This is a genomic window from Marinobacter changyiensis (assembly GCF_009193265.1).
Taxonomy (GTDB): domain Bacteria; phylum Pseudomonadota; class Gammaproteobacteria; order Pseudomonadales; family Oleiphilaceae; genus Marinobacter; species Marinobacter changyiensis.
In genome coordinates, this window is sequence record NZ_VZZZ01000001.1 from 801,280 (window position 1) to 857,827 (window position 56,548).

Annotated in this window: 58 protein-coding genes (1 of these 58 cut by a window edge); 38 read left to right on the forward strand and 20 right to left on the reverse strand. The window is 57.5% G+C overall.

Annotated features, from left to right (window positions below):
* Nucleotides 1-436, forward strand: partial view of an SDR family oxidoreductase gene (locus tag F6Y09_RS03870; RefSeq protein ID WP_152205578.1) — the 3' portion only. Its footprint begins 263 nt before the window's first position; the window shows 436 of its 699 coding nt (coding positions 264-699); the start codon falls outside the window, past its left edge; its stop codon occupies nt 434-436.
* 62 nt (nt 437-498) lie between these two features.
* Here the strand turns inward: F6Y09_RS03870 and F6Y09_RS03875 are convergent, their stop codons facing one another.
* Both F6Y09_RS03875 and F6Y09_RS20070 read right to left on the reverse strand, forming a co-directional pair.
* A complete protein-coding gene (locus F6Y09_RS03875) occupies nt 499-1,374 on the reverse strand; it encodes a DNA ligase (RefSeq protein WP_152205579.1) in 876 nt (291 codons plus the stop codon).
* A gap of 155 nt (nt 1,375-1,529) precedes the next feature.
* A complete protein-coding gene (locus F6Y09_RS20070) occupies nt 1,530-1,700 on the reverse strand; it encodes a hypothetical protein (RefSeq protein WP_175469811.1) in 171 nt (56 codons plus the stop codon).
* Between the two features lie 419 nt (nt 1,701-2,119).
* Here F6Y09_RS20070 and F6Y09_RS03880 point away from each other — a divergent pair, with 419 nt between their 5' ends.
* Together F6Y09_RS03880 and F6Y09_RS03885 are read left to right on the forward strand one after the other, a co-directional pair.
* Nucleotides 2,120-2,386, forward strand: coding sequence for an acyl-CoA-binding protein (locus F6Y09_RS03880; protein WP_152205580.1), 267 nt, complete (start codon nt 2,120-2,122; stop codon nt 2,384-2,386).
* A 142-nt stretch (nt 2,387-2,528) separates the two neighbouring features.
* The gene (locus tag F6Y09_RS03885) at nt 2,529-2,840 is read left to right on the forward strand and encodes a site-specific integrase (protein ID WP_152205581.1); all 312 of its coding nucleotides are present in this window, start codon (nt 2,529-2,531) and stop codon (nt 2,838-2,840) included.
* A 52-nt stretch (nt 2,841-2,892) separates the two neighbouring features.
* On the opposite strand, the gene greB is transcribed toward F6Y09_RS03885, so the two are convergent.
* Nucleotides 2,893-3,396, reverse strand: coding sequence for a transcription elongation factor GreB (gene greB / locus F6Y09_RS03890; protein ID WP_152205582.1), 504 nt, complete (start codon nt 3,394-3,396; stop codon nt 2,893-2,895).
* A gap of 330 nt (nt 3,397-3,726) precedes the next feature.
* Between greB and F6Y09_RS03895 the strand changes: the two genes are divergently transcribed.
* Entirely contained in the window at nt 3,727-3,996 is a 270-nt protein-coding gene (locus F6Y09_RS03895; RefSeq protein WP_152205583.1) for a hypothetical protein, read from the forward strand.
* Here F6Y09_RS03895 and F6Y09_RS03900 read toward each other — a convergent pair.
* From F6Y09_RS03900 to ftsY, 6 genes are all read right to left on the reverse strand, one after another.
* Nucleotides 3,993-5,477 carry a HAMP domain-containing sensor histidine kinase gene (locus tag F6Y09_RS03900; protein ID WP_152205584.1) on the reverse strand — a complete coding sequence of 495 codons (1,485 nt, stop codon included), beginning with the start codon at nt 5,475-5,477 and terminating at the stop codon, nt 3,993-3,995. The genes F6Y09_RS03895 and F6Y09_RS03900 overlap by 4 nt on opposite strands.
* The gene (locus F6Y09_RS03905; RefSeq protein WP_152205585.1) at nt 5,464-6,144 is read right to left on the reverse strand and encodes a winged helix-turn-helix domain-containing protein; all 681 of its coding nucleotides are present in this window, start codon (nt 6,142-6,144) and stop codon (nt 5,464-5,466) included. The genes F6Y09_RS03900 and F6Y09_RS03905 overlap by 14 nt, the downstream gene beginning before the upstream one ends.
* A 283-nt stretch (nt 6,145-6,427) precedes the next feature.
* Entirely contained in the window at nt 6,428-7,288 is an 861-nt protein-coding gene (rpoH, locus tag F6Y09_RS03910; protein WP_152205586.1) for an RNA polymerase sigma factor RpoH, read from the reverse strand.
* A 192-nt stretch (nt 7,289-7,480) separates the two neighbouring features.
* On the reverse strand, nt 7,481-8,497 hold the full coding sequence (gene ftsX / locus F6Y09_RS03915; protein WP_152205587.1) for a permease-like cell division protein FtsX: 1,017 nt from the start codon (nt 8,495-8,497) through the stop codon (nt 7,481-7,483).
* A complete protein-coding gene (gene ftsE / locus F6Y09_RS03920; protein WP_152205588.1) occupies nt 8,487-9,203 on the reverse strand; it encodes a cell division ATP-binding protein FtsE in 717 nt (238 codons plus the stop codon). Before ftsE ends, ftsX begins: the two co-directional genes overlap by 11 nt.
* 9 nt (nt 9,204-9,212) lie before the next feature.
* Nucleotides 9,213-10,418, reverse strand: coding sequence for a signal recognition particle-docking protein FtsY (ftsY, locus tag F6Y09_RS03925; RefSeq protein WP_152205589.1), 1,206 nt, complete (start codon nt 10,416-10,418; stop codon nt 9,213-9,215).
* A gap of 218 nt (nt 10,419-10,636) precedes the next feature.
* On the opposite strand from ftsY, the gene rsmD reads away from it, so the two are divergent.
* A complete protein-coding gene (gene rsmD / locus F6Y09_RS03930; protein ID WP_152205590.1) occupies nt 10,637-11,236 on the forward strand; it encodes a 16S rRNA (guanine(966)-N(2))-methyltransferase RsmD in 600 nt (199 codons plus the stop codon).
* A gap of 39 nt (nt 11,237-11,275) precedes the next feature.
* Here rsmD and F6Y09_RS03935 read toward each other — a convergent pair whose 3' ends face one another.
* Nucleotides 11,276-12,451, reverse strand: a complete 1,176-nt coding sequence (locus tag F6Y09_RS03935; RefSeq protein WP_152205591.1) for a DesA family fatty acid desaturase — start codon at nt 12,449-12,451, stop codon at nt 11,276-11,278.
* A 202-nt stretch (nt 12,452-12,653) separates the two neighbouring features.
* On the opposite strand from F6Y09_RS03935, the gene mutM reads away from it, so the two are divergent.
* The 6 genes from mutM (at nt 12,654) to F6Y09_RS03965 (ending at nt 18,211) form a co-directional block, all read left to right on the forward strand.
* A complete protein-coding gene (mutM, locus tag F6Y09_RS03940; RefSeq protein WP_152205592.1) occupies nt 12,654-13,466 on the forward strand; it encodes a bifunctional DNA-formamidopyrimidine glycosylase/DNA-(apurinic or apyrimidinic site) lyase in 813 nt (270 codons plus the stop codon).
* Nucleotides 13,467-13,678: 212 nt separating this feature from the next.
* Nucleotides 13,679-14,011 (forward strand): hypothetical protein, encoded by a 333-nt coding sequence (locus F6Y09_RS03945; protein ID WP_152205593.1) that lies wholly within the window; start codon nt 13,679-13,681, stop codon nt 14,009-14,011.
* A gap of 89 nt (nt 14,012-14,100) precedes the next feature.
* Nucleotides 14,101-14,787 carry a GMP/IMP nucleotidase gene (gene yrfG / locus F6Y09_RS03950; RefSeq protein WP_152205594.1) on the forward strand — a complete coding sequence of 229 codons (687 nt, stop codon included), beginning with the start codon at nt 14,101-14,103 and terminating at the stop codon, nt 14,785-14,787.
* A 320-nt stretch (nt 14,788-15,107) separates the two neighbouring features.
* Nucleotides 15,108-15,515 (forward strand): ribosome-associated heat shock protein Hsp15, encoded by a 408-nt coding sequence (gene hslR, locus F6Y09_RS03955; RefSeq protein WP_152205595.1) that lies wholly within the window; start codon nt 15,108-15,110, stop codon nt 15,513-15,515.
* Between the two features lie 78 nt (nt 15,516-15,593).
* The gene (gene hslO / locus F6Y09_RS03960; RefSeq protein ID WP_152205596.1) at nt 15,594-16,448 is read left to right on the forward strand and encodes an Hsp33 family molecular chaperone HslO; all 855 of its coding nucleotides are present in this window, start codon (nt 15,594-15,596) and stop codon (nt 16,446-16,448) included.
* A 200-nt stretch (nt 16,449-16,648) separates the two neighbouring features.
* Nucleotides 16,649-18,211 carry a phosphoenolpyruvate carboxykinase gene (locus F6Y09_RS03965; RefSeq protein WP_152205979.1) on the forward strand — a complete coding sequence of 521 codons (1,563 nt, stop codon included), beginning with the start codon at nt 16,649-16,651 and terminating at the stop codon, nt 18,209-18,211.
* 71 nt (nt 18,212-18,282) lie between these two features.
* On the opposite strand, the gene F6Y09_RS03970 is transcribed toward F6Y09_RS03965, so the two are convergent.
* Nucleotides 18,283-18,852: an acyloxyacyl hydrolase gene (locus F6Y09_RS03970; protein WP_152205597.1), complete on the reverse strand. Its 570-nt coding sequence runs from the start codon at nt 18,850-18,852 to the stop codon at nt 18,283-18,285.
* Nucleotides 18,853-19,048: 196 nt separating this feature from the next.
* Here F6Y09_RS03970 and F6Y09_RS03975 point away from each other — a divergent pair, with 196 nt between their 5' ends.
* The 3 genes from F6Y09_RS03975 (at nt 19,049) to F6Y09_RS03985 (ending at nt 20,189) form a co-directional block, all read left to right on the forward strand.
* The gene (locus tag F6Y09_RS03975) at nt 19,049-19,327 is read left to right on the forward strand and encodes a BrnT family toxin (protein ID WP_152205598.1); all 279 of its coding nucleotides are present in this window, start codon (nt 19,049-19,051) and stop codon (nt 19,325-19,327) included.
* Complete coding sequence (locus F6Y09_RS03980) at nt 19,324-19,596, forward strand: antitoxin (RefSeq protein WP_152205599.1); 273 nt, start codon at nt 19,324-19,326, stop codon at nt 19,594-19,596. The genes F6Y09_RS03975 and F6Y09_RS03980 overlap by 4 nt, the downstream gene beginning before the upstream one ends.
* Nucleotides 19,597-19,916: 320 nt before the next feature.
* A complete protein-coding gene (locus tag F6Y09_RS03985) occupies nt 19,917-20,189 on the forward strand; it encodes an HU family DNA-binding protein (protein ID WP_152205600.1) in 273 nt (90 codons plus the stop codon).
* Nucleotides 20,190-20,321: 132 nt separating this feature from the next.
* On the opposite strand, the gene F6Y09_RS03990 is transcribed toward F6Y09_RS03985, so the two are convergent.
* The 7 genes from F6Y09_RS03990 to gshB form a co-directional block, all read right to left on the reverse strand.
* The gene (locus F6Y09_RS03990) at nt 20,322-21,587 is read right to left on the reverse strand and encodes a dihydroorotase (protein ID WP_425481810.1); all 1,266 of its coding nucleotides are present in this window, start codon (nt 21,585-21,587) and stop codon (nt 20,322-20,324) included.
* A gap of 26 nt (nt 21,588-21,613) precedes the next feature.
* Complete coding sequence (locus F6Y09_RS03995; RefSeq protein WP_152205602.1) at nt 21,614-22,639, reverse strand: aspartate carbamoyltransferase catalytic subunit; 1,026 nt, start codon at nt 22,637-22,639, stop codon at nt 21,614-21,616.
* A 31-nt stretch (nt 22,640-22,670) separates the two neighbouring features.
* Complete coding sequence (gene pyrR / locus F6Y09_RS04000; RefSeq protein WP_152205603.1) at nt 22,671-23,180, reverse strand: bifunctional pyr operon transcriptional regulator/uracil phosphoribosyltransferase PyrR; 510 nt, start codon at nt 23,178-23,180, stop codon at nt 22,671-22,673.
* 36 nt (nt 23,181-23,216) lie between these two features.
* Nucleotides 23,217-23,648 carry a Holliday junction resolvase RuvX gene (ruvX, locus tag F6Y09_RS04005; protein WP_152205604.1) on the reverse strand — a complete coding sequence of 144 codons (432 nt, stop codon included), beginning with the start codon at nt 23,646-23,648 and terminating at the stop codon, nt 23,217-23,219.
* On the reverse strand, nt 23,641-24,207 hold the full coding sequence (locus F6Y09_RS04010) for a YqgE/AlgH family protein (protein ID WP_179959329.1): 567 nt from the start codon (nt 24,205-24,207) through the stop codon (nt 23,641-23,643). Before F6Y09_RS04010 ends, ruvX begins: the two co-directional genes overlap by 8 nt.
* Nucleotides 24,204-25,070 (reverse strand): energy transducer TonB, encoded by an 867-nt coding sequence (locus tag F6Y09_RS04015; RefSeq protein WP_152205605.1) that lies wholly within the window; start codon nt 25,068-25,070, stop codon nt 24,204-24,206. Before F6Y09_RS04015 ends, F6Y09_RS04010 begins: the two co-directional genes overlap by 4 nt.
* 89 nt (nt 25,071-25,159) lie before the next feature.
* Nucleotides 25,160-26,107 (reverse strand): glutathione synthase, encoded by a 948-nt coding sequence (gene gshB, locus F6Y09_RS04020; protein WP_152205606.1) that lies wholly within the window; start codon nt 26,105-26,107, stop codon nt 25,160-25,162.
* Nucleotides 26,108-26,395: 288 nt separating this feature from the next.
* Here gshB and pilG point away from each other — a divergent pair, with 288 nt between their 5' ends.
* The 12 genes from pilG to F6Y09_RS04080 all read left to right on the forward strand — a co-directional run bounded on the left by pilG (nt 26,396) and on the right by F6Y09_RS04080 (nt 43,026).
* On the forward strand, nt 26,396-26,788 hold the full coding sequence (gene pilG, locus F6Y09_RS04025) for a twitching motility response regulator PilG (protein ID WP_152205607.1): 393 nt from the start codon (nt 26,396-26,398) through the stop codon (nt 26,786-26,788).
* Between the two features lie 40 nt (nt 26,789-26,828).
* Complete coding sequence (gene pilH / locus F6Y09_RS04030) at nt 26,829-27,191, forward strand: twitching motility response regulator PilH (RefSeq protein ID WP_152205608.1); 363 nt, start codon at nt 26,829-26,831, stop codon at nt 27,189-27,191.
* Between the two features lie 28 nt (nt 27,192-27,219).
* Nucleotides 27,220-27,765, forward strand: coding sequence for a chemotaxis protein CheW (locus F6Y09_RS04035; protein ID WP_152205609.1), 546 nt, complete (start codon nt 27,220-27,222; stop codon nt 27,763-27,765).
* A gap of 83 nt (nt 27,766-27,848) precedes the next feature.
* Nucleotides 27,849-29,924, forward strand: coding sequence for a methyl-accepting chemotaxis protein (locus tag F6Y09_RS04040; RefSeq protein WP_152205610.1), 2,076 nt, complete (start codon nt 27,849-27,851; stop codon nt 29,922-29,924).
* Nucleotides 29,925-29,951: 27 nt separating this feature from the next.
* Complete coding sequence (locus tag F6Y09_RS04045) at nt 29,952-30,851, forward strand: CheR family methyltransferase (protein ID WP_152205611.1); 900 nt, start codon at nt 29,952-29,954, stop codon at nt 30,849-30,851.
* Between the two features lie 11 nt (nt 30,852-30,862).
* A complete protein-coding gene (locus F6Y09_RS04050) occupies nt 30,863-38,587 on the forward strand; it encodes an Hpt domain-containing protein (protein ID WP_152205612.1) in 7,725 nt (2,574 codons plus the stop codon).
* A complete protein-coding gene (locus tag F6Y09_RS04055; RefSeq protein WP_152205613.1) occupies nt 38,587-39,636 on the forward strand; it encodes a chemotaxis protein CheB in 1,050 nt (349 codons plus the stop codon). The genes F6Y09_RS04050 and F6Y09_RS04055 overlap by 1 nt, the downstream gene beginning before the upstream one ends.
* Before the next feature lie 11 nt (nt 39,637-39,647).
* Nucleotides 39,648-40,112 carry a chemotaxis protein CheW gene (locus F6Y09_RS04060; protein WP_152205614.1) on the forward strand — a complete coding sequence of 155 codons (465 nt, stop codon included), beginning with the start codon at nt 39,648-39,650 and terminating at the stop codon, nt 40,110-40,112.
* Nucleotides 40,113-40,184: 72 nt separating this feature from the next.
* Complete coding sequence (locus tag F6Y09_RS04065; RefSeq protein ID WP_152205615.1) at nt 40,185-40,676, forward strand: Fur family transcriptional regulator; 492 nt, start codon at nt 40,185-40,187, stop codon at nt 40,674-40,676.
* A complete protein-coding gene (znuC, locus tag F6Y09_RS04070) occupies nt 40,669-41,481 on the forward strand; it encodes a zinc ABC transporter ATP-binding protein ZnuC (protein ID WP_152205616.1) in 813 nt (270 codons plus the stop codon). Before F6Y09_RS04065 ends, znuC begins: the two co-directional genes overlap by 8 nt.
* The gene (gene znuB, locus F6Y09_RS04075; protein WP_152205617.1) at nt 41,468-42,280 is read left to right on the forward strand and encodes a zinc ABC transporter permease subunit ZnuB; all 813 of its coding nucleotides are present in this window, start codon (nt 41,468-41,470) and stop codon (nt 42,278-42,280) included. The genes znuC and znuB overlap by 14 nt, the downstream gene beginning before the upstream one ends.
* Nucleotides 42,281-42,384: 104 nt before the next feature.
* On the forward strand, nt 42,385-43,026 hold the full coding sequence (locus F6Y09_RS04080; RefSeq protein ID WP_152205618.1) for a TetR/AcrR family transcriptional regulator: 642 nt from the start codon (nt 42,385-42,387) through the stop codon (nt 43,024-43,026).
* Between the two features lie 42 nt (nt 43,027-43,068).
* On the opposite strand, the gene F6Y09_RS04085 is transcribed toward F6Y09_RS04080, so the two are convergent.
* The gene (locus F6Y09_RS04085; RefSeq protein WP_152205981.1) at nt 43,069-43,992 is read right to left on the reverse strand and encodes an alpha/beta fold hydrolase; all 924 of its coding nucleotides are present in this window, start codon (nt 43,990-43,992) and stop codon (nt 43,069-43,071) included.
* A 214-nt stretch (nt 43,993-44,206) separates the two neighbouring features.
* On the opposite strand from F6Y09_RS04085, the gene folE reads away from it, so the two are divergent.
* From folE to F6Y09_RS04140, 12 genes are all read left to right on the forward strand, one after another.
* Nucleotides 44,207-44,773 carry a GTP cyclohydrolase I FolE gene (folE, locus tag F6Y09_RS04090; protein ID WP_152205619.1) on the forward strand — a complete coding sequence of 189 codons (567 nt, stop codon included), beginning with the start codon at nt 44,207-44,209 and terminating at the stop codon, nt 44,771-44,773.
* A gap of 8 nt (nt 44,774-44,781) precedes the next feature.
* Nucleotides 44,782-45,168, forward strand: coding sequence for a dihydroneopterin triphosphate 2'-epimerase (folX, locus tag F6Y09_RS04095; RefSeq protein WP_152205620.1), 387 nt, complete (start codon nt 44,782-44,784; stop codon nt 45,166-45,168).
* A gap of 19 nt (nt 45,169-45,187) precedes the next feature.
* Complete coding sequence (locus tag F6Y09_RS04100; RefSeq protein WP_152205621.1) at nt 45,188-45,628, forward strand: CoA-binding protein; 441 nt, start codon at nt 45,188-45,190, stop codon at nt 45,626-45,628.
* A 128-nt stretch (nt 45,629-45,756) separates the two neighbouring features.
* Nucleotides 45,757-47,064, forward strand: a complete 1,308-nt coding sequence (locus tag F6Y09_RS04105) for an HD-GYP domain-containing protein (protein ID WP_152205622.1) — start codon at nt 45,757-45,759, stop codon at nt 47,062-47,064.
* 51 nt (nt 47,065-47,115) lie between these two features.
* Nucleotides 47,116-49,377, forward strand: coding sequence for a putative bifunctional diguanylate cyclase/phosphodiesterase (locus tag F6Y09_RS04110; RefSeq protein ID WP_246180291.1), 2,262 nt, complete (start codon nt 47,116-47,118; stop codon nt 49,375-49,377).
* Between the two features lie 58 nt (nt 49,378-49,435).
* Nucleotides 49,436-49,747, forward strand: coding sequence for a hypothetical protein (locus F6Y09_RS04115; protein WP_152205623.1), 312 nt, complete (start codon nt 49,436-49,438; stop codon nt 49,745-49,747).
* Nucleotides 49,748-49,826: 79 nt separating this feature from the next.
* A complete protein-coding gene (locus F6Y09_RS04120) occupies nt 49,827-50,252 on the forward strand; it encodes a MerR family transcriptional regulator (protein WP_152205624.1) in 426 nt (141 codons plus the stop codon).
* A 6-nt stretch (nt 50,253-50,258) separates the two neighbouring features.
* Nucleotides 50,259-52,517 (forward strand): heavy metal translocating P-type ATPase, encoded by a 2,259-nt coding sequence (locus F6Y09_RS04125; protein ID WP_152205625.1) that lies wholly within the window; start codon nt 50,259-50,261, stop codon nt 52,515-52,517.
* Complete coding sequence (locus tag F6Y09_RS20670) at nt 52,514-52,639, forward strand: hypothetical protein (RefSeq protein WP_281347693.1); 126 nt, start codon at nt 52,514-52,516, stop codon at nt 52,637-52,639. The genes F6Y09_RS04125 and F6Y09_RS20670 overlap by 4 nt, the downstream gene beginning before the upstream one ends.
* An 11-nt stretch (nt 52,640-52,650) precedes the next feature.
* Nucleotides 52,651-53,094, forward strand: coding sequence for a DUF411 domain-containing protein (locus tag F6Y09_RS04130; RefSeq protein WP_152205626.1), 444 nt, complete (start codon nt 52,651-52,653; stop codon nt 53,092-53,094).
* A gap of 166 nt (nt 53,095-53,260) precedes the next feature.
* Complete coding sequence (locus tag F6Y09_RS04135; protein WP_152205627.1) at nt 53,261-55,231, forward strand: ribonuclease R family protein; 1,971 nt, start codon at nt 53,261-53,263, stop codon at nt 55,229-55,231.
* A gap of 77 nt (nt 55,232-55,308) precedes the next feature.
* The gene (locus tag F6Y09_RS04140; RefSeq protein WP_152205628.1) at nt 55,309-55,515 is read left to right on the forward strand and encodes a hypothetical protein; all 207 of its coding nucleotides are present in this window, start codon (nt 55,309-55,311) and stop codon (nt 55,513-55,515) included.
* A gap of 30 nt (nt 55,516-55,545) precedes the next feature.
* Here the strand turns inward: F6Y09_RS04140 and F6Y09_RS04145 are convergent, their stop codons facing one another.
* Entirely contained in the window at nt 55,546-56,442 is an 897-nt protein-coding gene (locus F6Y09_RS04145; protein WP_152205983.1) for an acyltransferase, read from the reverse strand.
* Between the last annotated feature and the right edge of the window lie 106 nt (nt 56,443-56,548).

Below are 56,548 nucleotides of genomic sequence, written 5' to 3' on the forward strand. Positions count from 1 at the left end.
CCGGGGTGGTTCACCGGGCGGCTTCAGCGGTGCCGATCCGGAAACCTGGCGAGACATGATACTCACCAACATCCTGGGGGTGGGCATGACCGTTCAGCATTGCCTGCCCGCCCTGCGCAAGAGCCGCGGCCACATGTTACTGACCGGCTCTGCCGCCGGCCGCGTCACCATCCCCGGCTCCATGTACAGCGCCACCAAATGGGCGGTGTCTGCGATCGGTTACGGGGTGCGGGAAGAGCTGCGGGGCAGCGGCATCCGGGTCACACTGGTTGAGCCCGGCATGGTAGACACAGCCTTCTTCGATGAACCACCGAAAAATGCCCTGCAACCGGATGATATTGCCCGGGCCGTGGTGTATGCGCTGTCTCAACCCGCTCATGTGGATGTCAACGAGGTACTAGTGCGGCCCACACCGCCGATTGAGGACGACAAGTAAGCGTCCCGGGACTTCCGGTAGCGCGTGGACGATGGCTCGCGGACCGAATAGGCAGGTCAGCCTCATTCGGTTCCGGGCTCATCCTCCCGGATACGCATAAAACTGGCAAACCGGGGCAGACCCGTGGCGGTCAAGCCATAAAATTTATAGGTGATGACGGCACCGAGCGGCGGCGGCGCTGCCCGCTCGGCATCGCTGAAACCGGTTCCAATCTTGAAATGACGTCCCTCCGCCAGCTCAACCACCAGTGCGCCCATCATGCCCTCGTACTTGCCGGTGCCCTCGGTCTGCCCGATCACCACCGCTTCCGCATCCTGATACCGTTTTACCTTGAGCACATCCGATGACCTGCCAGCCCGGTACAGACTGTCACCATGGTGTAGCATCAGACCTTCGCCGCCAGCATCCGTTACCTTATCCAAACGGGTCATGAGCTCAACGTGAGAGACGCCCTGCTGTTGCTCGATCCTGGCCAGAAACGGCGAACCCGACGACAGCAAAAGCTCTCGCATCTGCTTCACACGTCCTGAAAACGGCAGGCTGCTCGCTGGCAGATCAAACACCCTATAGCGGACTTCCCGCCATTCTCTATCCACCGGTTTATGTTTGCGTACCGCACCGGACAGCTCTGCAAACCGACCTCGCCCCATCCAGAGCTCACCGTCCATGGGTATATCTGGAAAGCCTTCCGTGAACCACTCGGGTGCGTTATATGCATGGCCCTGTTTGGAAAGAAAGCGCTCCCCGTCCCAGTAGGCCCTGACACCATCAAGCTTCTCGCTAACCCAATAGTGCTTTAGCTCAATGCCCTCCTCATAAACCTCAGCCAGCAGCAGCTCCGGCGGTGCCGAGTGCACAAACGGGGGAAACGACACAAACAGGACAAGCAGAAAAGAAACGAACAGGGGCAGGAAAGCCCGACCAGAAAAGTAATACATCGCAGTTCCTTTGCGAGTTTGGTTTAACAATTAACCCAGGGACGATCAGCCTGCCCTGAGACTCCGGAAAAACACAGGATAAACAACCACCGCCAACACAGGCAACAGATGCCACGCATACGACCAGCCACCCCGCCCGGACACACACAAAACCGCTAGTCTTTTTTATCTATCGTTATCTCAATAGATTTGCTGCTACCAGCAAACCACTTCTGAACATACAAAGTTCCCACGATAGGAGCGGTTCCTTCATCAGGGACTTCCTTATAGCGAACACTGTTTTTTGTTTCTTTCTCGTATTCAAACATTACTACTTTCTTCGACATAAAATTTTCCCGCTAAACTCTTTGTTGCTTTTCTAAACAGTTGTCACGTTAGGCAATAATTTCTGAACACCGTAAGCTTACTGAAAAACAAACGAAAATGCTGCCACACACCTGATTTAATAAAGAACGCCAAAACCGCTAAAACCTGGGCTGCTAACGCAGAACACAGCGGAGCCACGACAGTGGACATCGGCCGAGTACTGATGCGCAGCGGCAAGTAACGCGTGACAATCTCCGGGGCACCGCCACGCTGCCCTGCCCCCTGACTTCATTGGGTGCTTTTTGATCTGGCACAACCGTGACCAATTTTTTATGGGAATGGAACGATCGGCCAATGACGGCTACCGTCAGTAAATATATACTCCGCCGATAATGATATGTGTTTGATGGAACTCACTAACACCAACAGGGAGCTCGCCATGAGTGATCTAAAGACTCAGTTCGACGAAGCGGTTAATTACATCCAGAATGCTGAGGGCGACTTCAAGCCGTCCAACGACCTGAAACTCGAATTCTACGCCCTTTACAAGCAGGCGACTGAGGGTGACGTCAGCGGCAAGCGCCCTGGCATGATGGATTTTGTTGGGCGTGCCAAATACGACGCCTGGGAAAAGGTACAGGGCATGTCGAGCGAAGAGGCCATGCAGAAGTACATCGAGCGGCTGGAAGAAACAAAAGCACGCTGAGCCAGCGTCGCCGGTTGCCAACAAAAACAATGAACCTGGAATTTGCAAGCAGTGGACAAGGTGACATCTGTTAGTCCTGCATCCAACAGACTGTCACAAGCTGCGGGCAGAATGGCGGCTTCTCGCCAAAAGGATTGAAATTATGCACATCACCGAAGCGTTGGAACAAAGCCAGCCTGGCCTGTTGAAGCAGGTAACCCAGGCGATGCAGAAATACCATCTCAATATGCGGACCGAGCAAACCTACCTGCACTGGATCACCCGGTTTGTACTGTTTCACGGACTGAAAAGCCCCGATGCCCTGGAGCGGGACGATCAGCAGTTGTTTCTGATTTACCTGAGTGACCGGATGTGGGTGTCCCGCGCCCGGCTGAATCAGGCTCGCCAGGCGCTGACCTTCTTCTATGAAGACGTGCTCAAAAAACAGCCAGAAGCTGGACTCGCCGCCGGCTGACACGGAGCGGCCGGTTCAGCGTTCCTGCCGGTTGGTCTTTGGAATCACTGGCTTAAATAGCGTCGTAATGAATGTCAGTGATTTCCAACACCACCGTTCCGTCCGGGGTGCGCACGGTGACCTCGTCGTCACATCGTTTGCCCAATAGGGCTCGTGCCAACGGAGCGTCGATACTCAGGTAGCCTTTGTTCAAATCAAACTCGTCCGGCCCCACCAGACGGTAACGCTGTTCCTCACCGGTCTCGTTTTCAACCGTTACCCAGGCGCCAAAATAAACCCGCCCGGTGTCATCCGGCGTGCGAGTCACCACGGTAATTTCTTCAAGACGTTTGGTCAGAAACCGGATGCGGCGGTCGATCTCCCGCAGTTGTTTCTTACCATAGATGTACTCCGCATTCTCCGAGCGGTCCCCTTGCGCAGCGGCTTCCCTTACGGACTGAGTCACCTCCGGTCGCTTTTCCTTCCACAGGTAGGTCAGCTCTTTACGCAACGCTTGCTCGCCATCAGGGGTGATGTAGCGCGCACGTCCTTTCGGGCTCGGGGATGCATCAGCCATGGTCTGGATCGTGTCCTTCTGTGTTTAAAGCGGGCATAAAAAAACCCCGCAAATGCAGGGTAAGGCTAGCGCTGTGCTGGAGGGTTAAGCAAGTCTCTTCGATTGTAAGGCCACTGGAAGTAACCGGAAACCGTTAACACTTACTCTTTTCCTTCAGCCTCTATTCTCCACAACACGAATTACTGCCATGTGGCGGTGGGATTACTTTTTGTACAGACGCCTTGAGAAACCCGCCGCCGGTCGCGGTCTAGGTTGTCCATTCTATATTTTAGCGATATCGTAAAACATAATGATCGCTCAACTCTTCAAGACCGCTCCAGGGTACTGACCATGAACACTAAAAAACTGATGAATACCGCGCTGAATGGACTGGACAGGATCGGCTACACCCTCGACCGGTACGGCATTACCGGCAAGGTGAACCGTCACAATCTGGCCGCATTCGTGATGGCGGAGCAAAAGCATCTGGAAGGCGAATGGGATAGCTTGCAAGTGCGTTTTGAACGCCGAAAGTCGCAGGTGGAAGCTCTGTATCACTCCGTTGAGTCCCGGGCGGAACGCCTAGTTGGCCCGGTCCTCAAGCGCAGGAAATCCACCTAACTCGGCGCATTTTCTGCCGGTGAGGCAGCGCTGGCATCCTCGTTGGCGTCAGCTGCCGACTTGGATGCGGTAGCTCTTATGCGTCGGACATCGGGACTGTAGGCTGGCAAAAAAATCTGTATCGTAAGCCCCGGGCTCTCAGCTCCGGGATAGGTATCGGTGAGCACAATGCGGCCCTGATGAATTTCAGCAACGGCGCTCACCAGACTCAACCCCAAGCCGTTACCGGGCAGCGACCGACTCTTAGCCACCCGGTAAAAGCGCTGGAACACCTGGTCTTTCTCATCATCCGGTATGCCAATGCCGCTGTCACTGACTTCAAACACGGCCTCGCCGTCGACCATTCTCACCGCAACGGAAATTGCACCCTGCTCCGGGGTGTATTTAATGGCATTGTCGATCAGGTTGCTGACCATCTGGAACAACAGATCCCGGTCACCTTCGATCATGACCTCTTTATCCACCTTGTGATGAAACTTCTGTTGTTTATCCTCGGCCACGGCCTCATAGAGTTCACAGGCATCGTTGACCAACAGCCCCAGCGAAACCTGCTTCATATCGGCTGCATTGCCTCGGGTCTCCAGGCGGGCAATCCGGAGTAACGCGTTAAAGGTCGCCAGCAGCTGATCGGCTTCTGCCACCGCACGGCCGGCCTGCTCCCGGGCCTCTTCGTTATCCACCGACATCAGCGTATTTTCGAGCTGGTTCCGCAAACGGGTAAGGGGCGTGCGAAGGTCATGGGCGATGCTGTCCGAGACATGGCGAATGCCTTCCATCAGGTAAACGATCCGGTCCAGCATCTCGTTCAGGTTTTCTGCCAGCTGGTCAAAATCATCGTCCGTCCCACGGGTCGGAATCCGCAGTGACAGGTGACCGGTCATGATCTTGCGGGAGGTGTTGTTGATGACTTCGATGCGGCGGGTCGTGCTGCGGCTCATCATGTAACCGCCGAGCAGCGCCAGGGCGAGAGTGATGCCCATACCCCAGTTAATGGCGGTTTCGATCAGCCGTTTGAGTGTTGCAAGGTCGTCTACATCCCGCCCTACCAGCAGCCGTAATCCGCCCTGCACTTCAAATATCCTGGCGCGGGCAATCCGCTTCGGGCCTACCCAGCCAACATTTTCATCCAGGGTGAAGTTTATCCAGCCGCTTTGGGATTGGGCTTCTTTCGGCCAGGTCTCAATATTGCCTGCCAGCTTGAGGTAGTCTTCGGTGGTAAACAGGTAGATGGATTTTGCGTTGGGGTCGCGGGCCACACGCTCCCTGATCACCGTGATCAGGCCATTAATACCGCCCCCTCGATACTGTTCAGCCAGGCCCGCAATTTCAGCCTCGATGGTTTCGTCTGTCTGGGCGGTCATAAAACCGGCTGTACGCCAGTAAATGAACGCCAACAGCAGAAACACTGATGTGGCGAACACTACCATGTACAGCAGAGCAAGCTGAAAGGATGACGTTTTTAACTGGCTAAGCAGTTTCACGCAACATGTACCCAGCTCCCCGGATAGTTTGCAGTAGCGGCGTTTCGAATTCCTTATCGATTTTTGCGCGCAGACGGCTTATGTGAACATCAATCACATTGGTCTGGGGATCAAAATGGTAGTCCCATACTTTTTCCAGCAGCATGGTTCTTGTCACCACCTGGCCGGCATTGCGCATGAGATATTCCAGCAGACGGAATTCCCGGGGCTGGACATCAATGTTATGGCCGGCACGCTTGACGGTGCGGGCCAGCAGGTCCATTTCCAGGTCTGCCACTTTCAGTACCGTCTCGGTTTCCGCCGTCTGGCGGTTCCGACGTACCAGCGATTCAATACGCGCCAGCAGCTCGGTAAAGGAGAAGGGTTTGGTGAGGTAGTCGTCACCGCCACCGCGCAGGCCCTCTACCCGGTCATCCACATCGCCCAGGGCACTGAGGATGAGCACAGGAACCTGGTTGCCCGTGGCCCTGACGGTTTTGATGATTGCCAGACCGTCCATGCCCGGGAGCATGCGGTCGACAATCATGATGTCATATTCCTCACTGGCAGCCATCATCAGGCCATCTTTGCCGTCAGCTGCGTGATCCACCACGAAATCGGACTCTTTCAGTCCCTTGATGAGATAGGTTGCAACATCCTGATCGTCTTCTATTACCAGCGCTTTCACCGGTGAGCCTCCCGATTGAACTGTTGTTCGAGGATATATTCTAACTCCAGAGTAAGGGGAACATCGCCCTGCGACCAGTTACGATCTTGTAAGAGGGTGTCGCCAATGGCGACGGACGGTGCATGCCAGGTACGCACAGAACCGTTCTCAAGCATGGTGATCACGATATCCGCGCCATTCCATTCCATTTATTCCCTACAAACCAAAACGCCACCAGCGTCGGGCGCCTGGTGGCGTTTTCGGGTGACCGATGTCACCGCCAGATTGGTTTAAGGGGCCGTATTCAGGCGACCTCCGCCATCTGGGTCTTGATTTTCTTCATGGCGTTCTTTTCAAGCTGTCGTATACGCTCTGCAGACACCCCGTACTTGTCGGCCAGATCATGCAGAGTTGTCTTGCTGTCTGTGAGCCAGCGCTCACGCAGGATATCCTGGCTGCGCTCGTCGAGATTCTCCAACGCCATCATCAGGCGGCCGTTGGAATCTTCCGTCCAGTCGGACTGCTCAAGCTGGCTTGCCGGGTCACCACGATGGTCCTGCAGGTAATGGGCAGGTGCCTGGTAGGCACTGTCATCATCGTCATCCATCGGACCATCAAAGGAAGTGTCATGGGAAGCCAGACGGCCTTCCATTTCGCGCACCACCCGTGGTTCGACGCCAAGGTCTGCCGCCACCGCGTTGAGCTCGGCGTGGCTTAACCAGGCCAGACGCTTCTTCTGGCTACGCAGGTTGAAAAACAGCTTACGCTGGGCTTTGGTGGTGGCGACTTTCACAATGCGCCAGTTACGCAGGATGAATTCGTGAATTTCTGCCTTGATCCAGTGCACCGCAAAGGACACCAGACGCACACCGTATTCCGGGTTGAAGCGTTTGACCGCTTTCATCAGGCCAACGTTGCCTTCCTGAATCAGGTCAGCCTGGGCCAGTCCGTAGCCGGAATAACTGCGTGCAATGTGAATCACAAAGCGGAGATGAGACAGTACAAGATGTCTGGCGGCCTCGACGTCACCTTCGTAATGAAGCCGCTCAGCAAGGCTGCGCTCCTCATCTACGGTGAGAACAGGTATGTGGCTCGCCGCCTGGATGTAGGCTTCGAGATTTGCACCTGGAACCAGTCGGTCAGCTAATTGTAAGCTTGTATTCATGTCTTTCTCCCATGCTTGGGGCAATAATGTAACAATTAAAGCGTTGACCGCCAAGCGTCTGCAAAATTCCGAAACCGAAGATTAAAATCTTTTAAATCAGTTATCTGATTAACTTTATCGGCTTACATTATCTATTATTAACCTAAACTTTTTAGCACCTGGAACACAATACGCTATTTCCACCACACCCGATCAACCGGGTTCTATCGCATCCAGATGCCGTTTGACTGCCAGCCAGGCGCCAAGCCAGCCAAACAGCACCGCAGCCGCAATCAACGCGACCGTACCCTCAAACGCCAGGCCGCTGAGCGAAAAATTACTGCGGTACAATGCCGCCAGCCGTTCCACCGGTTCGCTGAGGAACCAGAGCGTCAGCTGCAGCAAAACGAACGCCACGATGCCGCCGCCCAAACCGAACCACAGCCCGGTATAGAGGAAAGGCCGCCGGACAAAGGCATCGGTGCCGCCCACCAGCTTCGCCACCAGAATTTCATCCCGGCGGCTTTCAATGGCCAGACGGATGGTGTTACCGATCACCAGAATCACCGCGACCGCCAGCAACGCGGCTAAAGCCCAGACACCGCGACCGAGCAATTCGGTGATGGCATTCAAGCGCTGGAGCCAGCCCAGATCAACCTGCACCTGGGCAACGCCCCGGGTCTGCTCCAGAGCTTCCACCAGCGTCTGCATGCCGGCTTCCGTGCGGGAACCCTCTGAAGGGGTTGCCAGCAGGGTGTGAGGTAACGGGTTTTCATCCAGATAATCCAGCGCTTCGCTCAGGCCCGATGACGTTCTAAATTCTTCCAGCGCCGCTGACTTGTCAATCAGCTCCACTTCGGACACGTCGCCACGCATGCCAATATCGAGACGCAGCCGACCAGCATCCTCCAACGACAACTGATCCTCAAGGTAAACCGTCACCCGGGCTGCACTTTCCCAACCCGCGCTGACGCCCTGCAGACTGGTCAGCAACAATAGCAGCCCCACCGGCAGCGCCAGGGCCACCCCCATTACGGTCCAGGTCATCAGGCTTGCCACCGGCGCCTGCCAGAGGCGACGGGCGCTGTCTTTGGCCACTTTACGGTGGTGCGAGAAATAACTGTCGAGCAATTCCCGCAGCGGCGCCTTCGAGCGCTTGGCACCTCGAGCTGGCGCTGGGCCTGCCCGTCTTGTGCCGGGCCTGGGTGCCTTCGCTGGTTTATTGACCACGCAGCACCTCCTGTTCCCGTTCCTGTTTCTGGCCAGCGGCAGGCAAATCACCACCGCGCATCAGGCGGCCATTGTCGAGCACCAGAGTGCGACGATTCATATCGTTGATCAGGGCGATGTCGTGGCTGGCGATCAATACCGTGACACCGACCTGACTGAACTGCTGGAACAACTGCATGATGTCGGCCGACAGGGCCGGGTCCAGGTTACCTGTGGGCTCATCCGCCAGCAGCACCGGTGGCTTGTTTACCACGGCGCGGGCGATACCCACCCGCTGCTGTTCACCGCCGGACAACTGCATCGGGTTCATTCGCTCTTTGGTGAGCAGCCCAACCTTGTCCAGCGCCGCCCTGACCCGCCGGCCGATATCCCGGGACGGAGTCCCCATCACTTCCAGCGGCATGGCGACGTTATCAAACACGGTGCGATCAAACAGCAAATGGTGATTCTGGAAAACGACACCCACGTGACGGCGGATATAGGGCACCTGGCGGCGGGGCATCTTGTTGAGCAGCTGGCCGCCGACAATGACGTGGCCAGCGCTTGGGCGCTCCATCAGCATGATCAGCTTCAACAGGGTACTTTTACCGGCGCCTGAGTGGCCGGTCAGAAACGCCATCTCACCCCGGTCCAGGCTGAAATTGATCTGCCGGAGCGCGGTGTGGTCATCGTCATAGCGTTTGCTGACCTGCTGAAACTCGATCATGAAGCCGGTTTACTCATCAAACAGTGCGTTTACAAAGGTTTCAGCATCAAATGAACGGAGATCATCCACCTGTTCGCCAACACCAATATAGCGGATAGGTAACTGCAACTGACGCGCAATCGCAAACACGATACCACCTTTCGCGGTGCCGTCGAGTTTGGTCAGCGTAATACCACTTACGCCCACGGCCTGCTGGAACACCTGGGCCTGGCTCAGGGCGTTCTGTCCGGTACCGGCATCCAGCACCAGCATGACTTCGTGGGGCGCGTTCTCATCCAGCTTCTTCATCACCCGCACAACCTTCTGCAACTCACCCATCAGGTTGTCTTTATTCTGCAAGCGCCCGGCGGTATCCGCGATCAACACGTCGATATTACGAGCGGCCGCCGACTGCACAGCGTCGAAAATCACCGATGCGCTGTCCGCGCCGGTATGCTGGGCCACTACCGGTACCTTGTTGCGATCCCCCCAGACCTGCAACTGTTCCACCGCCGCGGCCCGGAAAGTATCGCCAGCCGCCAGCATCACCGATTTGCCATCGGCCTGAAAGTGCTTGGCCAGCTTGCCAATCGTGGTGGTTTTACCCACCCCGTTAACGCCCACCATCAGAATGACATAGGGCTTTTTCCCGGTGGTCAGATCCAATGGCTGTGACGTGTTTGCCAGCAGGCCCCGCAATTCTTCCTTCAGGGCCAACCGCAGGGCGGCACCATCTTTCAGCTGCTTGCGCTCAAGCTTCGCGGTCAACGATTCGATAATTTCCGAGGTCGCTGTGACACCAACATCCGCCATCAGCAGGGTGGTTTCGATCTCCTCGAGCAGATCCTCGTCCACGGCCTTGCCGACAGCGAACAGGTCAGACAGGCCGGAGGTCAGGTTTGCCCGAGTCTTCCCGAGGCCGCTGCGAATACGCTGGAACACACTGGCAGCAGGTTCCGGTTCTGGCTCAGGTACTGGCTCAGGCGGTGGAACGGGCGCGGTTGGCTTTTCGACAAGTTCCGGCTCGGCCTCAACAGGCTGCTCCGATACTGCTTCTGCTGGCTCCTCCGGGGGCGCCTTCGGTAAGGGTTCCGCCTGCTTTTCCTGTGGCGCTTCGAGCTTACGCTGTGGTACCGGGGCGGGACGGGGCACGCGCTTGCGGTTGCTGGCGATATCCAGAACAAACACCAGAGCCAGCAGCACCAGTACGCCAATTGTGATCCATTCTGCCATCATGATTACTTACTCGTTCTCGAGGTTGAAAAAGTTGAACGGGTGAAACGCGCTACCTGCCGGGGAGCCCTGAAAACGTGACCGCGCACCATCCTGCAAAAAGAGAGCCGACATTCTAGCGGCCCGGGATGGCACCGTCCAAACCTGTGCCTTATAGCGCGCGGTCTTTTCCGTTACCATCCACCATTCAGAAACCAGAACCAGGCCGGAGCCTATACCCCATGGGCCGTAAGAAAACCGCCCCACAACGTCCCGGGCATACGCCCTCAGCCGGTGAACTTCGCATCATCGGCGGCGTCTGGCGCAGCCGAAAGCTGACCTTCCCGGATGCTGGCGGCGTACGTCCGACGCCAGCACGCACCCGGGAAACCCTGTTTAACTGGCTGAATTTCCACCTGGCAGGCAGCCATTGCCTCGACCTGTTTGCGGGCAGTGGTGCGCTGGGACTGGAAGCATTGTCACGGGGTGCCGCTGACGCCACCCTGGTGGATCATACTCCGGCGCTGGCCAAAGCTCTCAAAGATAATCTGCAACTGCTGAACTCCACCCAAGGCCAGGTGGTATGCCAGTCCGTGGACCAGTTTCTTGCCCGGCCCGCAGGCCAGGCGTTCGATATTATTTTCCTGGACCCGCCCTTCCGCCAGGGCTGGCTGGAGAAACTGTTCCCGCTGATCGCCAGCAATGGCTGGGTGCGACCTGGCAGTTGGGTGTATGTGGAGCACGAAAGCGAGATCGTCACCCTCGCTGTGCCGGCCCAATGGCAGCTGCATCGCCAGAAAACCGCCGGCCAGGTAGCCTATAACCTTTTCCGCACCACATAAAAAAACCCCACCGAAGTGGGGTTTAGCTGACTGTCTCAATCAGGCAGGCCGGAGTGAGTAGGATTTCAGGTGCGTGGCAAAATCCTCAAGGTAGCGGATGCCACTGGCTTCCGCGTCTTTGCACCAGTCCATCAATGCCTGCAGTTTTTCCTGGGGCTTCACACCCCGGCGACGCCAGATCGCCTGCAGCTCGTGGCTCTTGTCGTAGATCTGCCGCAGTACCGGGTTGATCTCCAGTACCGAATCAAGATGCAGGCGGTCGGTTTCGGGAATCAGGCTCACTTCCCGGGACAACAGCTTACGAAGCTTGCGGTAGCGGGGCTTGATTTCATCTTCCATCAGGCTCCGTTGCTGTAACAGAACCGGCTCCATCACCCGTTTGCGATACTGGCGCATGATATCAAACCGGTTGTTGGCAATAGCCTGTACGGTTTCGACATCCAGCGCCTGCTTGCCCGGCACCGAGTGCGCAATTGGCCGGTAGCCCTTCGGCTTGGCCAGACCAAACAACTGGAACATGCGGATGTAACCCCAACCGATATCCACTTCGTACCAGCGACGGGACAGCTTGGACGAGTTCGGATAGGTGTGGTGATTGTTGTGCAGCTCTTCGCCACCAATAAAAATCGCCCAGGGCACGATGTTGCGAGCGTTATCGGCGCATTCAAAGTTGCGGTAACCAAAATAGTGGCCAATGCCGTTGACCACACCGGCAGCCCAGACCGGAATCCACATCATCTGCACGGCCCAGATCCAGATACCGTTAACACCAAACAGCGCCAGGTTAATGATCGCCAGCAGCAAAATGCCCAGATTGTTGTGTTTGGTGTATACATTGCGCTCGACCCAGTCCTGCGGGGTGCGCTGGCCGAAGCGCTCGAGCGTCTCCGGCGTCGCAGCCTCGGCGTAGAGTTCGGCGCCTTCGAAGACAACCTTGCGGATGCCCTTGATCATCGGGCTGTGGGGATCATCCTCGGTTTCACAGGTGGCGTGGTGCTTACGGTGAATGGCCGTCCATTCTTTGGTGATAATGCTGGTGGTCAGCCAGAGCCAGAAGCGGAAAAAATGAGACAGCACCGGATGCAGATCCAGCGAATTATGCGCGGAATGCCGGTGAAGGTAGAGCGTTACACTGATGATGGTGACGTGAGTCATACCAAGGACTACAAGCACTAGCTGCAACACCGACAGGTCCAGGAGACCGTTATACCACATATTCAATTACCTCAAATTCAACAATCCGGCCAACGTGACCTGCGCAATTCATTCCCGTCACTCTAGCGTACAGTTGTTAGCTAAAACAACCGGGTTTCGACGGTATTTGGTTACCATTTATACTAACTGCCCGGTGCGATTGACAACGCGCCCACATCCGCGACAATCGTCCACTCCCTGAATGCCCTCCGGAGCGCCTGACTTGCCTGAACTGCCTGAAGTTGAGACCACCCGACGGGGTATTGCACCCTTTTGCGAAGGCCTGCAGGTCACCAGCGTAACCGTGCGTGATGGTCGCCTGCGCTGGCCGGTGCCCGCGGACCTGGCGGAGCAAATCACCGGGCACACTATCCTGGCGGTAGAACGGCGCGCCAAATACCTGCTGCTGCGATTCGACCACGGCACTCTTATAGGGCACCTGGGCATGTCCGGCAGCCTTCGGGTCATCACGGACCAAAGCCTGCCTTTATTGCATGATCACCTGGAAATCGAACTGGCCACCGGTGTGCGGCTGAGGTACAACGACCCGCGACGCTTCGGCTGCTGGCTCTGGACTACCAGTCCGGACACCCACAAGCTGCTGGTCAGTCTGGGACCAGAACCGTTGGCAGACGATTTCGACGGACATTATTTATATGGGGCCTCCCGGGGCAGGAAAACACCCATCAAGCATTTTATTATGGACAACCATGTGGTGGTCGGCGTTGGCAACATCTACGCCAACGAAGCGCTCTATAAAGCAGGCATACATCCTCGCCGGGCTGCCGGGCGAATCAGCCGCGACCGTTACCTGATGCTGGCCGACAATATCCGCGAAACCCTGAGCGCGGCCATACTCATGGGCGGCACTACCCTGCGGGACTTCGTCAACAGCGACGGCAAGCCCGGCTATTTTGCCCAGTCCCTGCTGGTTTATGGCCGTGATGGCCAGCCCTGCGGACACTGCGGCGACAGCCTCCGGGAAATCCGCATGAGCCAGCGCTCGACGGTATACTGCGCCCGCTGTCAGCGATAGCTTCCCGGCAAGACAAGCCCGACATCCAACCCAGCGCCAAGGTTATGACCGGTTTCCGGCAGCATTTAGTCAAAATTTCGTTTGAAAATATGCAAATATGATTCATAGTTAACAAAATGTCCGCCCTGTTCCGCTACACTATTAATTAAATTTTAACTAAATTTAATACCACGCAGCAGATCGGCGGCGACAATAATCAGGAGAAATCAGCTATGACCGCAAAGCTTTCACGAATTCTTACGACCACCGTGGCGATGTGCCTGATGGCTTTCGCTTCCCTTGGCCATGCCCAGGCAGTTGACGAATCTCCCTCAGCTCTGGCCATGACCGGTGATGCGCTGCTGGCCCGACCTGCCCTGCTTGTCACCACCATTCTGGGTAGCGCCGTTTATCTAGTATCCCTGCCTTTCTCCCTGCTGGGCGGAAATGCCGGGGAAGTGGGCAAAGTACTGGTGGTCGGCCCGGCCAAAGCGACATTCGTTCGCTGCCTCGGCTGCACCATGAGCGGTCGCAAACCACAAGCGGTCGCCCAGAACGATATGTAATCCGGTCGTTGGAGCGCGCGGATCCTGCTTGCGCGAAAGCGTAAATTGCGGCAGCCTGAAAGTGTCATTCATTCAGGCTGTTTTGCATTATGGTCAACTGGTCTTGCCTCGATACAGTGTTCCTGGATATGGACGGAACCCTGCTCGATCTTCACTACGACACCCATTTCTGGCTCGAACACCTGCCCCGGCGCTACGCGGAATTCAATAACCTGACACCCGACCAGGCGCGGAACATGATCATCCCGATGATCCAGGCTGAACGTGGCTCCCTGAACTGGTACTGCACCGATTACTGGAGTGACCGGCTGTCGTTGAACATCAGCGAACTGAAGGCCGAGGTACGGGACAAAATTGCCTACCGCCCCCATGTGAAGCCGTTTCTGGAAGCGTTGCGCACGGCCGGGCTGCGCTCGGTGATCGTCACCAATTGCCACCCCGACCCGCTCGCCCTGAAACTCCATAAAACCGGCCTCGATCACCTGGTGGACGATGTTATCTCCAGCCACAACCTCGGCAAACCCAAGGAAGCACCGGAATTCTGGGCCGATCTGCTGCGGATTCAACCCCATGAGCCAGCCCGCACCCTGATGGTGGATGACAGCTTTCCGGTACTCGAAAGTGCCGTATCCGCAGGCATCGGGCAGTGCCTTGCCATCCTGGCACCGGACAGCCAGATCGTGCCACACCGGGCCCACCCCAGCATTCCCTCGATTCATCACTTTGACGAGGTGATGCCCCAACTTTTAAAACGCTCCATGCCATCGGGCGCGTGAACTGTCTATACTAGTATCATGGCTGGCTAATTCCTTAATCTACTGCGTACTGCTGAAGGTTTTGGGCTAGGCGCTGTCCTGCAGGCATGGTGGTTCCATGTCAAAGGGCAGGAACGACGATCCAAAGCCTTCAGCAGTACGCCCGGAGGGAGGCCCCAGGAATCTGGCTAGCGGTGTTGTGGCGGCTTGATTTGGAACCACCGGAGCGCCGGCCGCCAAACCTTCACCGCCACGCCTTGCTTTCCAGATTCCTGGGGCCTCAGTAGGTTAAGGAATTAGCCAGCCAGGACACTCGGCATAGGCACAGCAAGCGGGGAGACATGACCTCACCAGCAGAAAGCGATAACAAGGTACGACTCGACAAATGGCTCTGGGCCGCTCGGTTCTTCAAAACCCGCAGCCTGGCCAAAGACGCCATCGAAGGCGGTAAGGTGCATTACAACGATCAGCGCTGCAAACCCGGCAGAGCAGTGGAGCCCGGTGCCCGGCTCAAACTCCGCCAGGGCTTTCAGGAGCGTACGGTGATTGTGGATGACGTCAGCGACCGCCGGCGCAGTGCGCCCGAAGCCCAGATGCTCTACCACGAGACCGACGACAGCGTTAAACACCGGGAAGACCTGGCCTGGCAACGTAAGACCATGCAGGCCGCGCAACTGCCCCCGGCCAGGCGCCCATCCAAGAAAGACCGGCGTAACATACAGCGTTTCAAAGACCAGAACGGCATCTGACGCAGTTACGCCGGTGCCACCGAATTTTTGCCCGGGCCGCCGACCAACCGGTCGGGCAGACATCAGGAGACTCATTTAATGGCGTCCCAGGACCAGTTCCAGCGATTTATCTTTGAGCACAGCCAGATTCGTGGCGCATGGGTGCAACTGTCCGACAGTTACACCGGCATCACCCAGCAGTCCGACTATCCGGCCCGGGTAAAAGCCCTGCTCGGCCAGACCCTGGCCGCCAGCGTGCTGATGAGCAGCAGCCTGAAATTTGAAGGCACCCTGTCACTGCAGGCCAAAGGCGACGGCCCGGTGCGGCTGTTCATGGCCGAGTGCAGCCATGACCGTTTCATCCGTGGACTGGCTCAGTTTGAGGAAGGCGCCGCCAACAGCGACTCCCTGCATGAATTGCTCGGCAAAGGCCAGATGGCTATCACCATCACCCCGGCACAGGGCCAGCGTTACCAGGGCGTGGTCCCCCGGGAGCACGACTCCCTGGCGGAATGTCTGGAAGACTACTTTGCCCGGTCCGAGCAGATCGCCACCAGCCTGATCCTGTTTTCAGACGATACTCGCAGCGCCGGCCTGATGCTCCAGCGCCTGCCCGGCGGCACCGAACCGGACGACGACCTGTGGCAACGGGTCAATCACCTGGCCAGCACCGTCAAACCGGAAGAGCTGTTGGAGCTGGACAGCGAGACCATCCTCCACCGGCTGTTCCACGAAGAAGAAGTGCGCGTATTCGCTGCCGACCCGGTGGCCTTCCGCTGCAGCTGTTCGGAAGAACGTACTCAGTCCGCCCTCAAGGCCATCGGCCAGGAAGAGTGCTACAGCATTCTCACCGAGCGCGGCGATATCGAGATGGATTGCCAGTTTTGTCATGCCCAGTACCGCTTTGACCGCAACGATATTGACCGGCTGTTTCTCGGGCATTCCTTGCATTAGTTTATGGGCCATTCATTACATTAATTGTAATGATAGCTATATCTTCCACCCGAAAGCCCGATTGGGTGGATTGGGCATTCGTTTTTTTGAGGGGCGTCTGGCATAATTGGCCGCCTGAGAAGACTCAATTGATCAGTTTTCCGCCAGCTTTTATGCTCCGGGTACCAGGGTAGGTAACCCGGCCTTTGGCGGCTGATACAATTTCCGACGATACCCTTGGCGAGGTCGAAGTGAGCATCACCTATAATGATCCGAGCACAGCACACCTGGTTGAGCTGGCAATTGAACGAAAAGAAGGCCAACTGGCGGCGAACGGCTCACTGGTCGTCAAGACCGGAAAGCGCACTGGCCGCTCTCCCATGGACAGGTACATCGTTGAAGAACCCAGCACCGCCGACGACATCCAGTGGGGACCCATCAACCGGCCCTTTGATGCCGACAAGTTCGATGCACTGTGGGATCGGGTAGAAGCCTACCTCGTCGAGCAGACTCATTTCGTTTCCCAGGTGCACGTCGGGTCTGACCCCGAACACTACCTGCCAGTGAAAATGACCACCGAAACCGCGTGGCAAAACCTGTTCGGCCGCAACCTATTTATCCGCCCTGACTCGTTCAACCCGTCAGACAAGCAGGAGTGGCAGATTCTGAATGCCGCCAACTTCGAATGCGTACCCAAGCGTGACGGCACCAACAGCGACGGCTGTGTAATCATCAACTTTGCCCGCCGCAAGGTACTGCTGGCTGGCATGCACTACGCCGGCGAAATGAAAAAAGCCATGTTCTCGGTGCAGAACTTCCTGCTGCCCGAGAAAGACGTACTGCCGATGCACTGCTCCGCCAACGTGGGCGACGACGGCGAAACCTGCCTGTTCTTCGGCCTCTCCGGCACCGGCAAGACTACCCTGTCCGCGGACCCGAGCCGTTTCCTGATCGGTGATGACGAACACGGCTGGGGCCCCGGCACCGTGTTCAATATCGAAGGCGGCTGCTACGCCAAGTGCATCGACCTGAGCCAGAAGAACGAGCCCATAATCTGGGACGCTATTCGCTTCGGTGCCATAGTTGAAAACGTTGTGATCGACCCGGATACCCGCGTGCCTGATTACACCGACGTGTCCCTGACCGAAAACTCCCGCTGCGCCTACCCGCTTGAGCACGTTGAAAAACGCGTTCCGGAAAACCGCGCCGGTGAGCCGTCACACATCGTATTCCTGACCTGCGACATGACCGGCGTACTGCCGCCCGTGTCCGTGCTGAGCAAAGAAGCTGCGGCATACCACTTCCTGAGTGGCTACACTGCACTGGTTGGCTCGACAGAAATGGGCTCCTCATCCAAACTGAAAGCCACCTTCTCCACCTGCTTCGGCGCACCCTTTTTCCCACGCCCCGCCGGCGTATACGCCGAGCTCCTGATGAAGCGCATGGACGAATTCGGTAGCCGGGTATTCCTGGTCAACACCGGCTGGACCGGCGGCCCCCACGGTAAAGGCGAGCGATTCAGCATCCCCACCACCCGTGGCATCATCAGCGCCATCCAGAACGGCGACCTGGACGATACCGAAACCGAACACCTGCCAACCCTTAACCTCGACGTACCCCTCAACGTCCCCAACGTCGACAGCAAGCTGCTGAACCCACGCAACACCTGGGCCAGCACTGACGAGTACGACGCCAAGGCAAAAGAGCTGATCAGTCAGTTCGTTGAGAACTTCAAGAAGTTTGATGTTTCTGAGTCGATTGTGAAGGCTGGGCCTAAAGCCTGAGACTGAACGACGGAAAAAGCGCCCTGCTGAAAAGTACGGCGCTTTTTTTGGGCCTGGAATTAATAATACAGTCAATTTCGATTTTTTATGGCCGGGCTCGCGGTGTTGTCACCAAGGGGGACACTGAACGAAAGAACGACTGCTTCAGTGCCCGGGTTCTCGTCGGATAGCCCGCCATTTGATAAATGGAATACCGCAACACCCAGCCGGTACCCCTGGTTGAACTGGTGCGAAATCTCCAGACCGCTACGAAATTCCAGCATGTGGCCGAGATTAAACCCCGAACGGTTGTTGAAACGCCCGAGCCCGAAACTCGGAGTCAGTAACCAATGACCTGCAAAACGAAAATCCCGGCGTAACTCTGCGTATATATAATTCGCCCCATCCGCGCCGACCACCACTCCGATTGAGGGTACGAGCCTATAGCGCGCCAGCGGGGAAAAACGGTACTCGAGGCCGTAGCGCCAGAGGTTATTCAGGTTTCGGTCGACACCTACCTGCCCCGCGGTGAAATTGACCAGGGGGCGCTCAAGTGAGCGGCCAGTCTGCTCGGATTCACTTTCTCCATAAACGGAGGGGGAGGACAGGGAGAGCCCTGCAACAAAGAGTGTTGCAACTGTAAATAGGGTTTTGCCGGCCATGAACGCGAATTACCTTCTGTTTGGGGAGCCCCTGAAGAACGCTTCATTTACCTGAATTATAGTGGCGATTTTTGGGTATTGGATCGCGCTCGTCATTATCTTTTATACTGACCCTGAAACTTTCCATCGGTTGCGTCACTCACTGAAACGTTAGCTGCTGAGTACAAAAAGCACACAACGTGCCAGCATTTGACTTATGAAACCGATCACGTGGAACCCGGAAAAGAACAAGCTTCTCCAAGAGGAAAGGAGCATCTCGTTCGAGGACGTGGTTTTACACATTTCTATCGGAGGTATCCTGGATACGTTCGAGCATCCGAATCAGGAACGGTATCCGGGCCAACAGATTCACGTGATTGAAATAGAGGGCTTCGCCTATCCGGTGCCCTTTGTTGAGTCGGAAGATGAGGTTTTTCTGAAAACGATCATCCCGAGCCGGAAAGCGACAAAAATCTATTTGGGAGGGCCGAAATGAGCAGGCTGGATAAAGAAGAGCAGGAAATTCTGGACGCGTTCGATGCTGGAGAGTTACAGCGGGCGCCAGATATTGAGGACCGAAAAGCGCGGCACCAACAGTATGCCGAGGCCATGTTCAAGAAAGATGCTCGCATCAATATCAGGCTTTCTTCCAAGGACCTTCGGGGGCTGCAGAAGAAAGCACTGGCAGAGGGTATTCCCTACCAAACACTTGTTGCCAGCATCCTCCACAAGTATGTCGAAGGTCGCTTGCATGAGGATCGGTAGCTAACCAAGCCATGCTTCAGAGGGAAAGCCATGGAGGGGCCCTTCGGAGGAGCCCCGACGCCTGGCCTGCTAGCAGGTGCGTTTCACTATCCGGGCGGCGGCGATTTCGGCTTCGCCGTGACAACCTTTGCCCTGAGCTTACAAACTGTAACCAATGGGGCAATGCCCCCGAGAGACTGCACTACTGCAATACCTGCAACAAAAAACGACACGGACAAACGACCAACAAGAGCCTTCCAACATTGACACCTCACTCCCAGACGCTATACCACTATGGGAGCAGGCCAGTTGAGAGCTTGCGAAATTCAAAGGAGTTACTGATGCGTAAACCAGAACTTGCCAGCGCGATCGCCGACGAAACCGGTCTGACCCGCGAAAAAGCCAGCGAGATTATCACCGCTTTCACGGACCAGGTGTCCGCAGCCGCTGCCCGGGGCGATGACGTCACCCTGATCGGATTTGGCACCTTCAACGTCCGGAAGCGGGAAGCCCGCAGCGGTCGCAACCCCCAGACCGGCGCGCCGATCCAGATCGCCGCCAGCCGCACTGTCGGTTTCAAGGCAGGCAAAGCTCTGAAAGACGCCGTCAAGTAACGGCTGACCATGCCCTGCTGCACGGTCTCAGCAGTGCCCCATGGGCATGGCCTTCAACACCCCTCACGCTCCCACAACATCACCTCATCAGGGCGAACACACAGAAGCTGCCAGGCAGGAAGACCAGTGGGGCTAAGCGAGCGCCCAAGCCGTTTTGCCTGCGCACAGAGTGTGCCGGACAACACCGGGCAAGGGTCGGCTGGTGACCGGGACATGCTTGCCGGCAGAGAGGATATTGGTCGCCGTTGGAGTCCAGGTGGCCCTGGTATCGATGACGCAAATATCCGCCACCTCACCGACTGATAAAGTGTTGTCGGTCAGCCCCAGTACTGTCGCGGGACCCTTGGTCAGCGCAGCAATCAGGTGGGCTTCGCTCAGTTCGCCTTTCTGCACCAGCCCGAGACCCAGGGAGAGCACGCTCTCGATAGACGACAGACCAGGTTCGGTGGCGGCCAACGGTGCCCGTTTGGCGGCCGAATCGTGAGGCTGGTGCTGGCTGACAATGGCATCAATGACGCCATCCCGGACACCAGCCAGCAAGCCTTGCCGATCGGCCTCGGTGCGCAGAGGCGGCAGCACGTGAAAGCGGCTGTCAAAACCACCAAGAGCCTGCTCGGTAAATACCAGATGGTGCATGGCCACATCTGCCGTCACCAATACGCCCCGCGCACGGGCGTCAGCGACCATGGCGACGCTGCGGGCGGTAGAGAGCTGGCTGAGATGCAACCGCACCCCGGTTTCTTCCGCCAGCAATAACATTTCTGACACGGCGGCGGTTTCTGCCACTTCCGGAATGCCCAGCAGACCCAGGCGAGTCGTCACCATGCCATCGTGGGCAAAGCCGTCGGCCGCCAGGGCATGATTACGGGGCTGCAGCATCAGGGTGAACCCGAAGGTCTGGGCATAGGCCATGGCGCGGCGAAGGATACGGGCATTGCGAACGGTCGACATTCCGTTACTCAGGGCCACACATCCGGCGGCAGAGAGCCCGACCATATCGCTCAGTAATTCGCCTTCCAGGCCTCGGGTTGCAGCACCGAGCGGGAGCACGTTGATCGGCGAACGGTTGGCCGCCACCTCTCGTATCAGATGGGTGACGGCACCCGAATCATTCACGGGGGAGGAATCCGGCGCGGCACACACCGTGGTGTAACCGCCCTTGGCCGCGGCCCGGGTCTCGCTGGCAATGTTACCCTTCTGGCCGGCACCGGGTTCACGCAGGTTGCAGCAGAGGTCGGTAAAACCCGGGGTTACCATGCAGCCGGTAGCGTCAATGGTCTGGTCCACTTCGGCCTGGTCGGCTTGCTCTCCCAACGCTTCAATGCGGCCGTTGCGGATCAGCAGGCTGCAGGGGTTCTGCTCGCGGCCGTTGGTTGTCAGCCGATGGCCATTGGCAATTCTGATGACCGGTTGCTGATCAACACTCACGAGTTTATCCCTTTTGGCAGTGCGTTTGATTGTGCTTGAGACCGCTCGGCTACCTGTCCGCTCATTGCCATCGACATCACGGCCATGCGAATGGCTATGCCGTTGGTAACCTGGTTGAGAATCACTGACTGGAGCCCGTCGGCGACGGCGGATTCAATTTCCACGCCGCGATTGATGGGGCCGGGGTGCATCACGATGGCGTCCGGCCGTGCCAGCTTCAGCTTCTCGGTACTGAGGCCATAGAGGCGGTAAAACTCTCGCTCACTCGGTAACAATGCGCCTTCCATACGCTCCCGTTGCAGCCGCAGCATGATGATGACATCGATATCCTCCAGGCCCCGGGTCATATCGTATTCCACGTTGCAGCCCAGGCTTTGGACATCGGTGGGCAGTAGTGTCGCGGGGGCGATGACCCGGACTTCTTTCGCACCCAGGGTTTTGAGCGCACTGATCTGGGAGCGGGCAACCCGCGAATGCAGGATGTCGCCGACAATGGCTACCCGAAGACCTTCGAATTCGTGTTTGTGCTGGCGAATGGTCAGCATGTCCAGCATGGCCTGGGTCGGGTGAGCGTGACGCCCGTCGCCGGCGTTGATGATCGCGACACCGGGGGTGACGCTCTCGGCGATAAAGTGCGGAGCACCACTCTGGGAATGGCGCACCACGAACATGTCGCTGGCCATGGCCTCGAGGTTGAGCAGCGTGTCCGACAGGGACTCGCCCTTGGAGGTGGCGGAGGTGTTGATGTCCAGGTTGAGAACGTCTGCAGAAAGCCGCTTTGCCGCCAGCTCGAAAGTGCTTCGGGTCCGGGTGCTGGCTTCGAAAAACAGGTTAACCACCGTGCGTCCGCGCAGCAACGGCACATTCTTGATGGTGCGCTCGCCCACTTCGATGAAGGAGTCGGCGGTATCGAGAATATCGGTTAACAGTGGCCGATCAAGGCCGTCCAGGGTCAGAAAATGTTTGAGCTGGCCATCCCGGGTCAGCTGCAGAGAGGGTGCGGAAGGATCGTATGCCGTCATGATTGCCCGTTTACCTTCTCGGTTGTAGTGCTTAGTGGTCTGTGTCCCGTACTTCTATATGCAGTGGGTCCGGGCCGCGCAGTTTAACGCGCTGGTGAGGCGCCAGGCTGAGTTTCCTGGCCACCACGTCGGGCTGGATCGGCAGCTCACGGGCCCCCATGTCTATCAGGGTGGCCAGTATGATACTCGCCGGGCGGCCGTAATCGAAGAGTTCGTTCATTGCGGCGCGAATGGTGCGGCCACTCATGATGACGTCGTCGATCAGGATGATATCCCGGCCTTCGGTTTCAAACGGCAAGCGGGACGGCAGTACACGCGGGTTCAGGCCGATGCGGCTGAAATCGTCCCGGTAGAATGAGATATCCAGCTCACCGAAGGGACCGTCAAGCCCCAGGCGCCTGTTCAACAAATCCGCCAGCCAGACGCCGCCGGTGCGAATGCCCACCAGCACCGGGTTACTGATCTCGCGCTCTTTCAGTTGCTCACGCAACCCGGATTCAAGCTGGTCCAGTAACTGGTCCATGTCGAGTAATGCGGTCATTGAATTGCCCACTCCCTATGCGATGGCAACATACTGTCAGTTTGCAACCTGTCGAAACCAGGTTTCAAGAATCAAGACGGCGGCCAGATCATCGACCCCGTGCTTGCCAAAATCCCGCTCGCCGCCGGCGGCCATGACTTCACCCTTGGCTTCAAAGCTCGTCAGGCGTTCATCCACCATGGCGACCGGCACATGAAAGCGGCCATGCAGGCGTTTGCCGAATTTCCTGGCCCGGTCACACATGTCGTTCTCGGTATCGTCCATGTTGAGAGGCAAGCCTACGACGACCTGGTCCGGCTGCCACTCGGCCAGGAGTTTTTCAATCACCAGCCAGTCAGGGATGCCATCCCGGGCCGGTAACATGGTCAGGGGGCGGGCGCTGCCCAGCAACTCCTGGCCGAAGGCCACACCGATGCGCCGGGTGCCGAAATCAAACGCCATCACCTGGCGCTGACCGGGCTCACGCATGGCCGATCGAGTCACTGAGCTGGTTGAGATCTATGCCCAGTTGCCGGAGCACCGCGCTGTAGAGATTTTCCCAGTCCGAACCAAACAGCAGTTCGGCGCTGGCCGGACAGGTCAGCCAGGCATTGCCGGCCAATTCGGCTTCGAGCTGGCCTTCGCCCCAGCCGGAGTAACCCAAGGCAATCCGGTATCGCGGAGGTCCCTCGCCCTTGCCAATGGAAGCCAATACATCCCTGGAGGTGGTGAGCATAATATCGTCGCTGATCGGCAGAGTAGCCTGCCATGTCCTGGCTGGTTCGTGCAGTACAAAACCGCGCTCGGGCTCAACCGGACCGCCACTGAACACCGGGGAATCGAGCTCACCTCCGTCCATGTCGAGCTGCTCCAGCACCTCGCCCAGGGAGATGTCCAGCGGACGGTTAACCATCACGCCCAGTGCGCCGTCAGCAGAATGGTCGCACAGATACACAACGGCGCCGTGGAACCGGGGGTCCCCCAGGTAAGGCGTGGCAATGAGAAAGTGGCCTTGCAGGCTCTGCGGCGTGGTGGTGTTTGTAGTCATCCTGAACTCAACCCCTTACGCTGGAATGACCAGGTTCGGATAATTTCCAGCACATCGCTTTCCTTGCGGAGCTCCTCGGGAAACGAGGAGAACGGTGCTGCCAGGCGTACAATCCGGACGGCAGCGTCATCCAGCAGGCTGCTTCCGGACGATTGCAGCACCTGCAACTCTTTAACGGTGCCGTCATTTTTTAATACCACCAGCATCCTGACGGTGCCATGAATGCCAGCCTGGCGAGCTTCGGACGGATAGTTGATGTTGCCTACCCGCTCTACCTTATTGATCCAGTTCCGCACATACCAGGCGTTGGTGGAGCTCAGGGTAGACACCGAGGTGACCCGCAAAACCCTGGGCTTTTTGGCGTAGGCCCGCATCTGGTCATCCAGCCTTGCTTCCAGACTGGCGATCTCAAGACTCCGCTCCATCAGACTTTTCTTCTGCTCTACCGGCAGTTTCTCTTCCGGCGGCTCCTCAAACGGGTCAGCTTTTGGCGTCTTGCGTGTGCTGGGCGCCGTAGTTTCAACTACCTGTTGCTCGGTGCGCGCGGCAGGCTCGGTCGTGGAAGGTGCTTGCGGTTGCACCTCGGCGACCTGGCTGTCACTGAAACTGGACTGCTGGGGGCTGGTCAGTTCCTGCTTTTCTTCCTCGGTGCCACTGCCCCGCTGATTGGTCTGGGCCAGGAAGTCCGCATCTTCCGGTGCCTCCTGATCGTCAAACTGGGACAGGGTGATTTCCAGCGTTTCAGCGGAATTCGGCGGGTCGGGCTGGGCAAAGGTAATGCCCAGCACCAGCACCGCGTGTAACGCCAGCGCCATAAAGAGTGTAAACGAAAAGCGATCAAAGTCGCTGACTTGAACAGCCATGCCGGTTAGTGTCTCACTGCCTGTTTCTCACTACTGCTTTAATGCCGGGGCCTGCCAACGGCATTGGTGATTTGTTCATAGTCGACATATTACCTCAGACGCCGTTCAATGGCGTCCATCAGCAGGCCACCAATGTCAATTCCGAAGGCAGCATCAAGCTCCCGGATACACGTGGGACTGGTGACGTTGATTTCGGTCAAGTAATCACCGATAACGTCGATGCCCACGAAAATCAGCCCCTTCGCTTTTATCGCTGGCGCCACCCGGGCACAGATTTCCCGATCCCGGGCAGTCAGCTCACGACCTTCGCCACGACCACCGGCGGCGAGGTTGCCCCGATTTTCACCGTGGGACGGAATTCTGGCGAGGGCATAAGGTACCGGCTCACCGTCGATCAGCAGGATGCGTTTGTCGCCCTCGCTGATCTGGGGAATGTACTTTTGTGCCATGGCCTGGTGCTCGCCATGCTGGGTCAGCGTTTCGATAATAACCCCCAGGTTGGCATCGCCTTCGCGCACCCGAAAAATAGAGCGACCGCCCATACCGTCAACCGGCTTCATGATGACATCCCGGTGTTCCGCATGAAATGCCTTCAGGCGGGCCGCGGAGCGCGTAACAATCAGCGGCGGAGTGCAGTCTTCAAATTGGGTGGCGAACAACTTTTCGTTACAGTCCCGCAGCGCGGCAGGGGGGTTGACGATGAGTGCGCCGGCCAGCTCTGCCGCCTCAAGTATATAGGTGGCCATCAGGAACTCCCGGTCTACCGGAGGATCCTGGCGCATCAGGATGACGTCCAGCTCGCCGAGATCACGGTCCCGGGAATGACCGAAGCTGTACCAGTCGTCCGGATTCATGTGAACCGTGAGGTCCCGGGTCCGCGCCATGGCCCTGCCACCCTGCAGGTAGAGGTCCGGCAGCTCCATGTACTCAATTTCCCAGCCGCGTTGTTGCGCCGCCAGAAGCATTGCCAGCGAGCTGTCTTTCTTGAAGTGGATATCCTCAATCGGATCCATCACCACACCGAGTCGAACTGTCATAGCATCCCTTGAAATAGATGAAGAAACCGGAACCGCTCAGCAGAGCGCTGTAAATGTTAAGTGCTATGCTTTACCCCTCCGATGGTATTGCACCCGCACGCCGAATGCACCCGAATAGCATTGGCTATAATACCTAGATGGGCCAAGAGTACATTTAGACACAAAGTTATGCTTTTTCTCCAGCCATCGATACTCTATAAATAAGCGAGGCTTATAGAACACCCTTAAAATGTGTGTTAAAAAGCTCCACTCCAAATATGACACCGCAGAGCGCAAGGCAGTTGGACAATGGATGACAACTTCGAGAACCTGAAAGTTATGGTGATTGACGATAGCAAAACCATTCGTCGCACCGCTGAGACCCTTCTCAAAAAAGTAGGTTGCGATGTTATTACTGCAACTGACGGTTTTGACGCTCTTGCCAAGATTGCCGATTCTCAGCCCAACATCATATTTGTCGATATTATGATGCCACGGCTCGATGGCTATCAAACCTGTGCCCTGATCAAAAACAATTCGGCGTTCAAGAAGACGCCGGTCATTATGCTCTCCAGCAAAGACGGTCTTTTCGACAAAGCCAAAGGGCGTATTGTCGGGTCAGACCAGTATCTGACCAAACCGTTCAGCAAAGACGAGCTTCTAAACACCATTCGCCAGTATTTTCCCCAGCTGGAACAGTAATTCGCTGACGCAATGAACCTTTATCGAGATTGAGGAAACCATGGCCCGCATCCTGATTGTTGATGACTCGCCCACCGAAGTTAAAAAAATCTCAAGCATTCTTGAGAAGCACAAACATGAAGTCCTGATGGCAGACAACGGTGCCGATGGCGTCGCAAAAGCCCGCGCAGAGACTCCGGACCTGGTTCTGATGGACGTTGTCATGCCTGGCCTGAATGGCTTCCAGGCAACCCGTCAGCTGACCCGTGCGCCTGAGACCGCATCCATTCCGGTCATCATCGTGACCACCAAAGATCAGGAAACCGACCGCGTCTGGGGTACACGCCAGGGCGCCAAGGGCTATCTGGTAAAGCCGGTAAATGAAGACGATCTGATTAAAGCAATCAACAGTCTGATTTCCTGATCCAACCAACCTCTCGCATGGAGTATGCATGTCCGCCCAGGCAGCCCCTTACGCCGTTCTGACGGATATCGCCCGACGCAGCCGAATGCTTGCCACCGGTTTACCGGAGCAGCAGGAAGCCGTTCAGTTATGGAACGGCATCGGGTTCGTTCTGGCTGGTCAGCGTTACGTGGCCCCGATGGGTGAGGTTGTTGAAATACTCCACGTCCCCCGCTTCACACACGTGCCGGGGGTTCGTTCGTTCATGTTAGGGGCGGCCAATGTTCGTGGCCGCCTGTTACCCCTGGTTGATCTTGCCCACTATTTTGAACTTCCCCGCAGTTCCCGCAGCCAGCGAGAACGCCGAGTCCTCGTTGTTGAACAGGGTGACGTGTTCAGTGGCCTGGTGGTCGACAGCGTATCGGGAATGCAGTATTTCGCGGTGGATAGCTTTGTGGCTGACCCCACAGAAACCCCCGCAAACGTTCAGCCTTTCATTCAGGGAGGGTATGAGCGCAATGAGGAAACCTGGAAAGTCTTCTCAACTTTCGAACTACTCGAAGATGAGCGCTTTCTGGACGTTGCCCAGTGGTGATGACAGTGGCAGGAACATCACCATCGACTCTCAACACCCGCAGAAGTACCTAACTTGTCAAAGAAGAGGCCGGGAGCCAGAAAATGAAGAATAGAGCCGGAAGATCCAATTCGGGACAGGGCGCCAACAAATTTGTTGCCGGTCTGATCGCCGCGTTGATCGCATTGACCGTGCTGCTCGTTGTGGTCTTGTTTATTATCAACAAGGACAGCCAGAACGACCAGGAATACATCGCCCACGCGAACGATCTCAGGGTGCTTTCGCAGGAGATCGCCAAGAATGCGACCGAGGCGGCCGGTGGTACTGCGTCTGCGTTCGAGCAGCTCCAGCGTTCCCGGAACGAGTTCTCACAACTGTGGGACTTCGTCATCAATGGTAACCCGGCAACCGGCCTGCCCCCGAGCCAGCTGGCGGCCGGGAGTCCGGTGCAGCAAAACTGGGAGTCGGTGCGGGAAAATGCTGACAGCATTGTCTCAACTCAAGAAGCGGTATTGGGCCTTCACCAGGTTGCCCAGACCCTGAACGAGACGATCCCCCAGCTGCAGGTTGAGTACGATGATATCGTTCAGATCCTGCTCGATAACAACGCCCCTGCGGAACAGATCGCACTGGCTCAGCGCCAGTCACTGTTGGCTGAACGTATCGTGCGCTCTGTTAACAACGTACTTTCCGGTGATGAAGATGCCGTTATTGCAGCCGACCGGTTTGGCCGCGATGCCAGCCTGTTTGGCCGGGTGCTCGAAGGTCAGGTAAATGGCAATCAGGCCATGGGTATTTCCCGGGTCCAGGATGAAGACGCCATTTACGGCCTTGAGGCAGTTGATGAACTGTTCGAGTTCGTATCCCAGAACGTTGACGCCATCCTTGAAGCCTCTCCCGACCTTTTCAAGGTACGTAGAGCTGCCAGCGAAATCTTTGATAACTCGCAGCTGCTGCTGAATAACACGTCAGCCCTTGCCAACCAGTTTGCGGCCCAGGCCAGCTCACGCTTCCTCAGTCCCACCCTCGCTTACATCCTGCTTGCGGCGATGGCAGCGATGGTGGTGTTAATCGGTCTCTCCCTGTATCGCGCCGCCCAGGAACGTCTGGCGACCACTCAGGAACAGAACGAGCAGAACCAGAACGCGATCCTGCGATTGCTGGACGAACTCGCCGATCTGGCGGATGGTGACCTGACAACAGAAGCCACGGTAACCGAGGACTTCACCGGTGCCATCGCCGACTCCATCAACTACGCGATCGACCAGATGCGCGGGCTGGTACAAGCGATTCGTGGTACCGCGGTTCGGGTTGCATCCGCTGCCCAGGAAACCCAGGCCACGGCCATGCACCTGGCCGACGCCTCCGAGCACCAGGCCCAGGAAATTGCTGGCGCCTCTGCTGCGGTGAACGAGATGGCGGTGTCCATCGACCAGGTTTCCTCCAACGCGGCGGAATCGTCCGCGGTTGCAGAGCGGTCGGTTGCGATCGCCAAGAAAGGCGCGGAAGTGGTACAGAACACCATCCGCGGTATGGATAACATCCGTGAGCAGATCCAGGAAACGTCCAAACGGATCAAGCGTCTGGGTGAATCTTCCCAGGAAATCGGTGACATTGTCTCGCTGATCAACGACATCGCTGACCAGACCAACATCCTGTCCCTGAACGCAGCGATCCAGGCCTCCATGGCCGGTGATGCGGGCCGGGGCTTCGCGGTAGTTGCGGACGAAGTACAGCGACTGGCGGAGCGGTCTTCGGCGGCCACCAAGCAAATTGAAGCGCTGGTCAAGACGATCCAGTCTGACACCAACGAAGCGGTAATTTCCATGGAACACACCACCGCCGAGGTGGTCCGTGGTGCACGCCTGGCTCAAGACGCGGGTGTTGCCCTTGAGGAAATCGAGAACGTATCGATGAACCTTGCGGAGCTGATCCAGAACATCTCCAACGCTGCGCGCCAGCAGGCGTCGTCGGCGGCTCACATTTCCAACACCATGAACGTTATCCAGGAAATCACTTCGCAGACCTCGTCCGGCACCAACGCCACCGCGAAGTCGATCGGTAACCTGGCTGACATGGCTTCCCAGCTGCGGTCTTCGGTAGCAGGTTTCACCCTGCCTGAAGAAGAAGCGGGCTACAGCGAAGCAAAGGAAGACAGCGATGTCCCGGTGCTGAGCTAAATGCACAGCCCGGGCTATTGACGGTTTATGGCTGCAACACAAAAGGACCTGTCTGACAGCTCCGGCATCTGGTCACTGCGCCGACTCCCCACCATGGAGGAGGCGCAGTTCCGCCAGTGGCAGGTGTTGCTGGAGCAGCGTACGGGCATGACGATAGCGCCGGAGCGGCAATCGTTTCTCGAAACCAACCTCGGGATCCGGATGCGGGAAATCGGCTGTAACAGCTACCAGGCCTACTACGAGAAAATCGTCTCGGGGCCCGAAGCCATTGTTGAGTGGGCCACCCTGGTGGATCGCCTGACCGTTCAGGAAACGCGCTTTTTCCGTGATCCCGATGCCTTCCGGCTGGTGTCAGACTACATTCTGACCCGACCAAGGGAAGCCCTGAAAAAGCGGCCTCTGGAAGTCTGGAGCGTAGGGTGTTCGACAGGCGAAGAGCCGTACACGCTGGCCATGCTGCTCAACGAGAGCATGACCCAGCTGGAGTTGCCGCCACTGTTCGGCGTAACCGGCTCCGACATCAGCAAACCGGCCATTGACAAAGGCCAGCGTGGTTTTTTCAGCGCCCGCAAGTTGATGGGGGTGGATGACGAACTGAAGGCCCGGTATTTCCGTCCAGCGGAGCGGAACACGGTGGAAATTGTAGAGAGCATTCGGCAACGCGTTTGCTTCACCCGTCTGAACGTGATGGACCTGAAGCGCGCCCCGATGCATGGTATGAACATTATCTTCTGCCAGAACTTGCTGATTTATTTTCGTCGCTGGCGACGGCGCGAAATTGTAAAACAGCTTGCAGACCGGCTGGCACCCGGGGGCTTACTCGTCCTCGGCCAGGGGGAGCTAACCGATTGGCAGCCCCCCGGGCTGCAGCGGGTACCCTCGGAAAATGTTCTGGCGTGGATGCGACGTCAGACTGACGAAGATTAACCGGAGTGGTTATGGGCAATCACCATGACAGCATCGCGCTGGACTGGGTTCGGGGCGAAATACAGGAAACGCTGACACAGAGTCAGCAGGCACTCGAGGCGTTCGTCGACAATCGTGACGATACCGCGCGCCTGCGCTTTTGTCTGAACTATCTTCATCAGGTTCACGGCACCCTGCAAATGGTGGAACTCTACGGTGCAGCTCTGCTCACCGAAGAGATGGAAAAACTCACCCAGGCTGTTCTGAATGCAACCGTCGCCAGCGTTGATGACGCTGTCGAAGTTCTGATGCGGGCGATCCTGCAGCTGCCTCAGTACCTGGAACATCTTGGCACCAGCAAGGACGATTTTCCGCTGGTCCTGTTGCCGTTGCTGAACGACTTGCGGGCCGCCCGCGGTGAAACACTGCTGTCCGATACCTCCCTGTTCAAACCGGACCTGAGCGCCGCCCGTGTTGCCCCGGTGGCCAATGCTCCTCAGCGACTCCAGGACCCGAAAGTACTCGGCCACATCCGCAAACTCCGGCAAATGTATCAGTTCGCCCTGGCAGGGATTGTTCGCGAAACCGATCTGAGTTCCCATTACGATTATCTCCACAAGGTCATCCAACGGCTGATCAAATTGTGCCAGCAAACACCACGGGAGGAGTTATGGCGGGCAGCCGGTGGTTTTGTTGACTCTCTTCAGAGCGGTCATAACCCCGTCAATGCCGCGGTTAAATCGATACTCCGAAGTCTGGACACCGAACTTCGTCGGCTGATTGACGAACACATAGACATTCTGCAGCAGCCTGTTCCGGAAGCGTTGTTCAAACATCTGCTTTACTACGTAGCCCGGGCGCAGGATCTCGATACTCCCTATGTCCGTCAATTGGTTGAACGATACAAGCTCGACAAGGCACTGCCCTCCGATCAGGCCATTGATGAGGTCCGCGACCGGGTGTCGGGGCCAGGCCGGGAGGCAATCCATTCTGTGGTGCTTGCGCTCAACGAGGAACTTGGCAAGCTCAAGGATCAGCTTGACCTGTTTGTCCGTGCCGAATTCCGCCAGAATCAGGAGCTGGAAGAACTGCTGCCAGGCCTGCAACAGGTTGCCAATACCCTCGCAGTGTTGGGTCTCGGCATTCCCCGCCGTGTAACGACAGAACAGATCGAGTTGCTGGAGCGCCTCGCCAGCCAGGATGAGCCGGCGGACGATGGCACTCTGATGGATATTGCCGGGGCCCTGCTGTACATCGAAGCCACCCTGGCAGGCCTGGAAAAAGACGGGCACTCCAACAAAAATGGCGAAGACAGCGGCATTGAACTCGGCTCCCGTGAGCTCGGTGAGGCCAACAGCGCGTTACTCAGGGAATCGCGCAATTCCCTCGAGCAGGTCAAGACCGCCGTTGTCAACTACATCGCCTCCCAGTGGGATGAGCGCGAGATTGCCGACGTTCCAGGCCTGCTTCACAGCATCCGCGGCGGGCTTAGGCTGATTCCGCTTACCCGTGTTGCGGACATGCTCGAAGCCTCAGAACGCTACATCACCGATGTCCTGCTCGACAGCAAGCGCATCCCCGACTGGCAACAACTCGATACCCTCGCCGATACCATTACCAGCATCGAGTATTACCTTGAACGTCTTGCTGAGGGTATTGATGACAACGATGCGATCCTCAAGATTGCAGAAGACAGCCTGGAAACCCTGGGCTTTCCAGTCGGCGCCGAGCCCACCTGGGACCGTAATGCCGGGGAAGCGTCCGAGGCCACAGATGCCGCTGACACCAGCACGCCTGAACAAAAAAGTTCTGACGCCGAACTGCTGGATGACGAGATCCTCGATATTTTCATCGAGGAAGCCGAAGAGGTTCTGGCCACCATCCACGTGTACTTTCCGCGCCTGCGCCAGCATCACGATGACCGGGAAGCCCTGGCCGAAATTCGCCGGGCCTTCCACACCCTCAAGGGCAGCGGCCGGCTTGTGGGCGCCACCAGTATTGGCGAGTTGGCCTGGTCAGTGGAAGACCTGCTCAACCGGGTCATCGACCAGAGCATCAAACTGACCGATGAGTTGTTCGACTTTGTGGCCAGTGTTAACGACCGTATTCCGGCGCTGATCGAGGACTTCCGTAGTGGCGAGTCTGATGGTGCAGTCAGTGAATTGATCGCCCGTGCGGAATTGATTGGGTCCACCCGTAAAACCGGTTCCGACACGACGCCGGCAGCAGAAGCCTACGCCGACGCTGCCCCGGCCGAGACCGAAACGTCCGCGGATACGCACCAAACGCCAACGGCCCATGACTACGATGATCTGATCGACGACGAAATTCTCGAGATCTTTATCGAGGAAGCGGGTGAAGTGCTCGATACCATTCGTGAAAATCTCCCGGTGTTGCTGCGCCAATATGATGACCGCAGCGCCCTCGGCGAAGTGCGCAGAGCCTTCCATACCCTCAAGGGTAGCGGCCGGATGGTTGGCGCACAGGTAATCGGAGAACTGTCCTGGTCGGTTGAAAACATGCTTAATCGCATCATCGACGGCAGTGTGTTCATGAATGAAGACATAGCCCGGTTACTGGAGAACGTCACCGACGTACTGCCCGCCCTGGTGTCTGATTTTGAACATCATCGGGCACCGTCGAACGAGACAGGCATGCTGAAGGCCAAGGCTGACGCCCTGGCAAATGGCGAGATACCGGATGCCCATGGTGATGTAGGCTCTGAACACGAAGACGGTGACGCACTCGAGGACGATACCGATCACCTGGTTGATCCGGTGCTGATCGATATTTTCGAGAGTGAGACGGAAACCCATCTGCAAACCCTGCAGGATTTCCTGGCGGAAGCCGGAGACAAGTCATCCGTAGCCTATACGGATAACCTCTCACGCGCCCTGCACACACTCAAGGGCAGCGCCCATACCGCGGGCATCCAGCCCATTGCCACGGTCATCACGCCACTTGAAAAGTTCGTCAAGGATGCGCGGGCTCAAAACGCCCGGGCTAACCAGGACGTGCTGACCCTGATTGCCGATGCCAATGAGTTCATTATTCAGGGCCTGGCGCAGATTCGAAGTACACCACAGAACCCTCTCCCCGGCACCGATGCCTATCTTGCGAAGCTGGAGGCCGTAGCCGGGTGCGCACTCGGACACCGAAACGCAGGTGACGAGGCCGAAGATGCGGACCGGACCGATCCGCAACTGCTGCAGCTGTTCCTCAATGAAGGGCTAGACACTCTGCTGGATGCGGACGCGATTCTTGACGACTGGGCGGTGAATCCGGACCAGACCGACGGGCTTGAGAAGCTGATTTACGAATTGCAGGAGCTGACCGAAAGCTCTCGCAACGCTGGTTTGTCCGACGTGGCCAGCCTGTCGGAGATGCTGCATCAGGCCTATCTGAGTGTGCAATCGCAAGTGCTGCCACCGGATAACGGTTTTTTCCTGACCGCAAAAGCCGGCCACCAGAATCTGATTAACATGATGGACCAGGTGGCTGCCGGACTGGCAACCCGTCCGGACCACGCACTGATCGGTCAGCTCGCAGCCCTGCGCGACAATGCAGGCCAAACCCCCACTGATCCGTTCACGAAAGCATTCAGCGAGGATCTGGAAGCGATCGATCTGAGCTTCGATACCGACCTTGGCATCCCGGACGAAGTCGAACCGGCTCTTGAGCAAGCACAGAACGAGCAACCGGACGCCAACAGCGACCAGGAACTGGCCGACATCTTCCTGGAGGAAGCCGAAGACCTGATTGAAAGCACCGCCGACACCCTGCAAAACTGGAGCGACAAGCCTGAGAGCACAGCCTTGTTGAGGTTGCTCCAGCGTGATTTGCATACCCTCAAGGGCGGCGCCAACCTGGCAGACGTGCAACCGATTGGCGATCTCGCTCACGAGATGGAAGCCCTGTTTGAAGGCCTCACCGAGCACCGCCTGGCGGTCACCGATGAGTTATCTGACCTGCTGTTCCGCAGCCACGATCGCCTGAGCAGCATGGTGGATTCGCTGAAGTTGGGTGAAACCGCCCGCCCGGCGGCTGATCTGATCAGCGACTTGCGTGCCTACATTGACAACGCGACCGCCTCCAGACCGGTAACGGATGTCAGTGAGCCGGAATCACCCAGTGACAATATACCCTTGCCAGGCGTTGAAGGTGATGCCGGTCTCGATCCGGAACTGGCCGAGATTTTCCTGGAAGAAGCCAGCGAAATAATCCATACCACGGCAGAACAACTGCACCAATGGGCGGCCGACCCCGACCAACCCGACCTGGTAAAAGAGCTCCAGCGAGAACTCCATACTCTGAAAGGCGGTGCCCGGATGGCCGATATCGCCCCTGTGGCCGATATTGCCCATGAGATGGAAACGCTGTTCGAATACATTGTTGAAGGGCGTATCGATGCCACTCCGGCGCGCACCGAACTGGCCCTGCGGGCTCACGATCAGCTTGCCGTGGCGGTCGAAGCAATTGCCGACGGAAGCCCCTGCCCGGCAGCACCGGAACTGGTTGAAGAGTTGCGTGCAGCGACTACTGATCAGGACCCCGCAGCCCAACAGGACCCGGACCTGCTAGGCATCTTCCTCGAAGAAGCCTATGACCTGATCAACTCGACTGGCAGTGCCCTGCATACCTGGAGTGAAGAGCCCGAGAACCGCGCGGTGGCAGCCGAATTACAACGCGACGTACACACCCTTAAAGGGGGTGCGCGCATGGCTGGCGTTGCGGCGATCGGCGATCTCACCCACGTGCTTGAAGACCTGTTCGAGAAAATCGCTGAAGGCAGGATGGAGGCTTCGCCAGCAATGAATGATCTGCTGTTTGCCTGCCACGACCGCCTGGCACAAATGGTTGAGCAGGTCGCCACCAGCAAGCCCTGCCCACCGGCAGAGGAACTGGTGGCCGAAGTGGAAGCCATTCTTGCTGGCAAAACCCCGGCGAGCAGAAACCCTACCGAGACGTGCGAAGCGCCGCCCGTCGAGACCCGGCTTCAGCCGCCAACAATGCTGCCGGATGACGATGACGACCTGACAGGCATCTTCCTTGATGAAGGCCTGGAGATTCACGCAGCCATCACCGAGTGCCTCGCCCAGTGGCGCGAAGATCCGGAAGAACTGACTGGCATCACCCAGTTGCAACAGGAATTGCATACCCTGAAAGGCGGCGCCCGACTGGCAGATATTGACCCGGTTGCCGATCTGGCCGAAGCCTGGATTGTCTCCCTCGAACCCCTGCTCGAAGGTACCGGCAATCAGAAAGCCATGCTGGCTCTGAGCGACCGGGCCAACAACAAGCTGCGAAGCATGCTGGCCGCCCTTGAAGAAGGCGAGCAGCCCGCTCACGATCATGCTCTGATCAGTATGCTCGGAGCGGCTGGGGCACCTGACGACGCGACTCTTGTAACCTCCGACGATAATCACCAGGGGCAGGAAGAAGTCGATAGTGAAGTCCTCGAGATCTTCCTCGAGGAAGCTGGCGAGATCATGGATCAACTGGAGCATCTGCTGGCTGACTGGCACAAGGAGCCCGCCAACAACCACTTTAATCAGGAAGCCCAGCGCGCACTGCACACTTTGAAAGGTGGCGCCCGTTTATCCCAGCTGCCAGAGCTGGGTGACCAGGCCCACGCTATGGAAACGCGACTGACTGAGCTCGCGGGTAATGCTCCCGGAGAAGCGGTCTGGCAGGCCATCACCAATGACCATGACCAACTGCTGGCGCTGGTGGCCGATGTTCGTCGTCGCTACGATGAGGCCAACGCGCCTCCGGAGGCTGAGGCAACCGCTCCAGCACCTGCATCATCGTTTACCCCCACTCTGGCAACAGAAGCTGGAGACAAAGCTCAGGCGCCCGAACCCAGGCCCGCCAAGCCCCATCCCAGGGCCAAGGCGCGCCAGGCCGATGCCATCCGGAATGCGCAAGAAACCATTCGGGTTTCCGCACCCTTGCTGGATGAACTGGTTAACCTGGCGGGTGAAACCAGTATTACCCGGGGCCGGCTGGAACAGCAGAACAGTGATTTCAGCCACACCCTGGATGAAATGGCCGCTACCATTGATCGTTTGCGTGAACAGTTGCGCCGGATGGATATCGAGACCGAAACCCAGATCCTGTTCCGGGCGGAAAAAGAGCACGGGCCCGATTACGGCGATGACTTCGATCCGCTGGAAATGGACCGGTACTCTTCTATCCAGCAGCTCTCACGAGCGCTGAGCGAATCCTCCTCGGACCTTACCGACCTTCGGGAAACCATGGCCGACCGGGTCCGTGACACTGAGACTCTGCTGGTCCAGCAGTCGCGGATCAACACGGAACTTCAGGAAGGTCTGATGAAGACCCGGATGATTCCGTTTGCCTCCATGGTCCCGCGTCTGCGCCGGATTGTCCGACAGATCAGCGGCGAGCTCGGCAAGAAAGTCGAGTTTGACGTCCGCAATGCCGAAGGCGAGATGGATCGCAACATCCTGGAACGCATGATCGCGCCGCTGGAGCACATGCTGCGGAACGCCCTCGACCACGGTATTGAAAAACCAGCCGATCGTATCAGGTCCGGCAAGGCCGAGACCGGTGAGGTTGTCCTCTCCCTGGCACGGGAAGGCGGCGAAGTGGTGCTGCGTATGGTGGACGATGGCGCCGGTATTCCGACCAACGTTATCCGTGACAAAGCCATCCGTCAGGGCCTGCTGCGCAAGGATGAAGAACTGAGTGATCGTGAGATCCTGCAGTTCATCCTGCAACCAGGCTTCTCCACGGCCCAGGCAGTCACGCAGATTTCCGGCCGTGGCGTGGGTATGGACGTGGTCGCCAGCGAGATCAAGCAACTGGGTGGCAGTCTCGATATCCAGTCGGCGGTTGGCCAGGGCACGACCTTCACCGTAAGACTGCCGTTCACCGTGTCGGTCAACCGGGCATTGATGGTCTCCACCGGGGAGGACTTCTACGCCATCCCGCTGAATACTATCGAGGGCATTGTGCGGGTCAGCACTTACGAGCTTGAAGAATACTACAAGCCCGATGCCCCCATGTACGAATACGCCGGCCAGGAATATCGTCTGCAATACCTGGGCGGCCTGTTGCACAGTGACCATCACCCCAAGCTCCAGGGCCAGGCGCTGCCGTTACCGGTCATTCTGGTCCGGGGCGCAGAACAGCCGATGGCCTTGCAGGTGGATAACCTGATGGGTAGCCGGGAAATCGTCGTAAAATCCCTGGGGCCTCAGTTCTCCTCGGTACGGGGCGTATCCGGTGCCACCATCCTGGGTGACGGTAACGTGGTAGTCATCCTTGACCTGCCCGCCATGATTCGCTCCGACATCCTGACCGAACGTCAGCGACTGTCGGATTTGCAGGAGTCTCAGGAATTCCAGCGCCGGGAACAACGCCCAACATTAGTTATGGTAGTGGACGACTCGGTCACCGTGCGGAAGGTTACCTCACGCCTGCTGGAACGTAACGGCATGGAAGTGGTGACCGCCAAAGATGGTCTGGATGCGGTGGCCCAACTACAGGATCACAAGCCGGACATCATCCTGCTGGATATCGAAATGCCCCGTATGGACGGCTTCGAAGTGGCCAGCTTTGTCCGACACGACGATGCCCTGAGCGATACGCCAATCTGTATGATTACCTCACGGACCGGCCAGAAACACCGTGACCGGGCGTTTGCGATCGGCGTTAACGAATATCTGGGCAAACCGTTCCAGGAAACCGAACTGCTCGAAACCATTCAGCGGTTAACCGGTAACCGGTGATGATCGCGCTGGAGGGGCGACCAGTGGTCGGGATCGTCTCGGACACTGTCCTGCAGCGCCATCGCCTCCAACAGGCCAGCGGCAAGTTCGGTCTGACGACCGGTTTTTCCGGCAATCCGGAGCGGCTGCTGGGCTATCCGGTGCTGCCCGAGGTTCAACTCTGGCTGGTCACGCTGGAAGATGAAGCCGATCACCTGGCGCTGTTTGATCATCTGCTGGAGAATACCGAAGCGCCCATATTGTTCGGGGTCGATCCGGCACCAAAGCCGGGCAGCAAAGAATACTTTCGCTGGGAACGACGGTTACTGAACAAACTGGAACAACAACTGGGTTCACTGGAAGAGCTGGATTCCGGTGATAGCCTGGAGGAGCTCGCCGCGGAGGACCTGCAGCCTGCGTCGCCGGATTTGCCCCACTGGATTTCGCCTGCAGTACCAGGCCGACCTGCCGAACAGGTCTGGATTCTGGGAGCTTCCCTTGGTGGTCCGGCGGCGGTCAAGACGTTTCTCGACAGTCTGCCTGCCGGGTTGCCGGTCGGGTTTATTTACGCCCAGCACATTGATGGCAACTTTACGGATGTGCTGACCCGGGTACTGGGTCGCCACGCCCATTACCGTCTGACGCGGGCGCAGCCGGGCATGAAAGTCTGTAACGGCGACGTGATCCTGCTGCCGGTTGAACATGAGTGGACGCTGGATGATGACGGCAAACTGGTAGAAAGCGCCACGCCCTGGCCCGGCCCCTATGGTCCTTCGATCGACCAGGTGCTGCTGAATGTCGGTGATCATTATGGCAGCCGGTGCCATGCGATTGTATTTTCCGGCATGGGCAACGACGGCGCCATCGCAGCCCCGGTATTACGGGCGTACGGTAGTAAAATCTGGGTCCAGGACAGTGCCAGTTGCGGTAACAGTTCAATGCCCGATTCGGTCGCCGACACCGGATGTGCCAGCTATACCGGCACGCCGGTACAACTGGCCCACGAACTCGTCAAAACGATTGAAGAATCCTGCCTGCTCCAGGGCAAGCAACAACGGGATTCGGCCTGAGGAACTGAATGATGAATAACGAAAGCCAGATCCTGCCCTGTGTCATGATTCCGATGACTGACCGGCAGCTGCTGCTACCTAACGTCTCGATCGCTGAGGTGGTTGATTTCGCTGGTGCCGAACCGATCGAGAACGCTCCCGAATGGCTGCTGGGGCAATTGAACTGGCGCGGCTTGCAGTTGCCGGTCATCTCCTACGACGCCGCCAACGGCGGCGAGGCAGTCACCCCGGCTGGCAATCGTGGTCGTATTGCGGTGATCAATACCATCGGCAAGCATCATGACCAATTGCCGTTCCTGGCCATGGTCACCCAGGGCATTCCCAGCCAGGCGCGGCTGGCAGAAGATCAGGTCCGGCCTCTCGAAGGAGACACCGGTCCGGCCGACCTGATGGCGGTGGATGTCGACGGCCACACGGCGTACATTCCCAATCTTGAGTTTCTGGAATCTCTGGCCATCGGCGCTCCCAAAGCCTGACCCACAGACTCCATGACGACTGGCTGAACGAGATGTTATAATGTTTCAAATCTCGTTGAGCCAGAACCCATTATGTCTGCCAATGCCTTGCCCTACCGCCCCCACAACCACTCCGCCTGCGTCCATCAGGCGCTGACCGACGCCCGCACAGTGTGCGCATCGCGTCAGGCCCGGCTCACTCCCATCCGTGAGCGGGTGCTGGAACTGATCTGGCAATCCCACAAGCCCCTGGGGGCCTATGATTTGCTCGCAGTGTTGGCGGAAGACGGCCATAACGCGGCACCGCCCACGGTCTATCGTGCCCTGGACTTCCTGCAGCAGAATGGCCTCGTGCATCGTATCGCGTCCCTGAACGCATTCACCGGGTGCACGCACGCCGGTGAAAACCATACCTGCCTGTTCCTTATCTGCCGCTGCTGCCGCAACGTGCTGGAACTTACTGCCCCCGGCGTCACCCGCGCCCTCAACGAAGTCAGCGAGGCCGAAGCTTTTACGCCGGAAGAGACCACCATTGAAGTCGCCGGCCTTTGCCCGGGGTGTAAGGATGGAGGCGACCATGACTGATACCCTGGTCACCCTTGATGCCGTGACTGTCGCATTCAACGGTTTACCGGTAGTGGACCGGGTGAACCTGTCTGTCAGCCGGGGTGATATTGTGACGGTTATTGGCCCCAACGGGGCAGGCAAGACCACGCTGATCAAGGCTATTACCGGCATACAGCGCCTTACCTCGGGCAGCATCTGGCGCAAACCCGGGCTCTCAATCGGTTATGTGCCCCAGCATCTGCATCTGCAACCGACCTTGCCCCTGACGGTTCAGCGCTTTATGTCATTGACCGGACAACCTGACCCGGACTGCCGTCAGGCCCTGTCAAAAACCGGCATTGAGCATTTGTTCAAGGCTTCGATACACCGCCTGTCCGGGGGTGAGATGCAACGCTTGCTGATTGCCCGGGCACTGGTCCGCAAACCCGAACTGCTGGTGCTCGACGAACCGGCTCAGGGCGTGGATATCAATGGCCAGGCCTCGTTGTATGACCTGATTCGCAGTCTGCGGGATACCTTGCAGTGCGGCGTCATCATGATTTCCCATGATCTGCACCTGGTGATGGCGGCCACCGACAAAGTCATCTGCCTGAACCAGCACATCTGTTGCAGTGGCTACCCGGAGGACATTTCTCATGACCCGGCGTTCATCGAGGTCTTTGGCCAAGCAATAGCGGAGAGTCTGGCGATCTACCAACACCACCATAACCACAGCCATGATCTTCATGGTGATGTGGTCGGCTCTGACGCTGGCGGCCACAGCCATACAGCGCACAGCGGCGAATGCCAGAGCGGGGAGCACCATAACCATGCCGCTCATTGACCTGGTGCTGGGGGATTTTTTCTGGCGCGCGCTGATCGGCGGCCTCGGGGTCGCACTGGTGGCCGGACCCCTGGGCTGTTTCGTGGTCTGGCGACGGATGGCGTATTTTGGTGACACCCTGGCGCATTCTGCGCTGCTTGGGGTGGCGCTCGGTTTTCTGCTCCAGACTTCGGTAAACCTTGCTATCGCCCTGACTTGCGTAGCGCTGGCGATCCTTCTGGTGCTGCTGGGGCGCAGCCGGGCGCTAGCGACGGACACCCTGCTGGGGATTCTTGCCCACAGCACCCTGGCGATAGGGCTGGTGGCGCTCAGTTTCATGCCGGATGTGCGCGTTGACCTGACCGGCTACCTGTTCGGGGACCTGCTCGCCATGAGCCGCAATGATCTGGCCTGGATCTATGGCGGAGCGGCAGTAGTGCTGGTATTGCTGTGCTGGCTCTGGCGGGGCCTGCTGATGAGCACCATCCACGAAGAACTGGCCCGGGTGGAAGGGGTACCGGTAGAACGGCTCCGGCTGGCGCTGATGCTGATGTTCTCATTGGTCATTGCGGTCGCCATGAAGATCGTCGGTGTGTTGCTGATTACCGCACTGCTGATCATTCCGGCGGCCACGGCCCGGCGCATGGCCAGGGGACCGGAGCACATGGTGTTGCTGGCTGTCATCATCGGTATGATAGCGGTATCCGGCGGCCTGACCCTGTCCTGGCACTTCAACAGCCCGGCCGGGCCCTCGGTGGTGGTGACAGCATTTCTGATGTTTGTGCTGACCTATAGCCTTATCCGTCAGCAGCAACAGTAGCACGCGGGGTACGGTATGACCTCCAGCGGTCTGCCCGGGTCTGAAAGACTTTTCAGGGCGGTGTTCAGGTATACTTCGCGAAACAGCCCTCGAGTCCGTTAACCATGTCGCGAGTCAGCAACGGTGAGTCCACCCGTCAGAAAATTCTGTTAACTGCCCTCGAACTCTACGCTCAAAAAGGATTGGAAGGCGTTTCCCTGCGTACTATCAGTGCGGAGTCCGGAACCCGCAATTCCGCAGCTGCCCACTATCATTTCGGCAACCGGTTGGGGGTTATCGAAGGTGTCCTTTCGATGGTGACCAATCACCTCCGGCCCCAGTTTGAAGCCGGTATCGCCGCGCTTGAGCAGTGCCCGGAACCAACGCTCCGAAATGTCGTCAAGGCCCTGGCCGTGCCGTACCTGTCGCTGCTGTCCGGCAGTTATCCCTGGGGGCCTTCCGCCCTGCGTTTCATGGCGCACCTGCACGCGGACAACACCCCGGAAATCATCCACCTGCTGAACCGCCATTTTCGGCAGGAGATCGAACGCATTGAAGGCCAGTTGCATCGCGTGTTGCCGGACGTGGCCCGCAACACCCTGCGGGTGCGCCTGGCGTTCACTTTTGTCAGCCTGATTCACGGCGCCGCCGAGATCGATTTACTGGCAAATACGCCATTCGGCAACATCCGGCCCGATGACGTCACCCTCTTCAACCACTTCGTCGATTTTGTCGAAGGAGGCCTTTCTTTCCGCTCAGTTAATTAATAGATTTCGCTTCGCTCTCAAAAAGGTCATACCAGACTCTGGTCATGTCGTCTTGAGGCCGGTTTTGCGAAAATCCCTGTACGCCCGATAGACATCTCCGGGACATTCAAAATGCGGATAATGTCCCACGCCCCGGAGGCTGACTACATCGGCTGAAGGTATCAGCTCACGGTAACGCATCGCCATGGCTACCCCGGAGACGGGGTCAGCCGTACCGGAGATCAGTCGCTTGGGCTGGCTGGCGGCCTGCAAAGCACCCACCCACCGGTTACGGTGACAACGCCGCTCTTCCATATAACGGATCAACCGGTGCAGAATGCCACGGCCATTGTTGTAAGTCAGCAGATGCCAGAACTGGTCCAGCTCATCCTTTGAGGGCTGGCGGTCGGGAGCAAATAACCGGGAAAAATTGTGATCAAAGGTCTTGCGGCTGAGGCCACGACTGACCAGTCCTCCCAAAGGGCTGCAGAGCAGTTTCTGGATCAGTAAAGGCCGATGAACTTCCGGAAACAGGGCACCGTTGAGCATGCACACACTCGCGATGGAGAACCGCAGCGACCCTTCCTGCTCGCGGGCCAGCAATTCCTGCGCAACGCTGCAGCCATAGTCATGGGCCAGCAGGTGAACCCGTTTGAGTCGCAAACCTTCAATCCAGCCCTGTTGCAGGTCGGCCTGATCATCGATGCTGTAATTGTAGTTGACGGGTTTGTCGGAGAACCCGAATCCGAGCATGTCGATCACCAACACCTGATAATGACGGGCCAGTAACGGCCACAGCCGGTTCCAGTCCCAACTGGCGGTAGGAAATCCGTGCATCAGAATCAGCGGTTCCCCCTGACCCGCCATGCGGCTGAAAATAGCGTGGCCGCCATAGCTGAACCATTTACCTTCTTGCTGCCATTCCGACATTGAAGAAGACAGGCCCGCGCCTGCACTGTTTGCCCCGTGAGGTATGACCTGCTCCATCGGTTTTCCTTGCTGCATCCAGTTATCCGAAACTGTAAATCAAACCAGTGCGGTAAACCAGAACCCGGTTTGCGGTTAACACAACAAGGGTCACAGTCCGGCGCTTTGGTCTTTTCAGCACACCGGCTCGTATAACGGTCGTAGTGCATCGACCCGTTTTGCCTTACCCTTGGCGGTTGAACCAATACACAACATATATTCAGCGGAACGCGATATGACCGATCAGCTTACCGACCTCACCAGCCATTACCGGGAGATTATTTCCGGGCTTGGTGAAGATCCGGGCCGCGAGGGCCTGCAAGACACACCGAAAAGAGCCGCAAAAGCTATGCAGTTTTTGACCAAGGGTTATCAACAGGATCTTGGTGAACTGGTCAATGGCGCCATTTTCGAGTCCAACATGGATGAAATGGTAGTAATACAGGATATTGAGCTCTACAGCCTTTGTGAGCATCACCTGTTACCGTTCATCGGCAAATGCCATATTGCCTACATTCCCAGTGGTCGGGTGCTAGGCCTCTCCAAATTTGCCCGTCTTGTGGATATGTATGCCCGCAGGTTACAGATTCAGGAGAACCTGACCCGGCAGATTGCCGAGGCCATCGAGAATGTTACCGGCGCCAAAGGCGTGGCGGTAGTGATCGAAGCCAAGCACATGTGCATGATGATGCGGGGGGTCGAGAAGCAGAATTCTCTGATGAAAACCTCGATGATGCTGGGTTCTTTTCGCCAGTCCCAGGCTACCCGCTCAGAATTCCTGAATCTGATTCAGCGGCGCTAGGAGACTTTATGGCAAGCCCCACATTCAGTCGTCAGGCGAAGGTGCGGATCAAGGATCTGCTGCTGCGAACCTATATTGGCATCAAAGAAGAGGAGATCAACAACCTGCAGGACGTGGTGATCAATGTCTGTCTCACTTACGATGCGACCGCAGCTCTGGATAACAACGCGATTGCGTCGGCGTTGAATTACCGCACCATCACCAAACAGATTATTCATCATATCGATGGCAACCGGTTTGCCTTGCTGGAACGGATGACCCACGAGGTACTCAGCATTGTGATGGAACACACAGCCGTGCAATGGGCAAAGGTGGAAATCGACAAGCCCCACGCGTTACGCTATGCGGAATCGGTGTCTGTGAGTCTCGAAGCGCACCGGACTAAAACCACATGATTCCCGGAGCAAGTCCGTTATGCCTGAAAGCCACCCCGAAGCGCTGCGCCAGATTCTCACCAGGGTCCACACCATTGCTCTGGTCGGTGCCAGTGAGAAAAGCCATCGGGCCAGCTACCAGGTAATGGCCTACCTGCAGGGCAGGGGTTATCGGGTAATCCCGGTGAATCCTCGCCTTGCAGGCCAGAAACTGTTGGGTGAAGCGGTTTACCCTTCCCTGGAGGCCATACCCGAATCCGTTGACATGGCAGACTTCTTCATCGCTTCGGAACGCGTTGGACCGCTTATGGCAACCGCCACAGAGCTGGCCATTCCGGTGCTCTGGTTGCAAATAGGTGTCATCGATGAGGTGGCGGCAGAAAAAGCAGAACAGGCAGGCCTGACGGTGGTCATGAACCGCTGCCCGAAACAGGAAATACCCCGTCTTGGCATACCTCTTGTGACCCGGTCAGTGAGCTGAACCGACTGCAAGCAATTGAAATTAAACGGGTTTTTTTGATTACCCGAGATAATTGCTTGATACGGCCAGGGGCAGTGTTTTGACTTTCTACCATACCGAACTCACACAAAAATAATACTGGCCGAGCCATGTGGTTCCGACGTAAAACCAGCGCAGCGCTATCCAAACTTCATAAGCCTTCCGAGCCCTTGCACCGGGGCAAGGCGCTTGATCGTGCCCGGTTACCTGTCGATCTGGTCGAGCCCGGTATGCGGGTGGTGAAACTTGACCGACCCTGGACCGAAGTTCCGGTATTGTTTCAGGGCTTCACTGTAGAGAGCGACAGCCAGATCCGGATACTTCGATATTATTGCCGGTGGGTGTTGGTTGAGGCCGAAGCGGACCAGCTGATCAAAGCCCGGGCCAAGCTCAGTACCCTGCAACGCCGGGTAACCAGACCTCTGGTCGAAAAACGCTCACTCGCCGCTGAGCTGCCGCAAGCAAAAGTCTCCTTCCAGCTTACCCAGGCGTTTGTGGACCAGATGTTGGCGTCTCTGGAACACGCCGACGATGTGAGTCTGGAAGAAGCACGGCCTGTTATCAAAGAATGCGTGAGAAGCATCAGCGCCAACGCCAATGCCATGTTCTGGATGGCGCACATCAAGAATGAAGATGCCTACACTGCCGAACACTGCCTGCGGGTGGCCATTTACGCCATCGCCTTTGCACGCTTCATCGGGCTGCCAGACGACGACCTGGAAGTGGTGGGTCTGTGCGGCCTCCTACACGACATCGGCAAACTCAGAATACCCTACGCCATCCTCAACAAACCCGGGGCTTTGACACCGGAAGAAATTGCTGAAATGCAACGCCATGCCGAATACGGCTTTCAATTATTGCAGTCTCACCATACTCTTGAGCCGATCGTGGCGGATGTAAGCCGCCATCACCATGAGCGTATTGATGGCAATGGCTATCCTCATCAATTGAGCGAGTGTCAGACCAGCCGCTTCGCCCGACTGGTTTCCATCGTGGATGCGTATGATGCTATCACCAGCGATCGCTGCTATCGTGCCGGGTTGTCGGCCTCCGATGCCCTACGGATACTGTATCGAGGCCGGGGCGAGCAATTTGATGCTGAAATGGTCGAAGCGTTTATTCGGATGATGGGGCTTTATCCGCCCGGCACGCTGATCGAGATGACCTCTGGCGAAGTAGCGCTGGTGATCTCAAGCCATCCCGGTAAAAAGCTGAAGCCCAAGGTCGAAATTTTGCTCGATGCCCACAAGCACCCGAGGAATCCGGTGGTTATTGATCTGGCCAATGACCCTTTGAACGCCAACGGGGAGCTCTATACCATTCGACAGGCCCTGCCGGATGGTGCATTCGGTGTTTCACTTGACGGCCGGATAGACCAGATTGTCACCACTGCCCATGCGTTGGAACATGAATCCTGATCTACCCTTGCATGAGCCGTGCACTCTGTTTATTCCAGACCGGAGCCCTCAGTGCCAAAACGAAAACCAGTGGCAGGTATTATTAACTCAATCCTGTTGAGCCCGATTTTGCCTGTTGTCATTTTTGCGACTTTTCTGGTGATCGCCAGTGGTCTCAAATTTGGTATAGACCATCAGGATGTGGCCCAGATAAACCAGAATCTCAAGTCCGAAGCCCGCGGGCTGGCCCTTGAGCTTGAAAAGGATTTCGATGCTCACGTCACGGCCCTCCGCCGCATGGCAGACCGCCGGGAAATTGAACCGGACATGTCGAGGCAGGCGTGGCAGAGAGATGCCCGCAACTATCTTGAAGATTTTGGTACCTACCAGGCGATCGAGTGGATTGACGCCGACTACATCATCCGTTGGCTCGAGCCGGTAGATGGCAACGAGAACGTCATTGGCGACAGCGTTGCACTCCTGGAGAAGCGCCGGCAGGCGCTTGAACGCGCTGCCCTGACCGGTCAGCTGGACATCTCTGGCGTGGTCGAGCTCAAACAGGGCGGCGCGGGGCTGGTAATCTACGCGCCGATTAACGAGGGTGAGCGGAATAATGGCTACATCGCCGGCGTTTTCCGCATGGAAAGCCTGATTGACGCCCTGCAAACCCCACGCATCCAGGCAAATTTCAATCTCGACATCGTTGAGAACGGCAATGTGGCCTACAGCATCGAGTCAAACGAGCCGCCGAACCGTGGATTTGTGCAGAACGCCAGAGTAGACCTGCCCTCGATTAACTGGTTGCTGCAGTTAACCCCCACCCCGACCTGGCTGGCGCGTCACCGTAGCTTCTGGCCCTGGGTGACCTTTTCAACGGTATTGCTTATGGGCATGCTGGTCAGTCTGTCGACGCTTCTGGTCCAGCTTATTCTGAAGCGCAACCGGGCACTTTTGCGAACACGCAATGAGCTGCAGCAGGAAATTGACCAACGCAAATCCGTCCAGCAGGATCTTGCTCGCCTGGAGTCTACCGACGCCCTCACCGGACTGGCCAACCGGCGCTTCTTTATGGAAGACCTGACCCATACCCTGACCATGGCGGATCGACAGCTCCGTCAGGTGGCACTGATCATGATCGACCTTGACCGGTTCCAGATCCTCAATGACTCTCTCGGCCATCAGTTTGGCGACGAGTTGCTGATCAAGGTGGCTGAGCGCCTTAATTCCCTGAGTGATGAACGCATACTGGTTGCCTACTCAGGCGGTGATGAGTTCATGTTCTGCCAGCAACAAGTGGAAGACATTGACGAGGTCATCAACCTGCTGGGCCAGATCAAACAGGCCTTCAGCGAACCCTTTGAGGTTCAGGGTCAGTCCCACAGCATTACTGCCACCATGGGGGTTGCGGTCTATCCACAAAGCGGCCTTGACGCGGATATTCTGATTCGTAACGCCGACATCGCCCTCTACCGGGCCAAGGAGAGTGGCCGCAACACCTACCAGTTCTATACCGAAGGCATGCAAGACCGGGAAGTCATGCGCCTGGAACTGGACAAAGACCTTAACCAGGCGCTGGCGGATGGCCAGTTTGTGCTGTATTACCAACCCCAACTCGACCTTGCAACCATGCAGGTGGGCAGCGTCGAAGCACTGATTCGCTGGCAACACCCGCTACGCGGCTTATTGCCGCCGGTGGACTTCATTCCCCTGGCCGAAGAAAGCGGTCGCATTACCGACATCGGACGCTGGGTTGTGCAGGCCGCCTGCCGCCAGCTGGCAGAATGGGCTGATGGACCTCTGGCCCATCTGAGAATTGCCGTGAACCTGTCAGGCCGTGAACTGGATGATGATCGTCTGGTCGATCACATACAGCAGACCCTGGAATTTCACGGCCTTTCAGCAGGGCAGCTGGAGGTGGAGTTAACTGAAGAAATCTTCATCGACAACCTCGAACGTAACCTGGGCCAGCTCACCCGGCTCAACAAACTCGGGGTGCACCTGTCGATTGATGATTTTGGTGTCGGCTATTCCTCGCTCGGCTACCTTCGGGACTTCCCCGTCGACCTGCTTAAAATTGACCGGTCGTTTATTACCGGTGTCACAGAGCGCCACGACGATGCGGTGATCACCCGCGCAGTCATTAATCTGGCCCACAACCTGGGCATTCAGGTGGCCGCCGAGGGCGTTGAAACCGAAGCCCAACTTAACTTCCTGCGCAGCCATCGCTGTGACCTGGCCCAGGGCTTCCTGATCAGCCGGCCCATCCCGGCTGATCAACTTATGGTTCGGCTCAAGGGGGGCATCAGTTTCGAAAGCGTGGCCAGCGCGCCTTGAAATCACCCAACGAAGATCCCACCCTTGAGTGACAGTAGCAATTCAATGGCATCCGTCTATGAGCTCTGATTATCTCAACCGGGAGCAGGACCAGCAGTTAAGACGCTGGGAAACGTGGAACCGTAATTATTTTATTTTCGCGTTTTTTACGCTCATTGTGGTGTTGGTGTTCAGCAGCCAGCTCGGGCTTTCCAGTGGCGAAAGCTGGGGACCGTTGGGCATTATCATTGCTGCCCTGGTGGCGCCGATAGTGGTGTTGCAGATGCGCCTCCGCTGCCCGGTCTGTGGCCATCGCATTGGTTGGCAAGCCAAACTGCTGGCGCCAGACCAGTGCCGCCATTGCAAAGTGTTTTTACGGTCAAAAGAATAACCCTCAAACTATTGACCTGTGAGTGACTCACAGGTTTTAAACTTTCATAATGCATACTCATTCCCCGAGCTTGAACATTATGAGAGTCAGTGAACTTGCAAGAAACGCCCGGGTGAATCCCGACACCGTGCGGTTTTACACCCGCGAAGGGCTGCTTCAGCCTGACCGCAACCCGGCGAATAACTACCAGCAATACTCAGCAGACGATCTACAAAAGTTGCGCTTTGCCCGTAAGGCACGCCAACTGGGTTTTTCTCTGCCGGAGATAAAATCCATCCTGAACCACGCCGACGACCATCACTCGCCCTGCCCCATGGTGCGACGGGTCTTTGAGCACCGGCTGGACGAAGTGGAAGCTCAGTTGCAAGAACTGACCAGTCTCCGTGACCGCATGAAAAATGCACTCGGGGCCTGGCAATCAATGCCCGATGGCACCCCCGACGGCCACACCATTTGTCGTCTCATTGAACACTGGGATGACCCCACCATGGCCGGTAAGGAGTAAATAGCGATGACTGATCGCCTACACAACGCCGGCACCCAGGTCCATCTCGCCGTCAGCGGTGCCTCCTGCGCTTCCTGTGTGCGGACGATTGAGCAGGCCCTGCTCTCGGTTGAAGGGGTCACCACTGCCCACATGAATCTGGCCGACAGCGTCGCCACTGCCGGCGGTCAGGCTGACCCTGACTCACTGGCAAAGGCGGTCTCCAGTGCCGGCTACAGCGCCCATGTTCTTGAGGACCCGGACACTGCACAGGACAATAAGGATGCGGAAGACAAAGCCCGGTACCGCACCTTGCTGATAAAGATGACGGTCAGCCTCGGCCTGGGCATCGCCCTGATGGTCTGGGGAATGGGCTTTGGTGGCATGATGGTTACCCCTGCGAACCAGCTCACCTGGCTGGTGCTGGGCGGACTGACTCTGGTGGTGATGATCTTTACCGGCGGTCATTTCTACTCCGGTGCCTGGAAGGCCTTTCGTCATCACAATGCCAATATGGATACCCTGATTGCTCTGGGAACCGGTACCGCCTGGCTCTATTCCATGGTGGTCACGATCATTCCGGGTGCCCTGCCGGAAATGGCGCGGCACGTCTATTTTGAAGCCTCTGCCATGATTATCGGGCTGATCAATCTGGGGCAGGCTCTGGAGCTGCGGGCCAAAGGCAAAACCTCGGAAGCGGTCAAGCGCCTGCTGGACCTGCGGGCAAAGACCGCCCGGGTCATTCGCGATGGCGAGGAGCAGGACCTGCCTGTCGAGCAGGTCCGAAAGGGTGATCACATTCGCGTTCGTCCGGGCGAAAAGCTGCCGGTGGACGGTGTGATCGCCGAAGGTGAAACCCGTATCGACGAGAGTATGCTGACCGGGGAGCCCATGCCGGTCAGCAAGAAACCGGGGGACGATGTCTCGGCTGGAACCCTGAACACCCATGGCGCTATCATTTACGAGGCCACCCGAGTCGGCAGCGAGACCGCGCTGGCCCAGATCATCCGGCTGGTGAAGAAAGCCCAGGGTTCGAAACCGGAAATCGGTCGGCTGGCGGACCGTATTTCCTCCGTGTTTGTCCCCAGCGTGATGCTGATTGCCGTCTTAACCGCGCTGGTCTGGTACAACGTTGGACCGGGACCGGAGATCGTCCACATGATGGTGGCCGCGACCACCGTTCTGATCATCGCCTGCCCCTGCGCACTTGGTCTCGCTACGCCGATGTCGGTCATGGTAGGTGTAGGCAAGGCTGCGGAATACGGTGCACTGATCCGCCAGGGCGATGCACTGCAGGCGGCGGGTAAACTCAGCCTGGTGATCCTGGACAAAACCGGCACTATTACCGAGGGTCATCCGGCCGTTACCCATGTCCATGCCGTCAGTGGTGACCAGCACCGATTGCTGTGCCTTGCTGCTGGCCTGGAGCAGCATTCCGAACATCCACTGGCCGAAGCCATCGTCACCCAAGCCCGGGAGGAAAACGCCTCACCGGACGCGGTCGAGCAGTTTGAGGCGCTCAATGGCCAGGGGGTACAGGGCACTTTCAACGGCACCGTCGTTCGACTGGGTAACCGGCGCTGGCTTGAAGCCGCAGGTATTGACCTGTCGGTGCTCGCGGATGAGGCCGAAACTATTGCCCGCCAGGCCGGTACACCGTTATTCTTGGCAGAGGGTGACCGGGCGCTGGGGGTTATCGGGGTCGCCGATGCCATCAAGGCCGATTCGGCAGCCGCGATTCGCCGGCTCCACGATGCGGGCGTCCGCGTCATGATGGTCACCGGAGATGTCGAGACCACAGCCAGGGCGATTGCCGAAAAAACCGGCATCGACGATTTCCGGTCCAGCGTGCTCCCGGAAGACAAGGCCCGCATTGTTGAGGAAATGCGCCAACAGGGCTACGTGGTCGCTATGGTTGGTGATGGTATCAATGATGCGCCCGCCCTGGCGGCAGCAGATGTGGGTTTTGCCATTGGCACCGGTACCGATGTGGCGATCGAAAGCGCCTCTATCACGCTGATGCGCGGATCATTACACGGCGTGCCCGATGCCATTGAGATATCCCGGGCAACCATTCGAAATATTCATCAGAATCTGTTCGGGGCGTTCATCTACAACACCCTGGGCATTCCGATTGCGGCAGGGGTGCTGTACCCGGTCTGGGGCATTCTGATGAGCCCGATTCTGGCAGGCGCCGCCATGTCGCTTTCCTCCGTTACTGTAGTCACCAATGCCAACCGGCTGCGGTTATTCAAAACCACCCTGCCTAAAGGGGGAAACCCATGACCAGTCTGATGGTCAATTTTGGCGGCCTGGTACTGATGGCCGCCATCGTCGCCTGGTTCTGGTGGCCTGGAAGCTCCAAAAACCAGGCTGACAACAGCGAACCTTCCCAACATCATCACTGAGGTACAGCATCATGAAACTCAAAGCCCTCGGCCTGGCCCTTTCGCTGGCCTTCAGCAGCCTGACAATGGCAGCAGAAAACGACGATAAAATCACCGTCTACAAATCCCCAAGCTGCGGCTGTTGTGGAGACTGGGTCAAGCACCTGGAAGAACATGACTTCGACGTCGAGGTTCACAACACGGATAATCTTAACCCGATCAAACAGGAGGCCGGTCTCACCCCGGCGCTGGCCAGTTGCCATACTGCATTCATCAATGGTTATGCCATTGAGGGCCATGTGCCCGCCCGCGATATCAGGACTCTCCTTGAGCAGGCACCCAAGGCTCGGGGCCTGACCGTGCCGGGCATGCCCGCGGGCTCCCCGGGCATGGAGATGGGCGACCGCCAGGATGCTTATCAGGTGCTGCTGTACAACGAAGAAGGTCAGACCCGCGTGTTTACGGACTATCCATAACGTCCACTTGGGCCATGACTTACCTCATGGCCTCGGCGGGCAGCCTTGAAAGGCGGCGCCTCAGGCGATGATTTTGAGGTGTGTCGCCCTCGGGGGTCTGACTCGGGAGGCCATAACCGGTATACTCCGGCAGATATTCACTCCCATACCAGTCAGGTTCTTTTGCATGCTTAATGCCGACGCCATCCAGCAGTTGCGCCAGCTCAAAACCGATATTGAATCCACCAAGGTTGTGTTGTCCGGCACCATCAAGGCGACCAACGGACGTTTTGGCTTTGTTGCACTGGATGATGGCCGCGATCTCTTCCTGCCACCGGACGAGATGCAGAAGGTGCTGCCCGGCGACCGGGTCAATGTGACCGAGCAGGTCGGTGACAATGGCAAGAGTCAGGCTGTGATTGACGAGTTGCTGGCAACCCGGCTCAAGACGTTTGTCGGTAAATACCTGATTCAGGGCAAAGGCCATTTTGTCGTGCCCGAAACCCCCGGCATTAACCGTTGGATTTTCATTCCGCCCCAGAAGCGGCTGAATGCCGAGCCCGACGACTTCATTTATTGTGAAATCTCCCGTCATCCGTTCCAGGACAGTAAAGGTCAGGCGGCGATCCTGCGCATTCTTGGCAAAGCCGGCCAACCCGGTATCGAGCGGGCCTTCACCCTGGCCAGCTTTGATCTCGACGACACCTGGCCGGAAGCCGTGGAAAAACAGGCCAACGCCCTGGACGAATCCGCTGTCAAGGACCTGAGCGAAGGGCGGCAGGATCGCACTGCCCGGCCCTACGTCACCATCGACAGCCCCAACACCCAGGATATGGACGATGCCCTGCTGGCCGAGCCGAATGCCACCGGCTGGACACTCTCGATCGCCATTGCGGACCCCACCGCACTCATCGACCAGGGCAGCGCGGCCGATGTGCTGGCACGCCAGCGCGCCACCGCTATTTACTTCCCCGGTGAGCCGCTGCCCATGCTGCCGGATGCCATCAGTACCCGGCTATGTTCGCTGATGCCAGAGGTTAACCGCCTGGCGCTGGTGTGCGATGTTCAGGTCAATAATGATGGCAGCCTCGGGAATTACAGCTTCCATCAGGCGGTGATTCACTCCAAAGGCAAACTCAGCTACGAGCTGGTCGCCAACCTCATTCAGGGACGGGACGATGATGAAACCCGGGCCTTGCCAGCTGAGGTGCACAACAGCCTCGACCAGTTACACCAGGTCGCCGGAGCGCTGAGAAAATGGCGTTCGGCCCACGCGCTACTGGGCAATGAACGGGCCGAATTCCGCCTGCGTCTGGACGAAAATCGCCGCATTCGCCAAATTGACCCGGCAATTCAGAATGAAGCCCACCGCCTGGTGGAAGAATGCATGATTGCCGCCAACCGCAGCGTGGCAGACTTCCTCGGCAAGCAAGACAACGGTCTGTTCATTCAGCACCCGGGCCTGCGACCGGATCGGGCCGATAATATCAGAGCGCTTTTGCGAGACTATGCACCGGAGCTTGCAGACCTGGACCCGGCCGCCCCGGAAGGCTATAAAGATCTGATGCGACAGGCCGATCAGGCCAGCAGCGAAGTGCCGGTCAAGAGCATTGTTGCCCGCCAGCTGGCCCGGGCGGAACTGTCGTTTACCCCTGCACCCCACCAGGGTATGGGGCTGAATGTCTACACTACGTTCACGTCACCCTTACGTAAATTCTCGGACTTCTACGTGCATCGGCTGCTCAAGGCCGCGCTCTGGCAGGAGCCCCACCAGGCTCTGGAAAGTACCGAGCTGGAGCAACTTCAGGCTACCCAGATCAAGGCCCGGCAAGCCGCAAACAGCCTCGATACCTGGCTCAAGTGCGACTTCGCCAAAAAACTCGGCGACCAGCCCATGACCGGTGTCATCAGCCGTACCATTCCGGCCGGGTTTTTCGTGCGGCTGGACAGCAATGGGCTGGAAGGTTTTGTAAACTGCAAGACCATTTCCGGTAAATACAGCTTCGATCCGATCACCCTGCGCCTGAACGGCAAGAGCCGGTTTTTCCAGATCGAGCAACCCGTTACCGTCACCCTTGCCGGCGTTGACGACGAACGTAAACAAATCAATTTCAAGCTGGTGGACAAGCCGCCTGCTGAAGAAACACCCACGGCTTGATAAACCAGTCGGCCAGGTGCATCGTAAACAATTGAGAGCTATAGAAACACGCCGTTAACAGGCAGGAGGGTTAACCGATGCGCCCCGACGAATTCATGAGAAAATACGGCTTCGACAAGGACGAAGAAGAGCGCGACCACAGCCTCCGGCATAACGCTCTGGAGCATGCCAGGCACCTGAAGCGCCCCCACGCCGGCACCCCCCATGACTGGGAGGAGTGGGAGCGCTACCGCAAGGAACATCCGGAGGAGGTCGAAGACGACGACCGGGATGAAAAGAGTTAGGGAAGCGCAGGGGAATTGATCAGCGTTTCCCTAGTCCGGGCCATTTACCTCGGCCAGCATTCGACCGATCTGCTGATCCTTGGCGTCCCATATTGACGATACCCAGCCCCGCACATCCCCCCGCTGTTTTTCGTCCTGGCTACGAAGTTCCGCCGGGATCGGCACGGTATCGATAACCATATAGACTTCTTCCACCCGTCCGCAGAGGAAATCCCAGAAGCTGGGAGCTCCGCTGGGGTAGGCAATGGTGACATCCACCAGGGTCTCGATCGAATCCCCCATCGCATCCAGAACAAACGCAATTCCGCCAGCCTTGGGTTTCAGCAGATGCTGATAGGGCGATTTCTGGCTGGCGTGTTTGGCGCGGGTAAACCGCGTACCCTCCACGAAGTTCATCACACTCACCGGCGTGGTGCGGAATTTCTCACAAGCCTTGCGGGTGGTTGCCATATCCTTGCCACGCATTTCCGGGTGTTTGGTCAGGTATTCCTTGGAGTAGCGCTTCATAAACGGGAAATCCAGCCCCCACCAGGCAAGACCGATCACCGGAACCCAGATCAGCTCTTTCTTGAGAAAAAACTTCAGGAACGGCGCCTTGCGATTGAACACCCGCTGCATGGCAAAAATATCCACCCAGCTTTGATGATTGCTCAGCACCAGGTACCAGCTCTCCCGCTTGAGCTGGTCGTCACCCTTCACATGCCAGCGGGTGGCCTGGGTGAGCTTCATCCAGCCGGTATTACATGCGACCCAGGATTCGGAAACCCAGATAATCAGGCGGGTGCACCACAGGCGGAAACCGGCATGGGGAACCGCCAGTTTAAGCAGTGCAGGGATATAGAGCAGCAAACACCAGAAAACGGTATTCAGCGCCAGCAGGAATGCGGCAATGACACCACGGATTGGCGCGGGTAAAAAACTGAGCATGGCGAACATCCGGTTATTGTTGATGGAATCCATCGCGCATCATAACAACGCAGGGCGCTGGTGGGCAGTAGAGCAGAGACCATTTCGCGATGGCTCACGGGCTCGC

Excerpts from the sequence above, each read along its gene's own strand:
- F6Y09_RS03875 (WP_152205579.1), bottom strand. The coding sequence starts at position 1,374 with ATGTATTACTTTTCTGGTCGGGCTTTCCTGCCCCTGTTCGTTTCTTTT.
- F6Y09_RS20070 (WP_175469811.1), bottom strand. The coding sequence starts at position 1,700 with ATGTCGAAGAAAGTAGTAATGTTTGAATACGAGAAAGAAACAAAAAAC.
- F6Y09_RS03880 (WP_152205580.1), top strand. The coding sequence starts at position 2,120 with ATGAGTGATCTAAAGACTCAGTTCGACGAAGCGGTTAATTACATCCAG.
- F6Y09_RS03885 (WP_152205581.1), top strand. The coding sequence starts at position 2,529 with ATGCACATCACCGAAGCGTTGGAACAAAGCCAGCCTGGCCTGTTGAAG.
- greB (WP_152205582.1), bottom strand. The coding sequence starts at position 3,396 with ATGGCTGATGCATCCCCGAGCCCGAAAGGACGTGCGCGCTACATCACC.
- F6Y09_RS03895 (WP_152205583.1), top strand. The coding sequence starts at position 3,727 with ATGAACACTAAAAAACTGATGAATACCGCGCTGAATGGACTGGACAGG.
- rpoH (WP_152205586.1), bottom strand. The coding sequence starts at position 7,288 with ATGAATACAAGCTTACAATTAGCTGACCGACTGGTTCCAGGTGCAAAT.
- ftsE (WP_152205588.1), bottom strand. The coding sequence starts at position 9,203 with ATGATCGAGTTTCAGCAGGTCAGCAAACGCTATGACGATGACCACACC.
- ftsY (WP_152205589.1), bottom strand. The coding sequence starts at position 10,418 with ATGATGGCAGAATGGATCACAATTGGCGTACTGGTGCTGCTGGCTCTG.
- rsmD (WP_152205590.1), top strand. The coding sequence starts at position 10,637 with ATGGGCCGTAAGAAAACCGCCCCACAACGTCCCGGGCATACGCCCTCA.
- F6Y09_RS03935 (WP_152205591.1), bottom strand. The coding sequence starts at position 12,451 with ATGTGGTATAACGGTCTCCTGGACCTGTCGGTGTTGCAGCTAGTGCTT.
- F6Y09_RS03945 (WP_152205593.1), top strand. The coding sequence starts at position 13,679 with ATGACCGCAAAGCTTTCACGAATTCTTACGACCACCGTGGCGATGTGC.
- yrfG (WP_152205594.1), top strand. The coding sequence starts at position 14,101 with ATGGTCAACTGGTCTTGCCTCGATACAGTGTTCCTGGATATGGACGGA.
- hslR (WP_152205595.1), top strand. The coding sequence starts at position 15,108 with ATGACCTCACCAGCAGAAAGCGATAACAAGGTACGACTCGACAAATGG.
- hslO (WP_152205596.1), top strand. The coding sequence starts at position 15,594 with ATGGCGTCCCAGGACCAGTTCCAGCGATTTATCTTTGAGCACAGCCAG.
- F6Y09_RS03970 (WP_152205597.1), bottom strand. The coding sequence starts at position 18,852 with ATGGCCGGCAAAACCCTATTTACAGTTGCAACACTCTTTGTTGCAGGG.
- F6Y09_RS03975 (WP_152205598.1), top strand. The coding sequence starts at position 19,049 with ATGAAACCGATCACGTGGAACCCGGAAAAGAACAAGCTTCTCCAAGAG.
- F6Y09_RS03980 (WP_152205599.1), top strand. The coding sequence starts at position 19,324 with ATGAGCAGGCTGGATAAAGAAGAGCAGGAAATTCTGGACGCGTTCGAT.
- F6Y09_RS03985 (WP_152205600.1), top strand. The coding sequence starts at position 19,917 with ATGCGTAAACCAGAACTTGCCAGCGCGATCGCCGACGAAACCGGTCTG.
- F6Y09_RS03995 (WP_152205602.1), bottom strand. The coding sequence starts at position 22,639 with ATGACGGCATACGATCCTTCCGCACCCTCTCTGCAGCTGACCCGGGAT.
- pyrR (WP_152205603.1), bottom strand. The coding sequence starts at position 23,180 with ATGACCGCATTACTCGACATGGACCAGTTACTGGACCAGCTTGAATCC.
- ruvX (WP_152205604.1), bottom strand. The coding sequence starts at position 23,648 with ATGCGTGAGCCCGGTCAGCGCCAGGTGATGGCGTTTGATTTCGGCACC.
- F6Y09_RS04010 (WP_179959329.1), bottom strand. The coding sequence starts at position 24,207 with ATGACTACAAACACCACCACGCCGCAGAGCCTGCAAGGCCACTTTCTC.
- F6Y09_RS04015 (WP_152205605.1), bottom strand. The coding sequence starts at position 25,070 with ATGGCTGTTCAAGTCAGCGACTTTGATCGCTTTTCGTTTACACTCTTT.
- gshB (WP_152205606.1), bottom strand. The coding sequence starts at position 26,107 with ATGACAGTTCGACTCGGTGTGGTGATGGATCCGATTGAGGATATCCAC.
- pilG (WP_152205607.1), top strand. The coding sequence starts at position 26,396 with ATGGATGACAACTTCGAGAACCTGAAAGTTATGGTGATTGACGATAGC.
- pilH (WP_152205608.1), top strand. The coding sequence starts at position 26,829 with ATGGCCCGCATCCTGATTGTTGATGACTCGCCCACCGAAGTTAAAAAA.
- F6Y09_RS04035 (WP_152205609.1), top strand. The coding sequence starts at position 27,220 with ATGTCCGCCCAGGCAGCCCCTTACGCCGTTCTGACGGATATCGCCCGA.
- F6Y09_RS04040 (WP_152205610.1), top strand. The coding sequence starts at position 27,849 with ATGAAGAATAGAGCCGGAAGATCCAATTCGGGACAGGGCGCCAACAAA.
- F6Y09_RS04045 (WP_152205611.1), top strand. The coding sequence starts at position 29,952 with ATGGCTGCAACACAAAAGGACCTGTCTGACAGCTCCGGCATCTGGTCA.
- F6Y09_RS04050 (WP_152205612.1), top strand. The coding sequence starts at position 30,863 with ATGGGCAATCACCATGACAGCATCGCGCTGGACTGGGTTCGGGGCGAA.
- F6Y09_RS04055 (WP_152205613.1), top strand. The coding sequence starts at position 38,587 with ATGATCGCGCTGGAGGGGCGACCAGTGGTCGGGATCGTCTCGGACACT.
- F6Y09_RS04060 (WP_152205614.1), top strand. The coding sequence starts at position 39,648 with ATGAATAACGAAAGCCAGATCCTGCCCTGTGTCATGATTCCGATGACT.
- F6Y09_RS04065 (WP_152205615.1), top strand. The coding sequence starts at position 40,185 with ATGTCTGCCAATGCCTTGCCCTACCGCCCCCACAACCACTCCGCCTGC.
- znuC (WP_152205616.1), top strand. The coding sequence starts at position 40,669 with ATGACTGATACCCTGGTCACCCTTGATGCCGTGACTGTCGCATTCAAC.
- znuB (WP_152205617.1), top strand. The coding sequence starts at position 41,468 with ATGCCGCTCATTGACCTGGTGCTGGGGGATTTTTTCTGGCGCGCGCTG.
- F6Y09_RS04080 (WP_152205618.1), top strand. The coding sequence starts at position 42,385 with ATGTCGCGAGTCAGCAACGGTGAGTCCACCCGTCAGAAAATTCTGTTA.
- F6Y09_RS04085 (WP_152205981.1), bottom strand. The coding sequence starts at position 43,992 with ATGGAGCAGGTCATACCTCACGGGGCAAACAGTGCAGGCGCGGGCCTG.
- folE (WP_152205619.1), top strand. The coding sequence starts at position 44,207 with ATGACCGATCAGCTTACCGACCTCACCAGCCATTACCGGGAGATTATT.
- folX (WP_152205620.1), top strand. The coding sequence starts at position 44,782 with ATGGCAAGCCCCACATTCAGTCGTCAGGCGAAGGTGCGGATCAAGGAT.
- F6Y09_RS04100 (WP_152205621.1), top strand. The coding sequence starts at position 45,188 with ATGCCTGAAAGCCACCCCGAAGCGCTGCGCCAGATTCTCACCAGGGTC.
- F6Y09_RS04105 (WP_152205622.1), top strand. The coding sequence starts at position 45,757 with ATGTGGTTCCGACGTAAAACCAGCGCAGCGCTATCCAAACTTCATAAG.
- F6Y09_RS04115 (WP_152205623.1), top strand. The coding sequence starts at position 49,436 with ATGAGCTCTGATTATCTCAACCGGGAGCAGGACCAGCAGTTAAGACGC.
- F6Y09_RS04120 (WP_152205624.1), top strand. The coding sequence starts at position 49,827 with ATGAGAGTCAGTGAACTTGCAAGAAACGCCCGGGTGAATCCCGACACC.
- F6Y09_RS04125 (WP_152205625.1), top strand. The coding sequence starts at position 50,259 with ATGACTGATCGCCTACACAACGCCGGCACCCAGGTCCATCTCGCCGTC.
- F6Y09_RS20670 (WP_281347693.1), top strand. The coding sequence starts at position 52,514 with ATGACCAGTCTGATGGTCAATTTTGGCGGCCTGGTACTGATGGCCGCC.
- F6Y09_RS04130 (WP_152205626.1), top strand. The coding sequence starts at position 52,651 with ATGAAACTCAAAGCCCTCGGCCTGGCCCTTTCGCTGGCCTTCAGCAGC.
- F6Y09_RS04135 (WP_152205627.1), top strand. The coding sequence starts at position 53,261 with ATGCTTAATGCCGACGCCATCCAGCAGTTGCGCCAGCTCAAAACCGAT.
- F6Y09_RS04140 (WP_152205628.1), top strand. The coding sequence starts at position 55,309 with ATGCGCCCCGACGAATTCATGAGAAAATACGGCTTCGACAAGGACGAA.
- F6Y09_RS04145 (WP_152205983.1), bottom strand. The coding sequence starts at position 56,442 with ATGCTCAGTTTTTTACCCGCGCCAATCCGTGGTGTCATTGCCGCATTC.